Raw genomic sequence first — 57,671 nt, 5'->3', positions numbered from 1 at the left:
CGAGGTCATGACGCCCATGCCCCTGATCACCGGCACGGTCGGCATCTCCCGCGCCGAGGCCATGGAGCTGCTGCGCCGCCACAAGATCGAGAAGCTTCCGCTGGTCGATGACGAGGGCCTCATCAAGGGTCTGATCACGGTCAAGGACTTCGTGAAGGCGGAGCAGTACCCGAACGCCGCGAAGGACGCCAAGGGCCGCCTGCTCGTGGGCGCCGCGGTGGGCGTGGCGGGCGACTCCTTCGAGCGTGCCCAGGCCCTCATCGAGGCGGGCGCCGACTTCATCGTCGTCGACACCGCGCACGGCCACTCCCGGCTGGTCGGTGACATGGTCGCCAAGATCAAGTCGAACTCGTCGGGCGTGGACGTCATCGGTGGCAACATCGCCACGCGAGACGCCGCCCAGGCGCTCATCGACTCGGGCGTGGACGGTATCAAGGTCGGCGTCGGCCCCGGCTCCATCTGCACGACCCGCGTGGTCGCCGGCATCGGCGTCCCACAGGTCACGGCCATCTACGAGGCTTCGCTGGCCGCCAAGGAGGCGGGCGTCCCGGTCATCGGCGACGGCGGCCTGCAGTACTCCGGCGACATCGCGAAGGCCCTGGTCGCGGGCGCCGACACGGTGATGCTGGGCTCGCTGCTCGCGGGCTGCGAGGAGTCGCCGGGCGAGCTGCTGTTCATCAACGGCAAGCAGTTCAAGTCGTACCGCGGCATGGGCTCCCTGGGGGCCATGCAGACCCGCGGTGACCGCAGGTCGTTCTCCAGGGACCGCTACTTCCAGGAGGGTGTCGCCTCCGACGAGCAGCTGATCCCGGAGGGCATCGAGGGCCAGGTGCCCTACCGCGGCCCGCTGTCCTCCGTCGTCCACCAGCTGGTCGGCGGCCTGCGCCAGTCGATGTTCTACGTCGGCGGCAGGACGGTCCCGGAGCTCCAGGACAAGGGCCGCTTCGTGCGCATCACCTCGGCGGGCCTGAAGGAGAGCCACCCGCACGACATCCAGATGACGGTCGAGGCGCCCAACTACAGCAGGAAGTGACGCACACGCGCGCGGAGCGTCGGGAAGTGACGCATCCGCGCGCGGAGGGCGTGTGAGGCGCGCAGAGCACGTCCGAGGGCGGCCCCGGCACTTCCCGGGGTCGCCCTCGCCGTTTCTGCCGCCGCATGTGCAGGGCGGCCGTCGGCGCACCCGTCGGCGATACTGGAAGACGCTGAAACGCAGAGGGAAAGGCCACAGACGTGACTGAGATCGAGATCGGGCGCGGCAAGCGCGGCCGCCGGGCGTACGCCTTCGACGACATCGCCGTCGTCCCCAGCCGCCGTACGCGGGACCCGAAGGAGGTCTCGATCGCCTGGCAGATCGATGCCTACCGCTTCGAGCTGCCCTTCCTGGCCGCTCCCATGGACTCGGTCGTCTCCCCGGCCACCGCGATCCACATCGGCGAGCTGGGCGGCCTCGGCGTGCTGAACCTCGAAGGCCTGTGGACGCGGTACGAGGACCCGCAGCCGCTGCTCGACGAGATCGCCGGGCTGCCCACGGACGCCGCGACCCGCCGCCTCCAGGAGATCTACGCCGCGCCCATCAAGGAGGAGCTGATCGGGCAGCGCATCAAGGAGGTGCGCGACTCGGGCGTGGTCACCGCGGCCGCGCTCTCCCCGCAGCGTACGGCGCAGTTCTCCAAGGCGGTCGTCGACGCGGGCGTGGACATCTTCGTCATCCGCGGTACGACGGTGTCGGCGGAGCATGTCTCCCAGTCGCACGAGCCGCTGAACCTGAAGCAGTTCATCTACGAACTGGACGTCCCGGTGATCGTCGGCGGCTGCGCCACCTACACTGCGGCTCTGCACCTGATGCGCAGCGGTGCGGCCGGCGTGCTGGTCGGCTTCGGCGGCGGTGCCGCGCACACCACGCGCAACGTACTCGGCATCCAGGTTCCGATGGCGACGGCGGTCGCGGACGTGGCGGCCGCCCGCCGCGACTACATGGACGAGTCCGGCGGCCGGTACGTCCACGTGATCGCGGACGGTGGAGTCGGCTGGTCCGGCGACCTTCCCAAGGCGATCGCCTGCGGTGCCGACGCCGTCATGATGGGCTCCCCGCTGGCCCGTGCCACGGACGCGCCCGGCAAGGGCCACCACTGGGGCATGGAGGCCGTCAACGAGGAGCTGCCGCGGGGCAAGAAGGTCGACCTGGGCACGGTCGGCACGATCGAGGAGGTCCTCACGGGCCCGTCGCACACCCCGGACGGCTCGATGAACTTCTTCGGCGCCCTGCGCCGCGCCATGTCCACCACCGGCTACAGCGAGCTGAAGGAGTTCCAGCGGGTCGAGGTGACGGTGGCGGACTCGCAGCACCGTCGGTGACGTGACGCCGCGCTCGGCTTGAGCGTCGAAGGGGCCCGGCCCACCTGCAGAGGTGGGCCGGGCCCCTTCGTATGCCCAAGTGCCCAGGAGGGGGCGCGTGGCGCGCCCGTGGGGCGTCAACGCAGGCCCACTCGCTGGGATCGGATCCGTCTGTGGACGGTGAAGTGCCGGAGGAAGTGGATCTTGCGGATCTTTGGATGGTGTGTGTCCACCCCTATGAGACCTACGGGTGGACACTTCGTGAACCATCCTGGAGCCTGCCGCAGTAACCTTCTGCGGCGAGCCCCGCCCGTCCACACGCCAGCGGCGGAGCCGCCCCGCATGCCACCAGCCCCGGAGGCACGCCCACCCCCGCGCGCCCCCTTCACAACCGATGCGCAGCCCCCGTGGGCGTAGCCCCCCGCGTGTCCAGCAACAGCTGCGCCTTCACCGACAACCCCTGCAGGTCGTACGTGCGGTGCTGCTGGAGCAGGATCGTCAGGTCGGCGTCGGCCGCGGCCTCGTAGAGGGAGTCCGCGCGCGGGATCGGGCGGTCGAGGACGCTCCACGCGGGGACGTGCGGGTCGTGGTAGCTGACGGACGCGCCCAGTTCCATCAGGCGCAGCGCGATCTCCCGCGCGGGGGAGGCCTGCAGGTCGGCGAGGTCCGGCTTGTAGGTCACGCCGAGCAGCAGGACGCGCGCGCCGCGGGCCGACTTGCCGTGCTCGTTCAGGAGTGTGGCGGCGCGCTGGATGACGTACTGGGGCATGCGGTTGTTGACCTGCTGCGCCAGTTCGACCATGCGCAGGGTGCGTCCGGTGGGGCCCGCCAGGTCCTGGGGGACGGCGTGGCCGCCGACGCCGGGGCCGGGGCGGAAGGCCTGGAAGCCGAAGGGCTTGGTCTCGGCGCAACGGATGACGTCCCACAGATCGACGCCCAAGTCGTGGCAGAGGACGGCCATTTCATTGACCAGGGCGATGTTGACCTGCCGGTAGTTCGTCTCCAGAACCTGTACCGTCTCCGCCTCGCGTGGGCCGCGCGCGCGTACCACCTTGTCGGTGAGGCGCCCGTAGAAGGCGGCGGCGGACTCGGTGCAGGCGGGGGTCAGGCCGCCGATCACCTTGGGGGTGTTGGCGGACCCGAAGTCGCGGTTGCCGGGGTCGACACGGCTGGGCGAGTACGCGAGATGGAAGTCGCGTCCCGCGCGCAGACCCGAGCCCTTTTCGAGGAGCGGACGCAGGAACTGCTCCGTGGTGCCCGGAGGCACCGGCGACTCAAGGATCACGGTGGTGTGCGGGCGCAACCGCTCGGCAAGGGCGTGGGCGGCCGTCTCCACCTGGCCGAGGTCGACGCCGCCGCCCGCGCCGCGCGGGGCCGGGGCGCAGATGACGGCGGTGCGGACGCGGCCGAGTTCGGCGGCGTTGGTGGTCGGCCGGAAGCCCCCCGAGAGCATCCGGCGCAGCTCGGCGGCGGTGAGGGAACCGGCCTCGGGCCCCGTCCGGTAGCCGATGGTGGAGACACCGGCGGCGACGGCGGCCTGGGCCAGGGGCAGGCCGAGATGACCGAGTCCGATGACGGCGAGATCTGCGGGCATGGCGTGGGCCGTCCTTCCCAGTAGCCGAGGCGGGACAGGTGTGCAAGCGGTGTGGACAGAATGAGCGAGATGCAATGTCAGACTAGGAGTAAATATGACCGATTTGCGGGATTGACGGGGCGTGTTTCCCTGTGTGTTGTCCACAGGCGGTGAGCGCGTGGTGGCCGAAGCCGGGTATCCCGGTCAGACTTTGGACAGGGGGATGTGAGCCGGGTCTCGCCTGACAGGTGGGGCCAGCGCGACAGACGCGGGAGGCAGCAGTGAGGACAGCGGCACTGGGGCCGGCGCAGCGCGCCGGGTCACTGGCGGGAATGGCCGAGCGTGAGCTGGACGTGCTGGTCGTGGGTGCGGGCGTGGTCGGCGCGGGGACCGCGCTGGACGCCGCCACACGCGGCCTGTCCACGGGCCTTGTCGAGGCGCGGGACTGGGCGTCGGGCACCTCCAGCAGGTCCAGCAAGCTGATACACGGCGGCCTGCGCTATTTGGAGATGCTCGACTTCGCGCTGGTACGCGAGGCGCTGAAGGAGCGCGGACTGCTGCTGGAGCGTCTCGCGCCGCATCTGGTGAAGCCGGTGCCGTTCCTGTATCCGCTGCAGCACAAGGGGTGGGAGCGGCTGTACGCGGGTTCGGGTGTCGCGCTCTACGACGCCATGTCGATGGCGCGCGACCATGGCCGCGGCCTGCCGGTGCACCGTCATCTGAGCCAGCGTCAAGCTCTCCGCGTGGCCCCCTGCTTGAAGAAGGACGCGCTGGTCGGCGCGCTGCAGTACTACGACGCGCAGGTGGACGACGCCCGCTATGTCGCGACGTTGGTGCGTACGGCCGCGTCGTACGGTGCGAAGACCGCCAACCGCGCGCGTGTCACCGGTTTCCTGCGCGAGGGCGAGCGGGTCGTCGGCGCCACGGTGCAGGACGTGGAGGGGGGTGGGCAGTACGAGATCCGCGCCCAGCAGATCGTCAACGCGACGGGGGTGTGGACCGACGACACCCAGGCGATGGTGGGCGAGCGGGGCCAGTTCCACGTACGGGCGTCCAAGGGCATCCATCTGGTCGTGCCGAAGGACCGGGTCCACTCGACGACGGGTCTGATCCTGCGGACCGAGAAGTCCGTCCTCTTCGTCATCCCGTGGGGCCGGCACTGGATCATCGGGACGACCGACACCGACTGGAACCTCGACAAGGCCCACCCGGCGGCCTCCAGCGCGGACATCGACTATCTGCTGGAGCATGTGAACTCCGTTCTGGCGGTGCCGCTCACGCGCGACGACGTGGAGGGGGTGTACGCGGGCCTCAGGCCGCTGCTCGCCGGGGAGTCCGACGCCACCAGCAAGCTGTCCCGCGAGCACACCGTGGCGCATCCGGTACCCGGTCTCGTGGTCGTGGCGGGCGGCAAGTACACGACGTACCGGGTGATGGCCAAGGACGCCGTCGACGAGGCGGTGCACGGCCTCGACCAGCGGGTCGCCGACTGTGTCACGGAGGACATCCCGCTGCTGGGTGCCGAGGGATACCGTGCGCTGTGGAACGCACGGGCGCGCACAGCGGCGCGCACCGGACTGCACGTGGTCCGCGTGGAACATCTGCTGAACCGGTACGGCTCGATGGCGGAGGAAGTCCTCGACCTGATCGCGGCCGAACCCTCGCTCGGTGAACCACTCCGGGCGGCGGACGACTATCTGCGGGCCGAAGTGGTGTACGCCGCCTCGCATGAGGGCGCGCGGCACCTGGACGACGTGCTGACCCGGCGGACGCGCATCTCGATCGAGACGTTCGACCGCGGCACGCGCAGCGCCCGGGAGGCGGCCGAGTTGATGGCGCCGGTGCTCGGATGGGACGAGGGTCATATCGCGCGCGAGGTCGAGCACTACGAGAAGCGGGTGGAGGCGGAGCGCGAGTCGCAGCTCCAGCCTGACGATCTGACAGCGGATGCGGCGAGACTGGGGGCACCGGACATCGTGCCGCTGTAGGCGACCGGGGCGAGGCCGCGACGGCGAGTGCCGGAGCGCCGTGGCCGGAGCCGGGGTGACCGGCAGTGGGAACAACCCATAGGGTCCAGGGTGTCCGGCGCGGCGGCGTCGGAATCCTTGCTTGCCGCGGCCCATCATGGAGGACGAGACGAGGGGCCGGGGTCCGATCCCGGCCGGTCCGGTGGCGGACGGGCGCGACGGCGGCGCACACCGGGGTGCCGTGCACGTCACGGGCCCGGACGCCGTCGTGTCCACCACGTCGGGGCGCTGTCCGGTGCGGAACGGGACACCGAATCAGGGGCACCCCTGGGCGTCGGGCGGTCGGTGCGTGAGGGACAATGAAGGCTCTGTCAGGGCGGGTTGCATGAGGGGACGCATGTCGGAGGCGGAGCGGGCGGGGACATCCCGTCAGGACAAGAGCGAACGTCTCCTCGCCGGGCGCTACCGGCTGGGGGATGTACTCGGCCGCGGCGGCATGGGCACGGTGTGGCGGGCCAAGGACGAGACTTTGGGCCGTACGGTCGCCGTCAAGGAGCTGCGGTTCCCGTCGAGCATCGACGAGGAGGAGAAGCGCCGGCTCATCACGCGAACCCTGCGGGAGGCCAAGGCGATCGCCCGGATCCGCAACACCGGTGCCGTGACCGTCTTCGACGTGGTCCAGGAGGACGACCGGCCCTGGATCGTGATGGAGCTGATCGAGGGCAAGTCGCTCGCCGAGGCCATCCGCGAGGACGGACTGCTCCAGCCGAAGCGCGCCGCCGAGGTCGGGCTGGCGGTCCTCGACGTGCTGCGCGCCGCGCACCGCGAGGGCATTCTGCACCGCGACGTGAAGCCGTCGAACGTGCTGATCGCCGAGGACGGCCGGGTCGTGCTCACCGACTTCGGTATCGCGCAGGTGGAGGGCGATCCGTCCATCACCTCCACCGGCATGCTCGTCGGCGCCCCCTCGTACATCTCGCCCGAGCGGGCGCGCGGGCACAAGCCCGGCCCGGCGGCCGACCTGTGGTCGCTCGGCGGACTGCTCTACGCGGCGGTCGAGGGCGTACCGCCGTACGACAAGGGGTCGGCGATCGCCACGCTGACCGCGGTGATGACCGAGCCGCTGGAGGAGCCGAAGAACGCGGGTCCGCTGAAGGACGTCATCTACGGGCTGCTCGCCAAGGACCCTCAGCAGCGGCTGGACGAGAAGGCCGCGCGGGCGATGCTCCAGGAGGTCGTCCACGCACCCGACCCCAAGGAGAAGGTGCCGGCGGACGCGACGCGGGTCCTCGAGGCGCCTCCGGTGCCGAAGGAGAGCCCGGACAACGGGAGTAAGGGATCCGAAGGCAAGCGGGGCGAGGAGGCCGCCGAGCGGCTGCGCGGGGCGCTCAGGTCCGTGCGCAAGGCCGCGGCGTCGACCGCCCCTGAGACGGCCGCGGGGGCCACGTCGTCCGCTGCCGCTTCGACGTCCGGTGGCGCGGACGCGCCCGCTGCCGGGACGTCCGGCCCGGGGGCCGCGTCGGCGGGCGTGCGGGACGACAGCGCTGCCGCCGCGTCGAACTCCGGTTCTGCGAAGCCCAAGTCGGGGTGGCCCGTCGTGCCGGACCCGGACCGTCCGCCCCGGCCGACGGCGCCGCCCCGGGCACCGCTGACGGACGTGGTGTCGAAGCAAATGCTGGTGATCATCGCCGCGGTCGTGGCCCTCGCCGTGCTCGGGACCGTGCTCGCGCTCACCCTCGGCGACGACAAGGGCTCACAGGACGGCAACAAGGGCGGCAAGGGCGACACCAAGGCCACCGCGTCCACCGGTGCGACGGCCGGGAACGGAAGCAAGGGCGGCGCCGCCCACCCGGACAGCGGCAGCCCGAGCGGCACCGCGACGAACGGGCCCAACAAGCAGAACACCGCGGACACCTCGCCGAGCGCCAGCGCGAGCGCGAGCGCCGAAGCGTCCTCCGGCTCGTCGGGCGGCGACGGCGCGGCGTCGACGTACAACAGCCGTCAGGGGTACTCGATCGGCCTTCCGGCGGGCTGGAAGTTCCGGTCGTCGGACTCGGTGGGGGATCGTTTCACCGGACCCGGCGGGCAGAGGCTGCTGGTCGGCTGGACCTCCACGCCCAAGGGTGATCCGGTAGCCGACTGGAACAAGCAGGAGCGCTACATGGTGCGCCCCCAGTACAAGCGGATCGTCATCAAGGCGGTGGACTACCGCGGTTGGAACACGGCCGACTGGGAGTTCACCTATGTCGACGGGGGCACCACCAACCGCGTGGTCGACCGCGGATTCGTCGTCAACCCGCACCAGGGGTACGGGCTGATGTACACGGCGAAGGCGGACGACTGGGACGGCTCACTGCGCCAGGACACCTGGAAGACACTGACCCAGACGTTCCAGCCGAAGTCGTGACGTACCACGCGGCAAACCGACGTTCCGTACGGTTGTGCCGTGGGGAGATATGACATCCCCGGGTTGTGGGTTGCCTCCGGCACGTATCGTGAGGGACTGCGGACGGTGCGCAGCCGGAACGGGGCGCCACACGAACGGAATCGACCAACGAGGCGGCCGGGGGAGGCATCGTGGACGACTACGCGGGACGGGTGCTCGCCGGCCGCTACCGTCTGCCGCTGCCGCCCTCCGACGAGTACGAACTCGCCGAGGCCCGGGCGTTCGACACATACAGCGGACAGGAAGTCCTCGTACGCCAGGTGCCGTTGCCCGAGATCGTCGAGGCGGAGGTGCTCGACGCGGACGGGCTGCCCGAAGGGTTCGTGGCGCGGGACGGCCGGGCCCATGGAGCCTTTGCCCGCACGGCGGCCACACACCGGCCGGCCGATCCGGCCGTACGGCGTGCGATCGAGGCCGCACAGGCCGCCGCGCAGATACCGGACCACCCCCGGCTCGACCAGGTCTTCGACGTGTTCGCCGAGGGCGGTTCGCTGTGGATCGTGAGCGAGCTGGTGGCGGCGAGGCCGCTGGCGGCGCTGCTCGCGGACAGGCCGCTGACCCCCTACCGCGCGGCGGAGGTCGCCTCCGACGTCCTCATGGCGCTGCGCGTCCTGCACGCGCACGGCTGGGTGCACCGCAACGTCACCGCGCGCACGGTGCTCGTCTGCGATGACGGCCGGGTGATGCTGACCGGTCTGGCGGCCGGGGCTGCGGAGGAAGCGCTGTGCGGGTACGACCCGGTGCCTGGGCAGGAGTCCGGCGGAGGCGCGGGATCACTCGGCCAGGGCGGGGTCACGCCGGGGACCGGGACCGGTGCGTCCACCGGTGGCTTCGGCGGCTCGTCCGGTGCCGTCGGGGGGGCCGCGCGGGGCGCCGACCCCGAGGCCGCGCGCCGGGCCGCGATCGAGGCCCGGGGGAACGGCGCACCTCCGACCGTGGCGCGCGGCGGCGGTGCGCCCGTCGTGGGGGCCCGGGAGCTGGAGTCGGCCGGAGACGTGCGGGCGGCGAGGGCCGGGGCGATCGCCGCCTACCGCGCCGGGGCGCGGGCCGCAGCACGGGTACAGGAGGAACAGCGCGGCGGCGGGGCGGCCCTGCCGCCGCCCCGCCCGGCCGACACCGGTGCGGCGGTACCGGCACAGGCGCCCGGTCAGGAGGTGGAGCGGCGCCCCGAGACACCGCCGGGACAGATCGTCGACCCGTACGGAGTGGGCGGCACGCCCTCCAGGCACGGCGCGGTACCCCGCCCGGCGGCGTCCATCGGCGACGACCGGCCCCGCACCGCCCTTCCCGGCGGCACGCCCGGGACCCAGGACAGCGGCGGTGACCCGCACAGAAACGGCACGCCGTTCCCCGGCGCGGGCACGGAAGCGTACGAGAGCACCGCCGACGACCCGTACGGCCCGGGCCCAGGCCCCCGCGCCGCGCAGTGGAACCACCGAGGCCCCGCCACCGCGCTCGCCGCCGAGCGCGCGCGGCAGGCACGGGTGACCGTCGTCGGACCTGTCACCGAGCGGTGGGCGCCCGAGCAGGCCGGCCCCGTGCACGAGAACTGGCAGTTGGCCCCGCCGATCGGACCCGCGACCGACCTCTGGGCGCTCGGCGCGTTGCTGTTCCGGGCCGTTCAGGGGCATGCGCCGTATCCCGAGGAGAGCACCACCGAACTGGTCCAGCTCGTCTGCGCCGAACCGCCGGCCTTCGCCGAGGAGTGCGGGCCGCTGCGTCCGGTCGTGGAGTCGCTGCTGCGTCAAGACCCTACCGAGCGACCCGACTTCGAGGAACTGAGCGGCTGGTTGCGCTCGCTCGTACGGTCCGCGCCCGAGGCCGAGGCGGGCACGCACGTCGTCGCGGCGCCGCCCGTCGACCCCACCCGGCTGCCGATCGTACGGCGCCGCGGCGAGTTGGTCCGCCGTCGCCGCGCCCGGCTGCCCGAGAACGGCCATGCCCGCCACAAGCGCGCCAGGGACGACCGGCCGCAAAAACCCCGCCGGCTCGGCCGCATTCTGCTCCTGCTGATCCTGTTCGCGCTGACCGCGGCGATCGCCTACGCCATGGCGTTCATGCCGAAGACCGCATCCGGCAGCGGCGGCGGCGCGACGGGGGAGCGCACCGGTGCCGCAGGCGACGCCGGTCCGGCGCCACGGCAGTCGGACACGGGCGATGCCGGACAAGCGGGTCGGCAGAGCTCCAAGAGCCCTACTGCGTCGGACGGTTCAGCGCAGACGCAGACCAGTCAGGTCCAGATCGCCGAGGGCTTCACCCTACGCGATGACCCCGAGGGCTTCCGCGTCGCCGTCGCGAACGGCTGGGCCCGCACGCCGAAGAACGGGCGCGGCCAGATCGTCTACTCCCACGGCGACTTCGAGCTCATCGTGGTGCCCGGACGCGACAGCACAAGCAGATACGGCAGTGATCCGCTGACCTATCAGCGCGAGACGGAGCCCGAACTGCAGCCGTTCCGTACCTCGACATGGGCCACCTCCAGGGGCATGCGACGCATCGACGTGGGCGACCGGAGCCTCGCCGAGGGGCAGTTCACCTGGACGGACTCCGACGGGCGTGACCTGTTCGTGCGCAACCTCGCCGTTCTCGTCGGCGGCCGCTACCACGTGGTGCAGGTCCGCGGCCCCGAGGCCGAACGCGACGAGGTGACACGGCTGTACGAGCAGGCGCAGCAGACGTACCAGACAAAAGACTGAATCCCCGTCACCAGTGCTACCGCACAGGCGAGATGATGTCACCGAGTACGCGACCATCCGTACGGGGAGAGGAAACCGTCACAGTGCGGTCTTTGAACGACCCCGCCGGTTCCCGTCGTGAGGGCCGCTCTCTAGTCTGACCCTCGTCAAGACCATTTGCGGGGGAACGTGAATCAGATGCAGGGCCTGCTCCTCGCCGACCGCTACCGGCTCGTCGACGCCATCGGCAGCGGGGGCATGGGCCGGGTGTGGCGCGCCCACGACGAGGTGCTGCACCGTCCGGTGGCCATCAAGGAACTGACCGCAGCGCTGTACGTCACGGAGAGCGACCGGTCGGTGCTGCTCGCCCGGACGCATGCCGAGGCGCGAGCCGCCGCACGCATCAACCACTCGGCCGTGGTCACGGTCCACGACGTCCTGGAGTACGACAACCGGCCGTGGATCGTGATGGAACTGGTCGAGGGCGGCTCGCTGGCCGACGCGATCAAGGAGCGCGGCCGTCTCGAGCCCGCCGAGGCCGCGCGCATCGGGCTGTGGGTGCTGCGCGCGCTGCGCGCCGCGCACTCCGCGGGAGTTCTGCACCGTGACGTGAAGCCCGGCAACGTCCTGCTTTCCGCCGATGGACGGGTGCTGCTCACCGACTTCGGCATCGCGCAGGTCGAGGGCGACACGACCATCACCCGCACCGGCGAGATCGTCGGCTCCGTCGACTACATCGCGCCCGAGCGCTTGCAGGGCCACGACCCGGGCCCCGCCTCGGACTTGTGGGGGCTCGGCGCCACGCTGTACACGGCGGTGGAGGGTGCGTCGCCCTTCCGGCGGACCTCTCCGCTGACCACCATGCAGGCCGTGGTCGGCGAGGAGGCCCCGCCGCCGCGGTTCGCGGGCGCCCTGGAGCCGGTGATGGCGGCACTGCTGTGCAAGGACCCCGCCCAGCGGCCCGATGCGGCGCAGGCCGAGCAGATGCTCGCCGAGGCGGCGGAGGGGCGGCGGCCGAAGGCGGCACAGGAGTACGTGGCGACGCGGCATGTGGACCTGAGCGCAGCTGGGGACACGATCGGGCTCGCGCACCCCGGGCAGGCGGACGCCTCCAGGACGGCCGACAGCACCCTGTACCAGCTCGCGCCGCAGCCCGCGCCGCAGCCCGCGCCGCGTACCCGGCGTCGCGGCCGAATGGTCGCGCTGGTCCTCGCGCTGGCCGCGCTCGTGGGCGGTGCGGGTGCGGTGGTCCTGAACCAGTTCGGCAAACACGGCGGCGCGGCCGGCACGCCCGCCGTCGTGGAGTCGGGAGTACCTGCCTCGACCCCATGGCAGTCGCCGGACACGCGGCAGTCGCCGGACACGCGGCAGTCGCCGGACACGCGGCAGTCCCCGAGCACCGTCCCCGACGGCTGGGTGCGGGTGGACGATCCCGCGGGCTTCAGCCTCGTCCTGCCCGGCGAGCAGTGGAAGCGGAAGGTGTTCGACTCCCACCAGACGGACTACTCGCCCGACGGCGGCCGGCACTTCATCCGTATCGCCGTCGACCGTGCGCCGGACTATGACGAGCCGTACCAGCACCAGCTCGATCTGGACCGGCAGCTCAGGAGGCTGGTCGACTACAAGCGGCTGTCCCTGAAGGCCAACATCTACCGGGACCACAGCGGCTCCCGGTGGGACTACACATGGACCGCCCTGGCGAAGGACACGCCGTTCCCCGGGCCGCGCCACGCCGTCGAGGAGACGTACCTCGGTCGCGACGGCGTTGAGTACGCCCTGTACATGTCCGGTCCCGAGGCGGACTGGGAGACCACGCGCGCGCAGTTCGACGTGGTGCTGCGGGGATGGCGCCAGCCGGCCGGCTGAGAAGCGTGCCGCGACAGCGGGTGCGTCGGCGCATGCGCGCGTACGTCGGATGTCGGCCATCGCCGGGTCGGCGTCCCGGAGGGTTCGCGTCCGGTGCGGCATGATGGGCGCATGAGGACCGAGGGGGAGAACGTCCGTGTCTTAGCAGGGCGTTACCGTCTGGAGGAGCGGATCGGTCGGGGCGGCATGGGCGTCGTCTGGCGGGCCGTCGACCAGTTGCTCGGCCGCCAGGTCGCGGTAAAAGAACTCGTCCTCGACACCTCACTGTCAGCCGATGAGGCTCGGCTGCAGCGTGAGCGCACACGGCGCGAGGCGCGTGCGGTCGCGCAGTTGCGGCATCCGCACATCATCGTCGTCCATGATGTCGTCGAGCACGAGGAACGCCCCTACATCGTCATGGAGTTGATCGATGGCGGATCGCTGGCCGAGCGCATCGCAGCGCGCGGCCCGGTCGACGCACCTGAGGCCGCCCGGATCGGCGTCGACCTGCTGGGTGCGCTGCGCCGTGCGCACGGCGCGGGCGTGCTGCACCGCGATCTCAAGCCCGCGAACGTCCTGATGGAGGCGGGCACCGGCCGTGTCGTCCTCACCGACTTCGGCATCGCACGGGTCGCCGGCGCCACCACGCTCACGGAGAGCGGCTCCTTCGTCGGTTCGCCCGAGTACACCGCGCCCGAGCGGATGTCCGGCGAGCAAACCGGGCCCGCCTCCGATCTGTGGTCGCTGGGCGCACTGCTGTGCACCGTCCTGAGCGGCACATCCCCTTTCCACCGCGACTCGTTGGGCGGGATCCTGCACGCGGTGGTCGTCGATGACATCCGTCCGCCCGCACAGGCACAGCCGCTCCTGCCCGTCATCCGAGGACTGCTGGAGCGCGATCCGGAACGGCGCCTGGACGCGGCTCAGGCGCAGCGGCTGCTGGAGGAGTTCCTGGAGACGGGACGTACGCCGACGGCCCCGGTCGCCTACTCGCCGACGCAGCGGGACGTGCCCCGGCTCGCGGTGCCGCCCGCCCCGAAGGGGGGGTCCGAGGCCGCGACATCGCCGTCGGCCGCCGTGCCGCCGGCCGCGAAGCGCCCCGCGCGGGGCGGACTCGTCGCGGCGACCCTCGTTGCGGCCGTCGTGGGAGCGGGCGTCTCGGCGGCGGCGCTGCTGCTGCACGACGGCGGCAACAGCGGGGAGAAGCCGGCGAGTTCGGCGCCTTCGCACCCGTCGGCCACGGGCACCCCGTCCGTCTCTTCCTCCTCCACGGCGAGGGCGACACGTCCGCCGCCCTCGCCGACGTCGGCATCGGCCCCCGCCCGCAAAGCGCCCTCGGGATACCGGTCGGCACAGGACCCGGGCGGGTTCTCGCTCGCCGTGCCGGACGGGTTCACACGCAGTACGCAGGGCGAGCGGGTCTTCTACACGTCCCCGGGGCAGACCTTCCGCCTCGGTATCAAACGTGTGAAGCCCGAGGCGGGCGGCCCGCTCGCGGTGATGCAGCGCGCCGACGCCGAAGGACCCGCCACGAACCCGGGGTACCACGACGCCCGGGTCTCCTCGGAGTCGCACCGTGGAAACCCGGCAGCGTTCTGGGAGTTCACCTGGAACGGGTTCACCGCGGCGGAGGGCCCCCGGCACACCTACGACCTGTGCTGGGAGGAGGGTGGCTGGATGTACGACATGTGGGTGTCGGCACCGGTCGGGAGGGTGCGGGAGGCGAAGGAGTACTTCGACGTGGCGGTGGACACGTTCGTACCGGAGTAAAACGGAAATTGCCGACGCGGTCGGTCACGGGTGTGTGACCAGTGGGGAGCGAAGGTGGCTGACGGACTACAGGGTGCGATAAGCATGAACATATGAGCCATCAGGGGAGCCCTCGCCGCTCTGAAGAGCCGACCAGTTTCGGCCTGCAGCCGCCGCAACCGAGCGTGCCCTTGCCGGGAAACCCTTATACCCAGCCCCCTTCGGCGCCGACGGTTCCACACCCTGCCGCACCCACCGTCAGGGTGCCCGAGGCGCCGCAGGAGCCGGGGGCCGGACGGCTCATCGCCGGGCGCTACCGTCTGCTCGCCAAGCTCGGCCACGGCGGCATGGGCACGGTGTGGCGGGCCAAGGACGAGACGGTGGACCGGGAGGTCGCCGTCAAGGAACCCCGGGTCCCCGACCACCTTCCCGAGCGTGAACAGGCCAACGCCTACGAGCGGATGCGCCGCGAGGCACGGGCCGCCGCCCGCCTCGACCACCCCGCGGTCGTGAACGTGCACGATGTGGCGCTCGTGGATGGCCGGCCGTGGATCGTGATGGAGCTGGTGCAGGGCCGGTCGCTGGGTGCCGTGCTCCAGGAGGGCACCCTCGGAATGCAGGAGGCCGCGAGGACGGGCCTGGAGGTGCTCGGCGCGCTGGAGGCCGCGCACGCGGCGGGCATCCTGCACCGGGACGTGAAGCCGGACAACGTCCTGCTCGGCCGCCATGGCCGCGTCGTCCTCACCGACTTCGGTATCGCGCAGATCGAGGGCGAGACGAACCTGACGGACACGGGCGGCTTCGTCGGCTCGCCCGAGTACGTCGCGCCGGAACGGGTGCTGGGCCGGCGTCCCGGCCCCGAGTCGGACCTGTGGTCGCTGGGCGTGGTGCTGTACGCGGCGACGGAAGGCGTCTCGCCGTTCCGCCGGACCAACACGCCCGCCACGCTCCAGTCGGTCCTCCACTCCACCCCCGCGGCCCCGGCCTCCGTCCGCGGCCCGCTCGCCGACGCCATCAACGGACTGCTGGACAAGGACCCGGCGCGCCGCCCGAACGCGGCCGAGGTCCGCCGCCTCCTGGAGGAGGCCACCAGGCCGCCGCAGCCGACGCGGCCCATGCTGCCCGTCGCCCCGGCTGCCACGGGCGGAACCGGCATCCGCCTGGGCCGCCGGGCGCTGCTCGGGATCGGGGCCGGGGTCGTCGCGGCGGCGGTGGCGGCGTACCTGGTCATCGCGGACCCGTTCGCGGGCCCCCTGCCCGACGGCTGGGAGAAGCGCCCGGAGAAGGCGCTGGGGGCCACCCTCGTGGCGCCCAAGGACTACCAGGTGAGCAGGCCCGAGAAGAGCGACACCGACAAGAACTGGGTGACGTACACGGACTGGAGCGGCAGTATCTGGATCGGCCTGCACCTGGCGAAGAAGTCCGAGGACAACGGGAACCAGATCAAGGACTCGGCGGCGGCCGAGATGTACGCCGACAACGGCGATTTCAAGAACAGCGGGGCCTCCGAACTGGATATGCCCAAGGACCCGGGGACGCGGACGGCCCCGAAGGACAGCACGTACCACGGCGAGAAGGCGGCCGAGAACACGGTCTCCTACACGACCAGAGACAGCCGGCACCCGCGCCCGCGTGAGCTGAGGATCTTCTACTACAAGAACTCCGCGGGCGACATGTACAAGCTCACGATCAGCTACCCGGGCAAGGGTGACTTCAGGGACCGCGGGCAAGAGGTGGCGAGCGCGGCGATCGCGAACCTGGGCATCGACAAGCTCTAGCCGGCGCCCCGGCAGGCAACGTTCGCCCTGTCGCGGCGCCCGGCCCGCACAGTGTCGAACAATGCCCTGATCAGGGCATTTGCTGCCAGTGATCACTGGCGTTGTGTGAGCACCCGGTGAATCCCCGTTACCGACGGGTACCAAAAGCCTTCCGTCCGGCATACCCTGCGGCTCATGACGGACTCGCAGGCCCCGGAGAAGGCCACCAACCCCCTCGCACCCGCTCCCGCCGGCGCCCGCACCGCTGCCGACGTGGTCACGCCGGAACTGGTCGCCCAGCTTACCAAGGGTGTGGCCGGCTCCGGCCGTACCGCCAACCACACACCGTTCACCGGCGAGAAGCTGGCCGACCTGCCCGAGTCCACCCCCGAGGACGTGGCAGAGGCCTTCGAGCGGGCCCGCGCCGCCCAGCACGCCTGGGCGGCCACGCCCGTACGGCAGCGCGCCGCCGTCCTGCTCCGCTTCCACGACCTGGTGCTCGCCCGCCAGGCCGAGGTGCTCGACCTCATCCAGTTGGAGACCGGAAAGGCCCGCCTCCACGCCCACGAGGAGGTGCTGGCCGTCGCCGTCGCGGCCCGGCACTACGGCCGCAAGGCGCCCTCGTATCTGAGGCCGAAGCGGCACACGGGTGCCGTACCGACGCTCACGCGCGTCACCGAACTGCGCCACCCGCGTGGTGTCGTCGGCCAGATCGCCCCCTGGAACTACCCGCTGGAGCTGTCGGTCGGCGACGCGCTCCCCGCGTTCGTCGCGGGCAACGCGGTGGTGATGAAGCCCGACACGGAGACATCCCTGACCGCGCTGTGGGCGCGCGACCTGCTGATCGAGGCCGGGCTGCCCGCCGGCGTCTTCCAGGTCGTCATCGGCGACGGGCCGGTCGTCGGCCCGGAGGTCGTCCGGCACGCCGACTACGTGTCCTTCACCGGCTCCACCCGTACCGGCCGCGAGGTCGCCCAGGGCGCCGCCGCCCGCCTCGTCGGCGTCTCGCTCGAACTCGGCGGCAAGAACGCCATGCTGGTCCTCGAGGACGCTGACATCGAGAAGGCGGCCGCCGGAGCCGTGCGAGCCTGCTTCTCCTCCGCGGGTCAACTCTGCATCTCCATCGAGCGGTTGTACGTCCACGAGTCGATCGCGGACGCCTTCGTGGAGCGGTTCGCCGCCCGCACCACGGCGATGCGGCTCGGTACGTCCCTGGCGTACGGCGCCGACATGGGGTCCCTGGTCGGCGAGCGTCAACTGAAGGCCGTGGCAGGGCACGTCGAAGAGGCCGTCGCCAAGGGCGCGAAGGTGCTGGCAGGCGGGGCTGCCCGACCGGACGTCGGCCCGTACTTCTACGAGCCCACCATCCTCGACGGCGTGGAGGCGCCCATGGCGGTGTGCACGGAGGAGACCTTCGGCCCGGTCGTGTCGATCTACCGTTTCAAGACGGAGGACGAGGCGATCGAGCGCGCCAACGCCACGCCGTACGGCCTGAATTCGTCGGTCTGGACGAAGGACGGCCGACGGGGCAGGGCGATCGCGGCGCGGCTGCGCACCGGCACGGTCAACGTCAACGAGGGCTATGCGCCCGCGTACGGCAGCGCGCAGTCGCCGATGGGCGGCATGAAGGACTCCGGCCTCGGCCGCCGCCACGGCTCCGAGGGCATCCTCAAGTACACCGAGGCCCAGACCGTCGCGCACCAGCGGTTGCTGCCGATGGCGCCGTCGCTCGGCATGGACGACGAGAAGTACGCGGCGTTCATGAGCCGCAGCCTGAGGGCGATGAAGGCGCTGAGGCTTCGCTAGTGCTGTGACCGGACGCCGGGCAATCACACAGACCCCGCAGTGCACACTCAACGAGGAGGGCGCGTGCCACAGGAGATCGACGCCCGGCCACCGGCGGACACTTCGTACGACTACGACTACGACGTCATCGTCGTCGGCTCCGGCTTCGGCGGCTCCGTCACCGCCCTGCGCCTGACGGAGAAGGGCTACCGGGTCGGAGTGCTGGAGGCCGGACGCCGCTTCACCCGCGGCTCCCTGCCCAAGAACTCCTGGGACCTGAAGAACTACCTGTGGGCGCCTGCCCTCGGCCTGTACGGCATCCAGCGCATCCACCTGCTGGGCAATGTGATGGTGCTGGCGGGCGCCGGGGTCGGCGGCGGCTCCCTCAACTACGCCAACACCCTCTACGTACCGCCGAAGGCCTTCTTCGACGACCCGCAGTGGAAGGACATCACCGACTGGCAGGAGGAGTTGAAGCCGTACTACGACCAGGCGCGGCGCATGCTGGGCGTACGGCTCAACCCGACCCTGACGCCTTCGGACGTCCACCTGAAGGCGGCCGCTCAGCGGATGGGCGTGGGCGACACCTTCCACATGGCGCCGGTCGGTGTCTTCTTCGGCGACGGTGACGACGCCGACGGAACGGCCAAGGCCAGGCCCGGCGAAGAGGTCCCGGACCCGTACTTCGGCGGCGCCGGGCCGGCCCGCCGGGCGTGCACCGAGTGCGGCGAGTGCATGACCGGCTGCCGCCACGGCGCGAAGAACACGCTCAACGAGAACTACCTCCACCTCGCCGAGACGGCGGGCGCGGTCGTGCACCCCATGACGACGGTCGTGTCGGTCACGGACGACTCGCGAGGCGGGTACGCCGTCGCGGCCCTGCCGACGGACCGGAAGCGCAAGGGTGAGGGGCGGACCTTCACAGCGCGAAGGGTCGTCCTCGCGGCGGGCACCTACGGTACGCAGACGCTGCTGCACCGCATGAAGGCGAACGGCCAACTGCCGTACATATCCGACCGGCTGGGCGATCTTACCCGGACCAACTCGGAGGCGCTGGTGGGCGCGCAGACGGACGACCGCCGCTACCGCGAGGCACACGGATCCACGAAGGCCGACTTCACGCGGGGTGTGGCGATCACGTCGTCGGTCCACCCGGACGAGAACACGCACATCGAGCCGGTCCGCTACGGCAAGGGCTCGAACGCGATGGGCAGTCTGTCGATCCTTCAGGTCCCCTACGCGGAGGGCTCGTCGCGCGTTCTGGCGTGGCTCGCGAACGCGGCGCGGCACCCGTGGCTGGTGGCGCGCTCCCTGTCCAACCGCCGGTGGTCGGAGCGGACCATCATCGGCCTGGTGATGCAGTCGCTGGACAACTCCCTGACGACCTACCTGAAGCCGAACGGCGTCGGGAAGGGACTTCTGACGGCACGACAGGGCCATGGCGCCCCCAACCCCAAGCAGATCAGGGCGGCTTCCGAGGCGGCGTCCGCGATCGCGGACGAGATCAACGGCTTCGCGGGCAGTAACGTCGGCGAACTGATGGGGACACCGCTGACCGCGCATTTCCTCGGCGGCTGCCCGATCGGTGCCTCGCGCGAGACGGGTGTGATCGACCCGTACCACCGGCTGTACGGCCACCCCGGCATCGCGGTGGTCGACGGCGCGGCGGTGTCGGCGAACCTGGGCGTCAACCCCTCCCTGACGATCACGGCACAGGCCGAGCGCGCGATGTCGTACTGGCCGAACGAGGGGGAGGCGGACCCGCGTCCGGCACAGGGGGCGGCGTACGCGCGGATCGAGCCGGTCCAGCCCCGGCGGCCGGCGGTGCCGGCGGAGGCGTTCGGGGCGCTGCGGCTTCCGTGCCTGGGGATACCGGCGGTGCCGCCGAAGAAGTAGCGGGTACGTCGCCGCACACAGAAGAAGGACCCGCACACAGAAGAAGGACCTGTGCCCCCCTCCGAGCCCAGGTCCTTCTCCTTGGTGCGCGGCGCGCGAGGCGCCTTGCACAGTCCCTCTACGGGTACCGGCCTCAGGCGGCCACGCCACCCGTCTTGCGGCGGCGGACGGCGAACACGGCACCGCCACCGGCGACGACCGCGACACCGCCGATGAGGGCGATGGTCGGCAGCATGGACGAGGAACCGGTGGACGCGAGCGTGCCGGTCACCTGCTGGGTGTTGGTCTGGTTCGGCTTGCCGGTGGGAACCGGAACCTTGCCGCCTTCCTGCGGCCTGGTGCCGTCGGTGTCGGTGCCGCCCTTGACGATCTCGATGATGTAGTGGGCCTCGTCAGCGCCGAGGCACTCCGCCTCCTCGTCGAAGTAGACGCCGCCGCCGATGGTCAGACCGGTGCCGATCGGGGCGTTCGCCTTCACGTTGAGGCGCAGCTGGTAGTTGACCGTCTTGCCCGCACCGACGTCGGACAGGTCGAGGAAGCCGACGGAGTAGCCCTCGTCCTCGATGTCGACCCAGACTCCGTCGACCTTCGCCTGGAGCTGGACCTGGCTGGCCTTGAAGGGGTTCTGCGCGTTCTCGTCGTTCGGGCCGACGCCCGCGTAGAAGATGACGTCCTGGGCGGCGCTCTTCGTCGGGTTCTTGACCGTGAGCGTGAAGGGGTGCCAGCCGCTACCGGCCACGATCTTGCCGGGCAGGCCGTTGATCGTGGTGTTCAGCTTCGACTTGTAGGTGGCGTCGTCTTCCTCGCAGATACCGGACGGCTCGGTCGGCTCGTCGGTCGGCTCGGGGCTCGCGGTCGACGTCGGCTTGGCCGAGGTGGTGGCCGAGGCGGACGGCGTAGCCGTGGGCGCCGTGGACTCCGGCGCCGACGTCTCGGGGGCCGGCGACGTCGCGGCCGGGGTGGTGGATTCGGTGTTCTCGGCAGGCGGCGTGGTGCTGTTCTCGGGCTCGGGGGTGGTCGGCTGCTCCGGGGCGGACTCGGTCACGGAAGCGGAAGGCGTCTCCGTGTCGTCGGCGAACGCGGCCGGAGCCGACAGCAGCGCGAGCGGGGCTATGGCGGCCGTGGCCGCCGCTGCGGCCAGTGCACGGCGAAGCTTCATGAAGACCTCAAAGAATTCGGTGCGTCACGAGAACGCGACGCATCTCTGGGGGAGGCCTCCGCGTGTGGGGCGCGGGTGTGGCCCATGATCCGCCTTGTGTGACCTGTGAAGTGTGTAAAGGGTTGCCCACGCCTTGACGTGGATTTTATGTGACCTGTGCCACAGCTCACCTTCGAGGTCTGCGAGGCCGGGGTGGCGAGCTGCGGCTGGGCGCCCATGCGATCCCCGGGGGTGCCGGCCGACGGACCGATGCGGTTGTGTCGACGGGCGGTTTCTCGTCATCGTGCTGGGCGGGTCACGGCCTCGGCGGCCGATTCGGCCACCCTCTACCGACCCGCCGGCCGGCCCCGGGCGTCCCCAGAGCCGGCCGTTTACTGGTGACCGGACTGCTGTCCCCTGCCGTCCGGTCACACCCCTGGAGCGAGGTCCCACGACGCACAGTTCGATCCGTACGTCTCATCGCTCCAGCGGAGCCACGCGTGGTCCTTTCGGGCCCGCCCCTGGCTGGCACGGACACCGGGACCAACGAACCCCTCGCGGCCCCGGTCACGCGCCGTACGGGTGAGAGGGCATACGAACGTGGGTGCGCCGGACGTACGTCGTACGCGGACGTGCCGGTCGTCAGACGCGGCCTCGGCACAGTTCGAGCAGGGTCATCGCGAGGGTCGTGCCGGGCTTGCCGAGCTCCTTCCGGTAGCGGCCGAGGATCTCCATCTCGCGGGAGAGGTTCACCCGGCGGCCGCCGGAGGTGATACGGGCCTCCTGGATGACGGCGGAGACCGCCATGCGCTCCTGTACGAGGCCGATGATCCGGTCGTCGAGCGCGTCGATGCGCTCGCGTGCGCCGGAGATCACGCCGGCGGCCTCGCGGGTGCGGGCGCCGGTCTTCTCGGTGGCCGACTGTTCGGTGATCGCGGTCATGCGGGGCTCCTCGGGAGTCGGGATGAGATGCCCCGGATCGGCACGGTCCGCATACGCCAGGCGCCCCGGACCATGTTGGCCCGGGGCGCCTGGGAAGTTGCTTGGCAGTGGCTCAAGCAGCACGACCATGGCAGCCGGCGGGCCGGTTGCCATAGGTAAAGAGGAAGGTCGTGTGCGTGAGCATGAGCCCAGTATGCCGCTGTCGCGGACGGTGTCCAGCCGGGTTCAGATGGTGAGACGGGGCCGCTTTTACGGTGCGGTGAGGATCGGTGACCATCGGTGCGCGGCGTGACGGGTGCCCACTCAGCACGGAAAGGATCTCGAAGGCACCCCGTTAGACTTGGTAACCGCAGACCCCGCCCAACCGCCGGAAGGCACCACGTGTCAACAGCGACCCCCGCTGCCGCCGCACCCGACACCGTTCTGGTCGTCGACTTCGGTGCGCAGTACGCCCAGCTCATCGCCCGTCGCGTCCGTGAGGCCCGGGTCTACAGCGAGATCGTGCCGAGCAGCATGCCGGTCCAGGAGATGCTCGCCAAGAACCCGGCGGCGATCATCCTCTCGGGTGGCCCCTCGTCGGTCTACGAGGAGGGCGCCCCGACCGTCGACCGCTCCCTCTTCGAAGCCGGCGTCCCCGTCTTCGGCATGTGCTACGGCTTCCAGTTGATGGCGCAGGCCCTCGGCGGCACGGTCGACAACAGCGGCGCGCGCGAGTACGGCCGTACGGCGCTGGCCGTCTCCAGGCCGTCCTCCACCCTCTTCGAGGGCACCCCCGCCGAACAGTCCGTCTGGATGTCCCACGGCGACGCCTGCTCCGCCGCCCCCGAGGGCTTCACCGTCACGGCGTCCACGGATGTCGTCCCGGTCGCCGCCTTCGAGAACGACGAGAAGCGGCTCTACGGCGTTCAGCACCACCCCGAGGTCATGCACTCCACGCACGGCCAGCAGGTGCTGGAGCACTTCCTGTACCGGGGCGCGGGCCTGAGCCCGACCTGGACCACGGGCAACGTGATCGAGGAGCAGGTCGAGGCGATCCGCAAGCAGGTCGGCACCAAGCACGCCATCTGCGGGCTCTCCGGCGGCGTGGACTCCGCCGTTGCCGCCGCCCTCGTCCAGAAGGCCATCGGCTCCCAGCTGACCTGCGTCTACGTCGACCATGGTCTGATGCGCAAGGGCGAGACCCAGCAGGTCGAGAAGGACTTCGTCGCGGCCACCGGCGTCCAGTTGAAGGTCGTCGACGCGGAGGAGAGGTTCCTCGTCGCACTCCAGGGCGTCTCCGACCCCGAGGAGAAGCGGAAGATCATCGGCCGCGAGTTCATCCGCGTCTTCGAGCAGGCCCAGGCGGAGATCATCGCCGAGGCCGGGGAGAGCGGCGAGCCCGTCGAGTTCCTCGTCCAGGGCACGCTCTACCCGGACGTGGTCGAGTCCGGCGGCGGTACCGGCACGGCCAACATCAAGTCCCACCACAACGTGGGCGGCCTCCCCGAGGACCTGGAGTTCCAGCTCATCGAGCCGCTCCGCAAGCTCTTCAAGGACGAGGTCCGCATGGTCGGACAGGAGCTGGGCCTGCCGGACGAGATCGTCCAGCGCCAGCCCTTCCCGGGCCCCGGCCTCGGCATCCGTATCGTCGGTGAGATCACCAAGGACCGGCTCGACCTGCTGCGCGAGGCCGATGCCATCGCCCGCGAGGAGCTGACCGCGGCCGGTCTCGACCGGGAGATCTGGCAGTGCCCGGTGGTCCTGCTCGCCGACGTTCGCAGCGTCGGTGTCCAGGGCGACGGCCGGACCTACGGCCACCCGATCGTGCTGCGCCCTGTCTCGTCCGAGGACGCCATGACCGCCGACTGGTCCCGGCTCCCGTACGACGTGCTGGCGAAGATCTCGACCCGGATCACCAACGAGGTCCGCGACGTCAACCGCGTCGTCCTCGACGTGACCTCGAAGCCGCCGGGGACGATCGAGTGGGAGTGAGCCCCCGGCTCATCTCCGCCTGAGGGTGCGCACCGGCTCTCCAGGCTTCCAGACGTCGGCGACCAGATATGTGTCGTCCTCGACGTAGGTCCGTACGACCTCCGTCAGCTCGGTGCGGAAGAGGTGGAACGGCTCCGGCGGTTCCACCTCTTTCACGTATGCGCCCTTGGTCTGCGGATCGTCGACCTCGACCGCCCGTCCGCCGATCCGGACGTCCCCGCCTGCCGTCCCGGAGCCCGGTCCCGGGTTCGCCTGGAGCGCGAAGCGCGGATCGCGGCGCAGGTCCAGCGCCTTGAGCGAGTCCGGCATCATGCCCAGCCACAACTCGCCGTACAGGAAGCGGACCTCAAGGCCGGTGGTGCGCGGGGAGCCGTCCCTGCGGAGGGTCGCGAGCACATGGTGCGTGAAGGCGCCGAACCGCTCCTCGACGGTCTTCGCGAGGTCGGGTTCCGCGGTGGTGAATGCTGCCCAGTTCGAAGCCATAGGGCGAGCCTGGTGCGCATACCCGACATCCTCTGTCGGGTATGCGCGTGCATCTTTACGTACCAGATCTGTCTTCTTGCCCTGGCCGGCGGTAACTTCCGCCCCATAGAGCACCCCAGTGCCGGAGGACACATGCACGGGCCGACCCCGCCGCTTCCCCTGCCCGCAGACTGACTGCGGTTCGCCATGCCGCCGATGCACGAATCGCTCGAGGACGAGCGGCGGCACCGCAACTGACGGGGATGACGGCGTCAACAGAGAGTTCATTCTTTCACCGTCCAGACTGGACCTGACAGACGTACGGCGTGTTCTGTACGGCACAATTCGCTGTCATCGCAGGGTAGTTGCGGTGACGGGTGTGGCTTGGTGAACCGGCGCGGGGAAGGCGGCAGCGGGCGTGGCGGTGCAGGAGGCGAGGCAGGGCGCGGGGCGCGGCAGTGGACCGGGTGCGCACGAGGGCGGCTGCATCTGCGGGGACTGCCCGCAGGGTGCGCGCGAGGGGCACCGGCGTGCCGTCGCTGAATTCGTGGCGAAACGGGAGGAGTTCGCATCCGGGCGGGGGCTGCCCGCCGCGGTTGCGTACTCCGCGTCCGCGACCCGCCAGTGGGTGTCCGACGAGTTGACCCAGTCCGCGGACCTCATTGCCGAGCGGAGCCGGGCCGACGGCGAGGCCTGGTTGGACCGGCTGTGGCGGCGTACGGCGATCGCGGTGTGGTCCGTGACGGGCGCCCTGCTGCTGACGCAGGCGCTGACGGCGATCGGTGCGGGATGGACCGTGGCGCGGTCCGCCGGGCTGGTCGCGGCGGTGCTCGTGGGTGCCGCGCTGACCGCCGCGGGGTATCTGCACCGATCGCGCGGCGGTGCGCTCGCACCCGTCATCGGGGAGGACAACCGGCTCTCGACCTCCCGTGCGGTGGCCGCCGGCTGGGTGCTGTTCGTGGTGTACGCGGTGCTGGTGCTGGTCGGTGAGCTGGCCGCTGCCTCGGCGCGTGGCCGACGCGACGCGCTGATCGCCGGGCTCGATCTCGCCCGTGGGATCGGCGTGGTGACCGTGGTCGCGGTGGTGTGCGCCGTCGCGGTGCTGGTGCGGCGGGTGGTCGGACTGCGCGTCCTCGGTCAGCGTCTGCAGAAGGTACGCGCCGGCCGGCCGCGCGCGGCGGACCTGCTGACGGACGACTCCGGAAGGGGTAGCTTCGCCGACACCCAGTACGTGGTGATCAGTGCGGCGGCCCTGGTCTTCGCGATGGTGCGGCTGGCCCGCCGCCCCGACCAGCTTCCCGATCTGCCGTGGGGCCTGGCGCTGCTGGTACTGGTCTCGGCGGCCACCTACCTCGCCGGGAAGTACGCCGAGGGCGGCCGTCCGGTGGTCCTCTCGGTGGTCCGGGCTCGCGAGGCAGGCGATCTGGACGCGCCGATCCGCACGGGTGACGACATCGAGATCCGCGGTGCGGGATTCGTGCCCCCGGGCGCGCAGACGGCGGATCGCCTCTCCCGGATGGTGGTACGCATCGGCGCCGTCCATGTCCATGTCCCCCTGGTTCCGGTCCCCGGCGGCTTCAGCAACCCCACGGACATGCTGCTGACGGTCCCGGTGCCCGCGGACGTGGAACCCGGGCGGGTCGAGGTCCAGGTGGTGACCGCGGCGGGAGTGGAGACGAACCGAGTGGCGATCGACGTGACCGACTGACCGACTGACCGACTGAGCGTCTGCGCGCGGTGCTCCGCGGGGAGCCGTTCCGTCGCCGGGTGGGTGCATCGGGGCCGCGCTGTCTGTCCGCCCACAGCAGGTGAACGCCTGCCGGTCGGCTGGAACCTGGTGCCGTGAACGCGCGCCGCTGCCATATGACGTACCCATACGGCCCCTTCGTCCGTCTTTCGGCCGAGGCGCGTGCGGGTCGGCCCCCGCGCGAGGGCGGGTGACCTAAGGCACCTGCTGCGCTGGGGCGTTCGAGGGCGGGGTCGCCGGAGCCTCGGGGCGGGAACGGAGGAAAGCCGCCGCGCAGCGGTTGAGCACACGCTGCCTTTCGTACGTATGGTCTTTGAAGGGAACAAAAGGCACGGCGGGCGAGAGGCGGCGGACAGGATGGCTCACAGCATGCGCACGGAAACAACGCCCCACCTCGACGAGGGCCGCGACCGGCGGGACATGGCCATCCGGTACGCCCTGCTCCCCCTCCGCGTCTTCCTGGGCGTCACCTTCGTCTACGCGGGCCTGGACAAACTCACCAACAGCGCGTTCATGCACAGCTCCGGCCCCGGTTCGATCGGCGAGCTGATGCACAGTGTCCGCGGCTCGTCGGCGATCCCGGCCCTGGTCGACCTCGCCCTGAAGAGCCCCGTGGGCTTCGGGTACGCCATCGCCCTCGGTGAACTGGCCGTCGGCATCGGCACGCTGATCGGTCTGCTGTCCCGCCTGGCCGCGCTCGGCGGCGCGCTGATCTCGCTGAGCCTGTGGCTGACCGTGAGCTGGGCCTCCACCCCCTACTACTACGGCAACGACCTTGCCTATCTCATGGCCTGGATCCCGCTGGTCCTCGCCGGCGCCCCGGTCCTCTCCCTGGACGCCGCCCTCCACACCCGGCGGCAACGCGCGGCCTGGTACTGACAGACGGGCGGTGCGGCACCGAGCCGGCTACGGCGTCGTCGCCCCCTCCCGCGCATTGCGCACTTCCCTGCGGGCTGCCCGGCCCCTGCGTATCGCACCGGTCACCATCCCGGTCACGGCCGCGAGGCAGAGCCCGCCCATGACCATCGGGATGATCACGAACCACGGAGTCTCCCAGGCCCCGCTCGCATCACCCAGGTAGGTGACGCCTGCGGCGGTCAGGAAGACGCCGGCCGTCAGCCGGCCGGGCTGGAACTTATGACGTAGCACGGGTCACCTCCACCTGTCCCACGCCGACCTCCAGGAAGAGATCGAGCCTGGCCGCGTTCTTCTTGCCGGAGGCCGGGGGGAGCGTCAGATGCTTGTACTGGCCCAGCTTCACGTTCACGTCCTTCCTGGCAGTGCCCGGCAACTGGATGTCTCCGACCCCCGTGTTGATCCTCAGCTCTACCGTCGCGTCCCGCGGGACCACCACCTTCAACTTCCCGACGCCCGCCTCCACCCGGGTCGTCACCGTCTGCCCCTGGGAGAGCTTGAGACGGGTGAGGTCCAGGGTGCCTTCGCCGAGGCCCAGGTGGTACTTCTCCTGGACGGCCGACGCCGACGCCGGTGCCCAGGTCGTGCGGCTCCACTGCGTTCCGATGTCCTTCGGCAGGGTCGCCGACGCGGCGAGCAGGGCCGCCGTGAGCACCGCGAGGAAGACCGAGCCCGCTCCGGTACGACCGAGGAACGAGCTGACCGCGATGCCCACGCCGAACACGATCAGCGCGGCCGCCAGACCCATCTGCAGGCTGGTGCCGAGCGGCTGATCCCACCAGGTCAGGCCGGTGCCGAGACCGCCCGCGAGAAGGGCGAGCAGGAACACCCAGCCGCCGATCCAGCGCGGACCCCGTGGCCTTGGCCGGTACTCGGCCCGTATCAGCCGGCCGTCCGAGCCGTCGCGGGCGATGTTGACGGCCGCCGCGGCGTCACGGTCGCGGGCGTCGCTCGGACCCCACAGATAGCCCGTGCCGCCTACGTGGGTGCCGTCCTTGACGATGGGGTCGCGCCACCAGGAGGGGTAGGAGGCGGGGACGGGCGGTGCCGTCGCCTCCGGCGGGGCCTCGACGGAGGCCTGTGCGGCGAGCGGGTCGTGGTCGTGGGTGCCGCGCTGCCGCGACCAGTACCCCGCGCCCGCCAGCAGCAGGGACAGGACGGAGGCGAAGGTCAGCAGCCCGCCGTTCCTGAGCATCGACAGGAAGACTCCGCAACCCACCAGGGCGAAGAAGACCGCGGTCAGGGCCTGGCCGTCGACCCGGCCCGTCAGCAGCTTGCGGACCTCGTTCTCCTCCTCGCCCTCGTAGGGGACGAGGAGCCAGACGAAGCCGTAGAAGATGAGGCCGATGCCGCCCGTCGCGGAGAGCACCGCGAGCACGATGCGGAAGATCACCGGGTCCATGTCGCACTGCCGGGCCAGGCCCGAGCAGACGCCCGCCAGCACCTTGTACCGCCGGTCGCGCCGGAAGTGGCCGGGCCCCTCGGCGACGGTCGCATCGTCGCGCGCGCCGTCCTCCCGTCCGGAGGTGTCCTTCCAGGCGTCGCTGCCCCCGGGCGCTGCCGCACCCGGGGGCGCGCCCGCGCCCCCGGCGGCATGGCCCGGTCCCGCTGCCGCGTGCTGCTGATCTGTCATGCGTCCATGGTCCCCGCACGGGGAGGTACGGCGGCAGTCGGGATGACCCTGGCCGAACCCTGATATCCGCCCTGGCGACCCCCGGGGGAAGCGTTCGATCACCGCGGCGGCGAAGATCAGGGGAGTCCTGGGGGTTCACCCTGATGTCCGGGTGGGCCCGTCGTGTGACCATCTATGGCATGCCGGACGCCGCCACACTGCCTCACGCCGACCCGCGGCCGCCGCGCAAGCTCTACCGCAGCAGTGACGGACGCTTGCTGGGTGGCGTGGCGCGGGGGCTCGCAGGACATCTCGGCCTGCCCGTGATCTGGGTGCGCCTCGTCTTCATCGGCCTGATCATGGCGGACGGCCTCGGCGCGCTGGTGTACGCGGCGTTCTGGTTCTTCGTCCCGCTCGGCGTCGGCGGCGTCGACGACCGGCGCCCCCCGTCCCTGGTCAGCACGGAGACCTCGCCCGACGGCCGCCGCAAACTGGTGGCCCGCAAACCCGACCGGGGTCAGATACTCGCCCTGCTCCTCATGGTCATCGTGTCGCTGACCTTCGTGGGCAGCGTGAACCTCGGCAACGGGACCAAGGCCTACCTCATCCCGGTCGTCCTCGTCGCCGCGGGCGTCGCCCTGGTCTGGCGCCAGGCGGACAACGCACGGCGGGCCCGCTGGATGGAGGTCGGCAGCCGCCGGCGCACCCTCACCCTGTTGCGTGCAGCGGCCGGTGTGCTGCTGGTCACCGCGGGCGTCTCCGCCATCTTCGTGCTGCAGGGCTCCGCGGCCCACCTCGGCTCGGTCCTGCAGGCGGCGCTCGCGGTCCTCGTCGGCATAGCGCTGCTCGCCGGACCGTATCTCGTCCGCATGTCCCAGGACCTTTCCGAGGAGCGCCTGATGCGCATCCGTGCCCAGGAGCGCGCGGAAGTCGCCGCCCATGTGCACGACTCGGTCCTGCACACCCTGACCCTGATCCAGCGCAACGCGGAGAACGTGGCCGAGGTGCGCCGCCTCGCCCGCGCCCAGGAGCGCGACCTGCGCGCCTGGCTCTACAAGCCGGAGGGCACCGGCAAGGACGAGGACGAGGAGCCCGACACCCTCGCGGAGGCGGTCCGGCGCAACGCGGCCGAGGTGGAGGACAAGCACGGCGTCCCCATCGAGGTCGTCGTCGTAGGCGACTGCCCTCTCGACGAGCGGATCGGTGCACAGATGCAGGCCGCGCGCGAAGCAATGGTGAACGCCGCCAAGTACGGTGGCGAGGGCGGCGCCGTCCAGGTCTACGCCGAGGTCGAGGGCAAGACGGTCTTCGTGTCCGTCCGTGACCGCGGTCCTGGCTTCGATCTCGACTCGATACCCGCCGACCGCATGGGTGTCAGACAATCGATCATCGGCCGCATGGAGCGCAACGGCGGTACGGCACGGCTGCGCGCGGTTCCGGACGGGGGCACGGAGGTCGAGTTGGAGATGGAGAGGGCGGAGAAGACGACATGAGCGACGCGAACGGGACGACCGGGCAGGCCGGCGCCGACGAGTCCGCAGTGGCCGGCGGGGGTGCGGGCGGCCGGCACGTGCGGGTCGTGCTCGTCGACGACCACCGCATGTTCCGTACGGGCGTGCGGGCCGAGATCGGCCGGATCGAGGAGACCGGCGTGGAGGTGGTCGGTGAGGCCGCCGATGTCGACCAGGCGGTCTCGGTGATCACGGCGACGCGGCCCGAGGTGGTCCTCCTCGACGTTCATCTGCCGGGCGGTGGCGGGGTCGAAGTGCTCCGACGCTGCGCCTCGTTGTCGGCCGACGCCGAGCAGCCGGTCCGGTTCTTGGCGCTGTCCGTGTCGGACGCCGCGGAGGACGTGATCGGTGTGATCCGCGGCGGTGCCCGCGGCTACGTCACCAAGACGATCACCGGCTCGGACCTCGTCGACTCCATCTTCCGTGTGCAGGAAGGCGACGCGGTGTTCTCGCCCCGCCTGGCCGGCTTCGTCCTCGACGCCTTCGCGTCGACGGACGCCCCGCCCGTCGACGAGGACCTCGACCGCCTCACCCAGCGCGAGCGCGAGGTCCTGCGCCTCATCGCCCGCGGCTACGCGTACAAGGAGATCGCCAAGCAGCTGTTCATCTCCGTGAAGACGGTCGAGTCCCATGTCTCGGCGGTGCTGCGCAAGCTCCAGCTGTCGAACCGCCACGAACTGACGCGGTGGGCTACGGCTCGGCGGCTGGTGTGACGGTCCGGTAGCGCGTGCGAAAGGGCTGCCGAACGGTCATGCGGCGTGGGCCTCGACCCAGAGGGAGCCGAGGTCGTGCCCTGGCGTGAGGAGGGCGGAACGGCACCCTGGCCGCCGCCCTCGACTCCGTAACAGCGCCCGTGCCCTGCCCAGGCTTCGCGCGTGACGCGGCAGGCGACGGGGCCGCCCGGGAAGTGGTGAGCGGCTAGGGCCCGAGACGCCCTGGCCGTCCGACGGTCGCCCGGGCACGCGCCGTGCCTCCGTAACTCCCTACGCCACCCGCGTCGCCCCCGCGAACGGCATCGTGTCGACCGGCGCCAGCCGCACCGGCGCCGACGGGTTCGGGGCGTGGATCATCTGGCCGTTGCCCACATAGAGCCCCACATGGCTGACGCCGGAGTAGAAGAACACCAGGTCACCGGGGCGGAGTTCGGAACGCGAGATACGGTGGCCCGCGCCGATCTGGGCGTACGTCGTCCGTGGCAGGGAGATGCCCGCCGAGCGGTAGGCGGCCAGCACCAGGCCCGAGCAGTCGAAGGCGGTGGGTCCGGTGGCGCCCCAGATATAGGGGCTGCCCAGCTTGCCGTAGGCGTACGCCACCGCTGCCGCCGCCCGCGCGTTGGGCGCCTCCGCCGTCGCCACGGCCGTCACCGACCCCAGGTCCCGTGGCGTCGACTGCGATGCCCGTCCGGCGCCCCCGGCCTCCGTGATCTGTGCCCGCTGTTCCTCGGTCAGCGGGGACAGCAGCCGCCGGGCCTCGCTCAGCTTCGCGTCGATCGTCCGCTTCTGCCGGCGCAGTTCCGCCTGCCGTGACGTCAGGGACGCCACCTGCACACGCGCCGCCCCGCGCAGCTGCTCGATCTCCCGCAGTTGCTTGCGTACACCCGCCACGGCCGCCGCCTGCCGGCTGTCGACCCGCTCGGCGAAGGCGGCGTCATCGAGGTACCGCCGGGGATCCGAGGAGAGCAGGAGCTGCACCGAGGGGTCGATGCCCGCGGTGCGGTACTGCGCCGCCGCGGCGGTACCCAGTGCCTCCCGCGCCGAGTCGAGCCGGTCCGTCCTGCGCGCCGCCTCGTCCCGCAACGCGTTCAGCCGGTCCCTCGCCCGGTCCGCCTTCTCCTTCGTCCCGTCGTACTTCTGGGTCGCGACCTCCGCCTCCTGGTACAAGCTGTCGACCTTGGCCTTGACCTGTTGCGGCGACGGCTTCGGCTCGGCGTGCGCCGTCGCGTCGAAACCGGTCGCGGACGCCGCTCCCGCGAGGGCGATCGTGGCGGCGGTCCGGGCCGCGCCGCCGCCGAACGAACGCTGTCTGGGCTTGCGGTGCGCTGCCACCTGGCCGTCATGTCCTTTCGTACGACCGCCGGGCCCACAGGGGACGCGTCCGGCGACGGCCCGCACAGGGGGAACGGGCCGCCGCCGGACCTTCTCGGCGGTGGTGTCCGGCGGCCGCCCCTGGCCCGGGCGGCTGTGGGGAGCCGGTCACCTGGTGGAGGACGCTAAGCCTCGCTGTGGCGGCTCGGAGAGGCGATGTACGGAAGTGGCATGACCGGACTGCCGGTGACCGTATGTGATCGCGGTTCCCGCCCGAGGGCGCCGACTTCGCGCTGTGTGCTGACCGATGCGGCGGTTTTGGGGGACGCGACGGTGACGGAGTGCTATGCGGCGCACATATGCGGGGTCGCATAGTCGGTGCGAGCGCCGTCACATGGGGAGGGCCGGTGTCAAGGGGAACCTGTGACCCTGACTAGGCTCCGACCTTATGGACGTACTCATCCATCTCTTCGTCGGCCTGCACATCGTCGGCATCGCCGCGCTCCTCGGCGGCTTCCTCACCCAGATGAAGGCGATGGGCCAGGGCACGGCCCGTTTCGTGCCCGGAATGCTGCACGGCGCGCTGACCATGCTGGTCACGGGCGTCGCCCTGGTCGGCCTCAACCAGGCGCAGGACTATCCGCTCAACAACATCAAGATCGGCATCAAGCTGGCGATTTTGATCGCGATCCTCGGCCTGGTCTATGTGAAGCGTGACGAGGAGACGGTCGAGAAGCCGCTCTTCGGACTCGTGGGCGCGCTGACCGCCGCCAACATCTTCATCGCGGTCCTGTGGACCTGATGCCTTCCCGGGCGGACCGGGCCGCCCCCGCGAGGACCGCGCACCAGGCGGCCACCGCGATCCACAGCAGCACCTGGCCGAGGCCGTGCAGCCACGGCACGCCGATGTCGGTGGCGACGGACAGGGCCGCCACCGCCGTCATCCCCAGTGGGAAGACGGTCGCCCAGCGCCGGACGTCGTAGCGGAGCCGTGGCCATCGCAGCTCGGCCGCCGCCAGCACGCAGTAGCAGGCGGACGCGAGGACGAGCAGGGCGAGGGTGACGGTCCGCAGGACGCCGCTGGCGTCGTTGTTCCAGAGGTAGGGGCCGCTGTGCGCGGCGGCGATGAGCGTGGACCCGGCCACCACGGAGATGGCGAGCGCACCGCTCAGGATCCAGTGGTCGCCGGCGCCGGTCGCCACCTGCCGCGGGTCGAAGCGCCGCAGTGCGGCCAGGTAGAACACCAGCCCGAGCCAGAAGAACACCAGTGCCAGGTGCGCGAGCCACGCCACCCCCAAGGCCGCTCCGAGCACCGCCCCGAGCACCGCGACCCCTTCCGTCGCCACGCACCCGAGGAACACCGACCCGGGCATACGGTGCCCCCAGTGCCGTACGACCGGGAGGACCAGCACCAGCCAGAGTGCGACGGCCAGTGCGAGAAGCACCTCGGCGAGCCACTGCCGGTCCAGCAGGGACACCCGCGTGCCCAGCACGCACGTCGCCGCGACCGCGGTGAACGCGGCCGAGGAGCGCGCCTTGGCCGGCCACCGCTCGCGCTCCCGCAGCAGCTGCAGGACGAAGTCGGCCGCGAGCCCCAGCCAGGCGGCGCCGGTCAGAGCCAGGGCGATGCGGGAGAGGACCTCGAACCCGGCCAGGTGCAGCCCGACCGACACGATGCCGGTCGCCATCACGGCGGCCCCGGCGGCGGGCGGACGCTGCGCCCACCAGGCGCGGAGCGCTGAGGTCCCAGACATGTGCCCGATGCTAGGGACGCGTGCCCGGGATGCGTACGGGGCACGCGCGCGTCGCGGCCGAAACCAGTCCCACGCACGCGTGCCGCACGGGAAACGCCCACGCGCGCGTACCGCCAGGGAACGTCCGCGCGCCTACGGCCTCACGGGCTCAGGCCGGCCGCACCACGCTGTGGATGATCGACGCGCCGGCGTAGTAGACCGACTCCTCCCGGACGTACGCCCCCGGCTTCGGGGCGTGGATCATCATGCCGTCGCCGATGTAGAGGCCGACGTGGCTGATGTCGTCGTAGAAGAAGATCAGGTCACCCGGCTGGGCGTTGGCCAGCGAGACCGTCGTACCTTCCTTCACCTGCGCCCATGTCGTGCGGTCGAGCTTCACCCCGGCGGCCTTCCAAGAGGCCTGGGTCAGGCCCGAGCAGTCGTACGAGTCGGGCCCGCTCGCACCCCACACGTACGGCTTCCCGACCTGTGCGCGGGCGAACGCGAGGGCCTTCTCGGCTTTCGTCGCGTAGGAGGAGCTCGTGGACCCGGAACTCGTGGAGCCGGAACTCGTGGAGCCGGAGCCCGCGGAGGAGGAGTCCGAAGAGCCGGACGTCGCGGATGAAGCCGCCTCCTTCTGGGCCGCTTCCTTCTGAGCGGCCTCCTTCTGCGCCGCCTCCTTCTGGGCCGCCTCCCTTTGGGCCGCCTGCTGTCGAGCCAGTTCCTCCGCCTTGCGCTGGGCCTCTTCCTGCTTCTTCTTCTCGATCGCGGCGAGTCGCTGCTTCTCCTCCGCGGTCAGCTTGGACAGCAGCTCCCGCGCGGTGGAGAGCTTCTTCTGGACGTCCGCCTTGGTCGACTTGAGTGTGCCCTGCGCCGTGGTGAGCGTCTGCAGGCTCGTGGTGGCCTCCCGCCGCTTCTCCATCGTCGCGGCCTGCTCGGTGACGTAGTTGTCGACCGCCTTCTTCTGGCGGCCGGTCAGCCGGCTCATCAGCTGGGTCTGGTCGAAGTAGTCCTGGGGCGAGTTGGCCAGCAGGAACGTGGCGGTGTCGGGAGCTGCGGTCCCGGTGCGGTACTGCGCCGCGGCGAACGACCCCAGCTGGTCGCGCGCCTCGTTGAGCTTCTGTGTGCGGTGGGCGACGTCGTCGAGGAGCGTGTCGGTGTGCTTGCGCTGCTCGGCCGTCTTCTCCTTGGCTGCGTTGTACTTCTCGGTGGCCGTCTCGGCCTGGTGGTAGAGGTCGTCGACCTGCTTCTGCACCTCCTCCAGGCTCGGCCTGCGGTCGGGGGAGGGTGCGGCGTTGGCAGTCTGGGAGAGCAGGGCCACGGAGGCGAGGGCGGCCGTCGCCAGGGTGGGGGTACGTATGCCTGCGATGGCAGAGGGACGCGGCTTGCGGTGCGGCGCCATGGGAGGCGACTCCTTCCGTGCTCCGCCTACCGGGTTAGCTGTCGGGTTCGGGCGGGGGTTCCGGAAGGTGTGCCCTACGGCCGTGCCGCGCAAGGCGGTTGGCCGATTCACCCCAAGGTCGGTGTGGGTCCCCGGCTCCGGTTGCCGGGGGGCGCACCGGACTCGGCGGAGGCCGCGCGGCCCGGCGAGGTTCGCCGGTGGGGGTCCTGCGGCCTGCCCGGCACGCTAGCCAACTCGTGTGGCCCGTGTGAAGGTTGATGTGCGATATGCCCGATACATTTTCGTGATCTGAGTCATGGGCATTGCCACCTTGGGCCAATGTGGGGGGATCCATGGAGGCTTGCTTCATTCCTCCGAAGCTGTCCGCGCAGACCTCACCTGCCCTGTTTCGGGATGGCGGCCGACGGATCCCGGCCGAGGCGCACGGGACGGTCCGCACCTCCGTATCGCCGTCTGCCGAACGTGACCGTGCGATACCGGAAGGTGAAACGGTACTCAATGATCGCCTTCGCAAGATCACCGAGCCCGGGATCCGATTGCGGGGGCGGAGTTTTCCGGGTGGCAGCCGGTTGTCGGCGGGGCGGCCTAGACTCGGAGAGCGATGAGCAGCCTCTTTGACGACAGCTTCCTGGCGGACCTCAAGGCCACCTCGGCCCATGAGGAGGAGCCCCCGCCGCCCGAGGACGACCACGCTCCGGAGCCGGTCCCGGACGATCTGTTCGGCGGGAAGTTCGACCTCCCGCCGGACCGGGACCTGTACTACCGCGACGGCGCGCCCCGCCCGGCCATCGACCCGGCGGCGCTGCTGGAGGGGCTGAACGAGAACCAGCGCGCGGCCGTGGTGCACGCCGGCTCCCCCCTGCTCATCGTGGCCGGTGCGGGCTCTGGTAAGACCCGCGTGCTCACGCACCGCATCGCCCATCTGCTGGCCGAGCGGGGCGCGCACCCCGGCGAGATCCTCGCGATCACCTTCACCAACAAGGCCGCGGGTGAGATGAAGGAGCGCGTCGAGCAGCTCGTCGGCCCGCGCGCGAACGCGATGTGGGTGATGACCTTCCACAGCGCGTGCGTGCGCATCCTGCGGCGCGAGTCGAAGAAGCTCGGCTTCACGTCCTCGTTCTCGATCTACGACGCGGCCGACAGCAAGCGTCTGATGGCGCTCGTCTGCCGCGATCTGGACCTGGACCCCAAGCGGTTCCCGCCCAAGTCCTTCAGCGCCAAGATCTCCAACCTGAAGAACGAGCTGATCGACGAGGAGGACTTCGCGGCCCAGGCCGTCGACGGCTTCGAGAAGACCCTCGCCCAGGCGTACGCGCTCTACCAGTCCCGCCTCCGCGAGGCGAACGCCCTCGACTTCGACGACCTGATCATGACGACGGTCAACCTGCTGCGCGCCTTCCCGGACGTCGCCGAGCACTACCGCCGCCGCTTCCGCCATGTGCTGGTCGACGAGTACCAGGACACCAACCACGCCCAGTACGCCCTGGTAAGCGAGCTGGTCGGCCCGGCGCACGGCGACCGGCCCGAGGGCGCGCCGTCCGGTGAGCACGTCCCGCGGCCGGCCGAACTGTGCGTCGTGGGAGACGCCGACCAGTCGATCTACGCCTTCCGTGGCGCGACCATCCGCAACATCCTCCAGTTCGAGGAGGACTACCCGGACGCCACGACGATCCTCCTGGAGCAGAACTACCGCTCCACCCAGACGATCCTGAGCGCCGCCAACGCGGTCATCGAGCGCAACGAGTCGCGCCGCCCCAAGAACCTGTGGACCAACGCGGGCATGGGCGCGCGGATCACCGGCTACGTCGCCGACACCGAGCACGACGAGGCGCAGTTCGTCGCCGACGAGATCGACCGTCTCACCGACAAGGGCGAGGCAAAGGCGGGCGACGTCGCCGTTTTCTACCGCACCAATGCCCAGTCCCGTGTCTTCGAAGAGATCTTCATCCGTGTCGGCCTGCCCTACAAGGTCGTCGGCGGCGTCCGCTTCTACGAGCGCAAGGAGGTCCGGGACGTCCTGGCGTACCTGCGGGTGCTGGCGAACCCGGAGGACTCCGTGCCCCTGCGGCGGATCCTGAACGTGCCGAAGCGGGGGATCGGCGAGCGCGCCGAAGCGATGATCGACGCCCTCGCGCAACGGGAGAAGATCAGCTTCGCGCAGGCGCTGCGGCGGGTCGACGAGGCGTACGGGATGGCGGCCCGCTCGACCAACGCCGTCAAGCGGTTCAACGCGCTGATGGAGGACCTGCGGACGATCGTGGAGTCGGGCGCCGGACCGGCCACGGTCCTGGAGGCGATCCTTGAACGCACCGGCTACCTGGCCGAGTTGCAGGCCTCGACCGACCCACAGGACGAGACCCGTATCGAGAACCTCCAGGAACTCGCCGCTGTGGCCCTGGAGTTCGAGCAGGAGCGCGGGGAAGGCGCGGCACCATCAGAGGGTGCCACTCCGGCGGGCACGCTGGCGGAATTCCTGGAGCAGGTCGCCCTGGTCGCCGACTCCGACCAGATCCCCGACGAGGAGGAGGGCGGCGGCGTCATCACCCTGATGACCCTCCACACCGCCAAGGGCCTGGAGTTCCCGGTGGTCTTCCTCACCGGCATGGAGGACGGTGTCTTCCCGCACATGCGTGCGCTCGGCCAGACCAAGGAGCTGGAGGAGGAACGGCGCCTGGCCTACGTCGGCATCACTCGCGCGCGCGAGCGGCTGTACCTCACCCGCTCGACCATGCGCAGCGCCTGGGGCCAGCCCTCGTACAACCCGCCCTCCCGCTTCCTGGAGGAGATCCCGGACCAGCATCTGGAGTGGAAGCGGACGGGTGCCTCCTTCGCTCCCGTGTCCTCTGGGCCGGTCTCGGGCGTGGCGGCCTCCCTGTCGTCGTCCCGGTCGCGGTCCTCGGCCGCGGGCGCGTCCGGTTTCGCCACGCGCAGGAGTGGTGCGACGGAGAAGCCGGTGGTCTCCTTGGCGGTCGGTGACCGCGTCACGCACGATCAGTTCGGCCTGGGCACGGTCGTCGGTGTGAAGGGCACAGGATCCAACACGGAGGCGACGATCGACTTCGGGGACACCAAGCCGAAGCGGCTGCTGCTGCGGTACGCGCCGGTGGAGAAGCTGTAGCCCCTCAGCCGGGCCCCGCCCGATGGCGGGGCCCGGCTGAGGAGTTGTCGGCTACGTCGGGTTCAGTCCGTGGCTCCGGAGCCAGGAGAGCGGGTCGATCGCGGAACCCCCGCCGGGCCGTACCTCGAAGTGCAGGTGCGGGCCGGTCGAGTTCCCCGAGTTGCCGGAGCTCGCGATCGGATCGCCGGCCTTCACGGCCGTACCGGACGCGACCCGGTAGCTGGAGAGGTGGCAGTACCACGTCTCCGTGCCGTCCTTCGCGGACAGGATCATCATGTTTCCGTACGCGCTGTTCCACTGCGTACGGATCGTGCCGTCGGTCGCTGCCAGCACCGTCGTCCCGTACGAGACCGGGAAGTCGATGCCGGTGTGGACGGACATCCAGTTGATGCCCGCCTGGCCGAAGTAGGCGCTGAGACCGTGCTGCAGGACCGGCACCGCGAACTTCGGACGCAGTCGCTCCCTGAGCGCCGCTTCCGCCGCCGCCTTCTTCTGCTCGGCCAGCTGTTGGGCCTTGAGGTCGATGCGTTCCTGCGTCCGGCTCACCCGGTCGCCGAAGTCGTTCGCGCCCGCGGAGAGGCCGGCGAGTTGGGTGTCCAGCTTCTTGTTGGCGGTGGACGGTTTCACGGGAGTCGCCGTGGACGCGCCGGCCGCCGTGTCCTTGTCGCCGCCCCCGCCGACGCCGACGGTCGCGGCGGCGATCCCGGCGACGCCCATCACGCACATCGACGGCACGGCGACCGTCAGCAGCGCGGATCGTTTGGCCGCGGGGCGGCGCCGGGACCGGTTCGCAGCGCGGGACGCGCCACGCGAGGAAGGAGTGATCTCCTCCTCGTCGTCGAGCAGCGGCGCGTCGCGGAACTCCTCCGGCGCGGAATGCGGCTCTTCGTCGGCCTCGGGTTCGCCGTACGGGAACTGCTCGAAGCCGGTGGTCTGTTGGTCGAAGGGCTCGGCCGTCTGGTCGAAGGGCTCGGCCGTCTGGTGGTGGGGCTCGGGGGCGATCTGCTCGAAGGTCGGGGTCGCCGTGGCCGCTGCGGTCTGCCGGTCGAGCGTCTCGTGCTCGGCGGTGCCGCCGGAGTTCCACTGCGTGGCGTCGTACGTGCCCGTGTCGAAAGTCTGCGTGCCCCATTCCCATTGCGGGGTCCGGTCCGCCGACTGGCCGGCCTCGAGCCAGGCGTGTGCGTCCCACTGGCCCGTGGCATCGGGGGCCGCGGCCTGTGCGGGGATCCCTGCAAGGTGCTGGTAGCCGGTCGCCCAGGCTGCCGTGTCGTAGCTGCCGGTGTCGAAAGCGGCATGGTGCTGGGCCGCGTACGGGTCCTGGAGCAGGGTCTGGTGTGTGCCGGTGCCGAGCGTCGTGTGGCTGCCGGTGGACCACTGGGTGGCGTCGTACGAACCGGTCGAGCCGTCGCCCGGGAAGCCGCCGTAGAGGGGGCCGGCCGCGAAGTCGGCGGTCATCTGGCCGTCGGTGCCGAACGCGGCCGCGGCGGGGTCGGCGTACGGGGTGAACTCACCGTACTGGCCTCCCTGCTGGCCATATGACGCGAAGTGCGCCGAGGCGGCATCGGAGGCCAAAGCCGGGGGAGTGGTGCTCCCCGACGGGTGACGGTCGTTCACCGACTTCTCTTTCGCCTCGACAACAAGGGCTGGCAGAGCAGTGCGGCGACTGTACCCGGCGGTATGCGGGCGCGACAATCTTCGGCAGGTTTCACGCAGGTGGGAAACGGGCATTCGGCCGTGATTCGGCGGCACCCGGCACGACCTTGGCTCTGTGTTCGATAAATGTTCGATGGCGTGTGTGGGGGGCAGAGGCGGCCCGTCGTGGTCGCGGGCGGGTCTCACGTCTCCGTTCGTCGGACTGACCCGTGCGGTTCGCGGCGGCGATGGAATATCGCGCGGTACTCCCTCGGACGCCGGCCCGTGTGTCTGGCGAAGATGCCGCTGAACGCGCCGGGATCGCGGTACCCGACGTCAGCGGCGATGCTTGCGACGGTCCTGTCGGTCGTCTCCAGCAGGTGTTTGGCCCGACGTACCCGGACCGCCTGCAGATACCCGAGTGGCGTCTCGCCGGCTTCCTCGCCGAAGCGGCGGAGCATGGTTCTCGTGCTCACATGGAACTCCTGGGCGAGGGCGGGCAGGTCATAGCGGGCACCGAGGTTCTGGTCGAGCCACCGCTTGACGTTGAGCGAGAACTCCCTGCCCGCCGTGGGCACGAGTTCCGAGTCGACATAGGAAGCCTGCGTGGAACGCGCGTCGTCGACCAGCGCCACACGCGCGGTGCTCCGGGCGACGCGGGGGCCGTCGTGCTCGCGGATGAACTGCAGCGCGAAGTCGTACATGGCGCTGAAGGCCGCTGTGGTCGTCACCCCCCGGTCGGTCACTACCAGGCTCTCCGGGCGGAGGCGCACATCGGCGTACCGACGGGCGAACCGATCCGCGAACAACCAGGACGTGGTCGCTTCGCGCCCGCCGAGCAGCCCGGCTTCAGCGACCAGGAAGGCGCCCACGCAGATCGACACGACAGCGGTCCCGGAGGCCGCGTGCGCTCGAATCGACGCTACTTCCGGCCCCAGGTTCGCGAGCGTCGCGTCGAGATCGAGCGTGGGCGAGAGCTCGAAACCCGGCACGATCAGGACGTCCACCGGGCGCATCGCCGAGACGTCGAGGACCGAGCCGCCGGACGCGATCACACGCCGCCGGGGCGAGACGACCGACACCTCATAGGCCGGCTGAACCGGCCCCTGCGCCGCGGCGACATGAGTCGCCATGGTCAGGAGGTCGGGGACTCCGAACACCTCCGACGCGAAGCAGCCGGGGTAGGCCAGCACACCGACTCGCAGCGGACTCATGCGTCCCTCCGGCGCCCTTGAACGGGTGGCGATATTACCGGGATACATGGCGATGCCGCCGCTTCTCAGGAGCGACGGCCCCTCACCATCATCTCGGTCATGACCATCATGCGAGGACAGAGCGACCCCTTGGACGACTTCTCGCGCAGAGCCGTCAGCGTCGATGGGGCCGACAAGACCGTGTACGTTGCCGGGTCGGGGCCGGCCGTCATCCTCATGCCCGAGATGCCGGGCATCAGCCCCGACGTCGCGCGGTTCGCACGGTGGGTGCGAGATGCCGGCTTCTCCGTGTACCTGCCTTCTCTCTTCGGCGTCGACGGTGCCTATCCGCTCGCCGAGGCAGGCGAGACCATCGTTCGACGCGCGTGCGTCAGCGCCGAGTTCCGGGCGTTCGCCGGTGGCGGCACCAGCCCCGTCGTCACATGGCTGCGCGGCCTTGCCCGCCTGGCGCACACCGAACGTGGCGGGCCCGGCGTCGGCGCCGTCGGCCTGTGTTTCACCGGCAACTTCGCCCTGACCATGGCGCTCGAACCGGCTGTCATCGCACCGGTGGTCAACCATCCGTCGCTGCCGCTCGACGACCCCGGCGGCCTGGAGATCGGCGACGAAGACGCCGCTGCCGTGGCTGAGCGCGTAGCGCGCGACGGATTGAAGGTTCTCGCCTACCGTTTCGACAGCGACAGGTGGTGCACCGGCCGGCGGTTCGCGGCATACCGAGCACTGCTCGGGGAAGCGTTCGACGGCCGCGTACTCAAGGCCGAGACGGCGAACACGAACCCTCCGCCCTTCTTCCGTGACGTCGTCGGTTGCGCCCACAGTGTTGTCACGGCACACCTCGTCGACCAGGACGGTCATCCCACCGTGCAGGCCCGGGACGAGATCATCGCCTTCCTGGCCGAGCGGCTCGGGGTGCAGCCGGAATGAGCCCTTGACGCTCCAGCACCCGGCGACGCGACGGACCGCCGCCGCTTACGACCTGGGGAGCGATAGGGCGCGGCGTCGCGGCGTCCGGCACGGCCGCTCACGGCGTTGCCGAAATGTCCTGGTAGCTCCGCTACGAGGGCCATCCGGCGCCTCGCGATCGACCGCACCGGACGCCGCTCCTTCACCCACTCCCTATCGCTCCCCAGGCCGTTACCGCTGCGATCCGGTCGTCGCACGGGGGCCGTGCCGGACCTGTCGTGCCGTGGATGTCACGCCACGGGCAGACCCCCGCCCCGGGTGGCGGCGGGGGCTCCTGCCGGTTCGAGGTCGAGTGCCTCCCGTATCCCGGCCGCGACCGCTGGGTGTACCGGCAGGGCGAGGTGGCCGATGCCGCTCACTCGTACGTTCTGTGCCAGCAGGTCGGGGTGGTCGACGCAGGCCGTCTCCAGCGGGTCCATCAGCGGGTCCAGATCGCTCCAGAAGCTCACGAAGTGTGTACGGCAGCCGGGAGCCGGTCCGCGCAGTTCCTCGATCAGTCCGGAACCCGGACGCATCTGGCGGACGATCGGGTGGGCGTTCGCGAGCGGTGCGACACGGGTGCCGGAGTGGGGTGTACCCAGCGTGACGAGAGTACGGACGCGGAGGTCGCCGCCGAGGCACTGCGCGTAGTAGCGCGCGATCAGCCCGCCCAGGCTGTGTCCGACGACGTCCACCTGCGGCTGTCCGGTGCGCTCGCAGATCTCCTCGATGTGCCGGCCCAGCAGTTGCGCCGCGGTGCGAATGTCGCAGGTCAGCGGAGAGTAATTGAGCGATTCGATGTGCTGCCGGCCGTGCTGTGCGAGATTGCGGCGCAGCAGGACGAAGACCGAGCGGTTGTCGATGAACCCGTGGAGGAGGATGACCGGGGGTTTGGCCACGATGGGCAGTGGCGCGGCGTCCGCCGGGGGAGCGGGCAGGGCGGAGTGGCGCTCTGGAGTGATCCCCGAGGGGTAGAGGAGCACATGCCCGGCGAGGATCGCGAGCTCCAGGGCGGTCGCCTTCAGGAGGGCCATGGAGACTCCGGCCAGCCTGCTGGGAAACAGGCGCTGGCAGAGCGGAACCAAGGGCTGCACTGGCCCGGTTACCTTCATGGCCGACCTCCCGTCGGCGCACGGGGGGCGTCCCTGTCCCCTGTGTGCCCTCATGGAAAGCCGTGGTGGCGGTGGCCTGCGGAGTGCATACCTCGCATGCGGTGTGTGAGGCGCCGGTGATGCGGCGGGGCCTTTTCGTCGAATTGACGTGACCCTGTCGCTCTGACGCGGTTCCCGTCCTCCTCCTACGGGTCTGACTCCCCGCTTTCCTTGCGTACCATCGCCGACGAGCCACACCGACCCGCGCGCCCCGACGGGTGTGGGTGCGGCCGCCTCGCTGCGGCTCTCCGTGCGCACGATCCGCTCAGTCCGTGGCGCTCGAGCCGAAGACACGGCCCGTGCGCCGCCGGAATGAGGGGACCCTGCGCGGCGAACGTGTCCCACGTGTGATTTCCCCCTCGGTCCGCACCGTGAAACTGCCAGGTGCGCGATCCTGGCGATAACGTTCGTTCACTTCCCGGGTCGGTGCGGCGCGGGGCGCCCCCGTCCGCGGCCCGCATGTCCGCCGAAGCGGTGGTGTGGCGGCAGGGCGGTACGGCGGTACAGGGTGGAGTAGTCGCTTCATGGAGGCAGTGATGGGTGTGGCAGCCGGTCCGATCCGCGTGGTGGTGGCCAAGCCGGGGCTCGACGGCCACGATCGGGGGGCCAAGGTGATCGCGCGGGCGCTGCGCGACGCGGGTATGGAGGTCATCTACACCGGCCTCCACCAGACGCCCGAGCAGATCGTCGACACGGCGATTCAGGAGGACGCCGACGCGATCGGGCTGTCGATCCTGTCGGGCGCGCACAACACGCTGTTCGCCGCGGTGATCGATCTGCTGAAGCAGCGCGACGCGGAGGACATTCTCGTCTTCGGCGGCGGGATCATCCCCGAGGGGGATATCCCGCCGCTGAAGGAGAAGGGCGTCGCGGAGATCTTCACCCCCGGGGCGACGACCGCGTCGATCGTGGACTGGGTGCGGGCGAACGTACGCCAGCCGGCACAGGCGTAGCGCTCCCCTTGCGGCGCGCCGCCACGAAGGGCGACGCGCCGCACCGGCGGAGAGCGGGTGGAACCCGGTCATACCGGTCGGGGGTCTGGGGGCACAGCCCCCAGTTCCTCCTGCATCGCCGCGCGCAGGCGCAACGTCGTCGTGAGGCGCTGGAATGCCTCTGCCCAGTAGCTTCCCGCGCCCGGCGACGTGTCCTCCGTCTCGTCGGGTATCCCCGTCAGTGCGTCGAGGCGGGTCGCTTCCACGGGGTCGAGGCAGCGCTCCGCCAGGCCCATCACCCCGCTGAAACTCCATGGGTAACTACCCGCGTCCCGCGCGATGTTGAGAGCGTCCACGACCGCCCGGCCCAGCGGGGCGGCCCATGGTGTCGCACACACTCCGAGGAGCTGGAACGCCTCCGACAGGCCGTGCGCGGCGATGAACCCCGCGACCCAGTCGGCGCGTTCCTCCGCGCCCAACGTCGACAGCAGCTTGGCCCGTTCGGCCAGGGAGACCGCCCCCGGGCCTCCGGCATCCGGCGCCGAGGGCGGTCCGAGCAGGGCCCGGGACCAGCCGGTGTCCCGCTGCCGCACCGCCGCCCGGCACCATGCCGCGTGCAGTTCGCCCCGCCAGTCGTCCGCCACCGGCAGCGCGACGATCTCCTCCGGTGTACGCCCCCCGAGTCGCGCCGCCCATGAGCCGAGCGGTGCCGCCTCCGCCAACTGGCCCAGCCACCACGAACGTTCGCCACGCCCCGCGGGCGGCTTCGGCACCACTCCGTCGCGCTCCATGCCCGCATCGCACTGGTGCGGCGCCTCGACGACGATCGTCGGCTCCCCCCGCGTACGGTCGACCGCCACACAGGCCACCGCCCGTTCCGCCATCCGCCCGGCCAGGGCCGAGTCCGGCAGCGCGGAGAGCAACTCCGCTGCCGTCGCCCGCACATTGCGGCTCCGGTCGGAGAGCGCCTGCTCCAGGAACGGCTCGTCCGCGGACCCGAGCCGTGTGCGGAGCGAGTCCAGGAACATCAGGCGGTCCTCGGCCCGCTCCGTCGCCCACGTGGTGGTCAGCAGTGCGCGGGCGGCGGCAGGACGCCGGGCGCGGAGCGCGCCGAGCAGGGCCACCCGCTCCGCGAACAGGCCTTCCTGCCACAGTTGCCGGATGCGGTCCGTCTCGTCCGGCGGCGGTTCGGATCCACCGCCGGGCGCGGAGCGCAGCGCGAAGCGCCAGTCTGCATTCAGCCGTGCCAGCCACAGGGCGCGCGGGCCGGCGAAGGCCAGCGCCGCGGGCCGTAGGTCCGTACGGCCGCGAGCCGCGTCCAGGAGCGCCGGCAGTGCTTCCGGAGGTGCGGCAAAGCCGCGCTCATTGGCCAGGGCCAGCCACTGGGGCAGCAGCTCCATGAGGTCGGGTGCTGTCCCCCGGCGCCCGCCGCCGGCCGTGCCGGGGCGGTTCGACAGCAGCATGGCCAGTCTGCGGGCCGCCGCGGGCGGCAGGGGCGGGCGCGGGTCCGCGGCCGCGGGCTCCGGCCGGGGCTTCGCCGGTGCGGGGCGCAGCCCGGCCCTGCGGCGCACGGTTTTCACGGCGGCCAGGTCCAGCAGCGCCCTTGGTGCCTCGCGGCCGGGCGGCAGCCATGGCGGCGTACGCCGGTCCGTGCCCAGCAGCGCCACGGTCACGACCTCCTCCCAGGGCACGGCGGCGGGGGTGTCCGGCGCAGCCGCAGTCGCACGCATGTCGGTCCCTTCCAGGTCGCTGTCAAGGTTGCTCGGGTGTGTCGTCAGCACAGCGCGACTGCCTCTCCCGTTCCCCGGGGCCAGGCCGTCAGCGGAGTGAAGCCGCGGTGGCCGCACTCGCCGAAGACTGTGACCGGGGCACCGCCTGACAGCGCGACCAGGCGCCACAGGCCTGGACGGGCGATCGCCGACGGGGTCAGTGGCAGGGCCGTGTCGCCGTCAGCGTCCGCCAGCTGCCAGGCGTCCTCGGCCGGCGTCGGTATGACCCGGCCCAGCGTCACCGGGAACGAGTCCAGCCACGGGTCGTCCCGCAGCGCCTCTCCGTAACGCGCCGCCGCCTGGTCCGCGCTCACACCCGGCGGCCGCACCGGTGCCGGTGCCGGGGCCGTGAACCGCTCGCCCAGGGCGGCCCGCAGCTGCCCCGCTCCCGGGTACGCCGACAGCTCCGCCGCGAAGGTCAGGCCCACCGGGAGGGCCAGCTCCGGCGCACGCCCTGCCGCGCCGTAGGAGAGAAGCAGCGCGGTGCGCTGGGATGTTGCCCCGTACAGCCAGATCCGGCGCGTGGTGAGCCGGCCGTCCGAGGTGTCGTACTGCGCCAGGACGAGCCAGTGGTCGCGAACGGGCGGACCGTCCGGCGAGCCCGGCAGGCCGACCCGCGAGCGGACCGTCGCCGCCGTACCGTCCGGCAGCCGCTCGCGGCGCAGCCAGCCCTGGTCCAGCAGGTGCAGCAGCGCACACTCCTCCAGCAGGCGCACCGGCCAGCCGGGTCCCGACGACGGGATCGCCCCCAACTCCCGCACCCGCGCGGCCAGTCCTGGAGCCTGGGCGTCGACCATCCGGGCCGCGGTCTCCTCCCACAGCCCGTACTCCGCCTGCTCGGCCGCGGCCAGGCCGCCGCGCAGCAGATCGGTCAGCCGCTGCTCCAGCTCCGTCGCCCCCGCCGTGATCCGCTCGGCCCGCTGCTCCGCCCTGCGCCGGGCCGCCTGCGGATCAGCGGACGCGCCGGAGGCCGAGCCGCCCGCCGTCCGCTTCTGCTGCGCGCGCTGCCGGCGCCCCTCGATCCACTGCTGTGCCCAGTCCGGCGCCTGCCCCCGTGGCACCGTCCCGTCCCCACCTGCCCAGAGCAGCAGCAGTCCCAGCGCGTGCTTGCACGGGAACTTGCGGCTCGGGCAACTGCACTTGTACGCGGGCCCGGCCGCGTCCGCGATGTCGACCACCGTCCGATACGGCTTGCTGCCACTGCCCTTGCACAGTCCCCACACCGTCCCCTCGTCAGAACTGCCCGCCTCCGACCACGGCCCGGCCGCGCCGAGTTTGCTTCCCGCTTTGCGTGACGCGGCGTCAGGCGCCAGTGCCAGCACCTGATCCGCAATCCAGCGCACCCCCTGCTGAGTCATGTCATCGACGGTAGGCCCCCGCACTGACAGTCGACCGCAGCGACCGTGTTTGCGCAGGTCACAGTGCATTGTCAGTGGTGTGGTGCACGGTTGTCAGCAGATCCGAACCGGCCCAGCTGGAGGGGGAATCGGCCATGCGTGTGTCCGTTGATCCGAAGTCCGTCGAATCGAGTCCGAGTGTGTCCGCGCCCGCGAACGAGAGCGGGGACGCCGCCCCGGACGGGCAGGGATCCGTGCCCGTGCGCACGCCGGGGGACGACGAGGCGCGAGGGGAGGGGAACGGGGCATCCGAGGCACTGCGGCCGCACGCCGAGGACGCCTTCGCGGCCGAACTCGCCGCGCTGGCCGCACAGGACGACCGCCCCCGCCCGGCCCGCTGGAAGCTGTCGCCGTGGGCCGTGGCCACGTATCTGCTGGGCGGCACGCTGCCGGACGGCACGGTGATCACGCCGAAGTACGTGGGTCCGCGCCGCATCGTCGAGGTCGCGGTCACCACGCTCGCCACCGACCGCGCCCTGCTCCTGCTCGGCGTGCCCGGTACGGCGAAGACCTGGGTGTCCGAGCACCTGGCGGCGGCCATCAGCGGTGACTCCACCCTGCTCGTGCAGGGCACGGCCGGGACACCGGAAGAGGCGATCCGATACGGCTGGAACTACGCGCGGCTGCTCGCGCACGGACCGAGCCGCGAGGCGCTCGTGCCCAGCCCCGTCATGCGGGCCATGGCCGAGGGGATGACCGCACGCGTCGAAGAGCTGACCCGCATCCCGGCCGACGTCCAGGACACGCTGATCACGATCCTGTCGGAGAAGACCCTGCCGATACCGGAGCTGGGGCAGGAGGTGCAGGCCGTCCGCGGCTTCAACCTGATCGCTACGGCCAACGACCGCGACCGCGGCGTCAACGACCTGTCGAGCGCGCTGCGCCGCCGCTTCAACACGGTGGTGCTGCCGCTGCCGGAGAGCGCCGATGCCGAGGTCGACATCGTCTCCCGCCGGGTCGATCAGATCGGCCGCTCGCTCGACCTGCCGGCCGTGCCCGACGGCATCGACGAGATCCGTCGTGTCGTCACGGTCTTCCGCGAGCTGCGAGGCGGCGTCACGACCGACGGCCGTACGAAGCTGAAGTCGCCCAGCGGCACGCTGTCCACCGCCGAGGCGATCTCCGTCATCACCAACGGACTCGCGCTCGCAGCCCACTTCGGCGACGGCGTGCTGCGCGCGGGCGATGTCGCCGCGGGCATCCTCGGCGCCGTCGTGCGCGATCCGGCGGCCGACCGCGTCGTCTGGCAGGAGTATCTGGAGGCGGTGGTCCGCGAGCGTGACGGATGGGCGGACTTCTACCGCGCGTGCCGGGAGGTGACCGCATGAACGACTACGGCTCCGCGTGGACCTTCCCGGGCGGGGCGAGCGGTGTGACGGCCGCGGGAGACCCGGCGAGTACAGGACCGATCGGGGACGACGACCCGGGGTGGTCCGGGCCGCGAGGGGGATCAGGTGACAAGCGCTGACAGGCCGCCGGGCGGGACGGCCGACGAGGGGCCACTGCTGTTCGGGGTGCGGCATCACGGCCCGGGATCCGCGCGGGCGGTACGGGCCGCGCTGGAGGCGGCACGACCGCGGGCCGTACTGATCGAGGGGCCGCCGGAGGCGGACGCCCTGATCCCGCTCGCGGCCGACCAGGAGATGCGGCCGCCGGTGGCGCTGCTCGCACACGCCGTGGACGAGCCCGGGCGGTCGGCATTCTGGCCGCTGGCCGAGTTCTCCCCGGAATGGGTGGCGCTCCGCTGGGCCCTGGAACACGGTGCTGCGGCCAAGTTCATCGACCTGCCGGCCACGCACACGCTGGCGTGGGGGAAGGAGGAGCAGGCGCCCGCGGAGGGCGAGCCCGGGGGCGCGGGGCCGGCGCCGGAGGCCGAAGCCCCCGCCCCGCCCCAGGGCCCCGCCGACGCCGTCCGTGTGGACCCTCTCGCCGTGCTCGCCGAAACCGCCGGGTACGACGACCCGGAGCGCTGGTGGGAGGACGTCGTCGAGCACCGGGGCGCGGGGAAGGGCGATGTGCTCGCGCCGTTCGCCGCACTGGAGGACGCCATGACGGCGCTGCGGGAGGAGTACGGCACCGGGGGACCCGAGCGTGACCTCGTGCGGGAGGCCTGTATGAGGCTCCAAGTACGCGCCGCACAGAGGGAGGTCGGGCATGACGTGGCCGTCGTGTGCGGGGCCTGGCACGTGCCCGCGCTGCGGCGGAGGACCACCGCCGCCGCCGACCGCGCCCTGTTGAAGGGGCTGCCCAAGGTGAAGACGGACATGACCTGGGTGCCCTGGACGTACCGAAGGCTGTCCCGGGCCGGCGGCTATGGCGCGGGCATCGACTCGCCCGGCTGGTACGGGCATCTGTTCGAGGCCCCGGACCGGCCGGTCGAGCGGTGGTTGACCAAGGTCGCCGGTCTGCTGCGCGAGGAGGACCGGATCGTGTCGTCCGCGCATGTCATCGAGGCGGTCCGGCTCGCCGGGACACTGGCGGCGCTGCGCGGACGTCCCCTGCCGGGGCTGTCCGAGACGACCGACGCGGTGCGGGCGGTGATGTGCGAGGGCTCGGACGTGCCGCTGGCGCTGGTGCGCGACCGGCTCGTGGTCGGCGATGTCCTGGGGGAGGTGCCGGCGTCGGCCCCCGCCGTGCCGTTGCAGCGGGATCTCGCGCGGCTCCAGAAGCGGCTGCGGCTCAAACCGGAGTCGCGGGAGCGGGAGCTGGAGCTGGACCTGCGCAAGGAGACGGACGCCGCGCGCAGCCGGCTGCTGCACCGGCTGCGTCTGCTCGGCGTCGGCTGGGGCGAGCCCGCGGCCTCGCGCGGCAGCACGGGGACGTTCCGGGAGACCTGGCGGCTGCACTGGGAGCCGGAGCTGGCGGTGCGGGTCGCCGAGGCCGGGGTGTGGGGGACGACCGTGCTCGCCGCCGCGACCGCCAAGGCTGAGGCGGACGCGGTCGGCGCGCAGGCACTCGCCGACGTCACGGCGCTCGCCGAGCGCTGCCTGCTGGCGGAGCTGCCGGACGCGCTGCCCGAGGTGATGCGGGTCCTCGCCGACCGCGCGGCCCTCGACGCCGACGTCGGCCATCTCGCCGAGGCTCTGCCCGCCCTGGTCCGCTCCCTGCGCTACGGGGATGTGCGCGGCACGGACACCCGGGCACTGGCGGGCGTCGCGGCGGGCCTTGCCGAGCGCGTGTTCGTCGGGCTGCCACCGGCGTGTGCCGCGCTCGACGCGGAGGCGGCCGCGGAGATGCGACGCCATGTGGACGCGGTGCACGGGGCGGTGGGGCTGCTCGGAGAGGCGATCGCCGAGGCCCACGGCGACATACGCGGACGGTGGTGCTCGGTGCTGCGGGCGCTCTCCGTACGGGGCACCGTCGCGGGCATCGTCCGCGGGCGGGCCGTGCGTCTGCTCCTGGACGACGGGGAGGTGACGCAGGAGGAGGCCGCGCGGCTCATGGGGCTCGTGCTGTCGCCGGGGACGGCGCCGGCGGACGCGGCCGCGTGGATCGAGGGGTTCGTCGGGGGCGGCTCGGGCGGCGGGATGCTGCTCGTGCACGACGAGCGGCTGCTCGGACTGGTCGACGCATGGCTGACCGGGGTCCCGGCGGAGGCGTTCACCGACGTACTGCCCCTGCTGCGGCGCACGTTCTCGGTGTATGAGCAGGGGGTGCGGCGCACGCTCGGTGAGCTGGTGCGGCGCGGGCCGGGTGTGCGTGGGGGCGCGGAGAACGCCGGGGCGGGCGTCCCCGGGTTTGCGTCCGAGCCCGACATCGAGCGGGCGGACGCGGTGGTGCCGCTGCTGCGGCTGCTGCTCGGCCTGGACGAGTCCGCCGGAAGCGATGTCGACGACCTTGTGGGAGTGGCCCGATGAGCACACAGAGGACCGATTGCGATCAGGCCGCTCCCTCGGGCGGCCGGCCCCCCGAGGCCGGCGAGCGCCTGCGGCGATGGCGGCTCGTGCTCGGGGGAGACGCGGCGGACGGCACCGGGTGCGGACTCACCGGGCAGGACGCGGCGATGGACGGGGCACTGGCCGCGCTGTACGGCAAGGGGGACAAGTCGCAGCGGGGGCGGGACCGTTCGGCGGGGCTCGGGGCGTCCGCGCCGTCCGTGGCGCGCTGGCTCGGGGACATCCGGACGTACTTCCCCTCGTCCGTCGTGCAGGTCATGCAGCGTGACGCCATCGACCGGCTCGGGCTGTCCACGCTGCTGATGGAGCCGGAGATGCTGGAGGCGGTCGAGGCGGACGTGCATCTGGTCGGCACGCTGCTCTCGCTGAACAAGGCGATGCCGGAGACCACCAAGGAGACGGCGCGGACGGTGGTGCGCAAGGTCGTCGAGGACCTGGAGAAGCAGCTCGCCACCCGCACCCGGGCCACGCTCACCGGTGCCCTCGACCGCAGCGCCCGGATCACCCGGCCCCGCCACCACGACATCGACTGGAACCGGACGATAGCGGCCAACCTCAAGCACTATCTGCCCGAGTACCGCACGGTGGTGCCGGAGCGGCTGATCGGGTACGGGCGGGCGTCCCAGTCCGTGAAGAAGGAGGTCATCCTCTGCGTCGACCAGTCGGGCTCGATGGCGGCGTCGGTGGTGTACGCGTCCGTGTTCGGTGCGGTCCTCGCGTCCATGCGGTCCATCGCCACCCGGCTCGTCGTCTTCGACACGGCCGTCGTCGATCTCACCGACCAGCTCGACGACCCCGTCGACGTCCTCTTCGGAACTCAGCTCGGCGGCGGCACGGACATCAACCGGGCGCTGGCGTACTGCCAGTCCCGGATCACCCGGCCCGCGGAGACCGTCGTGGTCCTCATCAGTGATCTGTACGAAGGGGGGATCCGGAACGAGATGCTCAAGCGGGTGGCGGCGATGAAGACGTCGGGGGTCCAGTTCGTGACGCTGCTCGCGCTCTCCGACGAGGGGGCGCCCGCGTACGACCGCGAGCACGCGGCGGCGCTCGCGACGCTGGGCGCACCGGCCTTTGCGTGCACGCCCGACCTGTTCCCGGAGGTGATGGCGGCGGCGATCGAGAAGCGGCCCCTGCCGGTACCGGAGGCGGCGTGACGCCTCGCGGGTGGGGGCGTGGGCGAGACCGGCCGTTCGCACAGAGGTCGCGTGGCGGGACGCGCCGTTCGTCACAGGGCACGGCCGGAACCGCCGGGACGGGCGCCGGCTCGCCGGCCGGCCGTACGGTGACCGGTGTCAGGGGCCGCCGTCACACCCGGACCACCTGAGGCGGGCAGGTACCGGCAGTACGGCGTCTGAATCACCGCTGCCGTACGGCGCGCGCTGCGGCTCCCTCGTACGGTGACTTCGCGGGGCCGAGGACCCGGACGGCCGAAAGTCGTCGGCCCATGCCCGACCGCAATCGCGCCGACCTGCCGGGCGGCCCCCTGTGGCGTGACACAAGGGGCCCATCGGGTCAATCCCGCCCCCGGTGGGACCCTGCCGGCTCGGCCGCGCGTGTGACAGGTATCACCGCTCAGGGGCGAGCTGCGATTTAGAGCCCCACTGCATGCGGCGATAACCTGCGAGACGGACATGCCGCGCGCTCGGACACCGTGTGCGCCTCCCTAGTGACAGTGCGGACGTCACGTTGCCCTTCGCGGCACGCCCACGCATCCAACGAACCACGAACCGCGAGATCACTGATAGGGACGGAAGCGCGTGGACCTGTTCGAGTACCAGGCGAGGGACCTCTTCGCCAAGCACGGTGTACCGGTGCTGGCCGGTGAAGTCATCGACACGCCTGAGGCGGCGCGCGAGATCACCGAGAGGCTGGGCGGCAAGTCGGTCGTCAAGGCCCAGGTGAAGGTCGGTGGTCGCGGCAAGGCCGGTGGCGTCAAGCTGGCCGCCACCCCGGACGAGGCCGTCGCCCGCGCGACGGACATCCTCGGCATGGACATCAAGGGCCACACGGTCCACAAGGTGATGCTCGCCGAGACGGCCCCGGAGATCCTCGAGGAGTACTACGTCTCCTTCCTCCTCGACCGCGCCAACCGCACCTTCCTCTCCATCGCCTCCGTCGAGGGCGGCATGGAGATCGAGGAGGTCGCGGCCACCCGCCCCGAGGCCGTCGCCAAGATCGCGGTCGACGCCATCGACGGTGTCGACAAGGCGAAGGCCCAGGAGATCGTCGCCGCGGCCAAGTTCCCGGCCGAGGTCGCCGACAAGGTCGCCGACGTCCTGGTCAGCCTCTGGGAGGTCTTCATCAAGGAGGACGCCCTCCTGGTCGAGGTCAACCCGCTGGCCAAGGTCGCCTCCGGTGACGTCATCGCCCTCGACGGCAAGGTGTCCCTGGACGAGAACGCCGAGTTCCGTCACCCCGAGTTCGAGGAACTCCACGACAAGGCCGCCGCCAACCCGCTCGAGGCGGCCGCCAAGGAGAAGAACCTCAACTACGTCAAGCTCGACGGCGAGGTCGGCATCATCGGCAACGGCGCCGGGCTGGTCATGTCCACCCTGGACGTCGTCGCCTACGCCGGTGAGAACCACAAGGGTGTCAAGCCCGCCAACTTCCTCGACATCGGTGGCGGCGCCTCCGCCGAGGTCATGGCGAACGGCCTGGAGATCATCCTCGGCGACCCGGACGTCAAGTCCGTGTTCGTCAACGTCTTCGGTGGCATCACCGCCTGTGACGCTGTCGCCAACGGCATCGTGCAGGCCCTGGAGCTCCTGGAGTCCAAGGGCGAAGAGGTCACCAAGCCGCTGGTCGTGCGTCTGGACGGCAACAACGCCGAGCTGGGTCGCCAGATCCTGGACGACCGCAACCACCCGCTCGTGCAGCGCGTGGACACCATGGACGGCGCGGCCGACAAGGCCGCCGAGCTGGCTGCTGCCGCGAAGTAAGGGACGAGGTCACACACACCATGGCTATCTTCCTCACCAAGGAATCCAAGGTCATCGTCCAGGGCATGACCGGCTCCGAGGGCCAGAAGCACACCCGGCGCATGCTGGCTTCCGGCACGAACATCGTCGGTGGCGTCAACCCGCGTAAGGCGGGTCAGGTCGTCGACTTCGACGGCACGGAGATCCCGGTGTTCGGGTCCGTGGCCGACGCGATGGAGAAGACCGGCGCCGACGTCACGGTCATCTTCGTCCCGGAGAAGTTCACCAAGGACGCCGTGATCGAGGCGATCGACGCCGAGATCCCGCTCGCGGTCGTCATCACCGAGGGCATCGCGGTCCACGACACCGCCGCCTTCTGGGCGTACGCCGGCAAGAAGGGCAACAAGACCCGGATCGTCGGTCCGAACTGCCCCGGTCTGATCACCCCGGGCCAGTCGAACGCCGGCATCATCCCGGCCGACATCACCAAGCCGGGTCGTATCGGCCTGGTCTCGAAGTCCGGCACGCTGACGTACCAGATGATGTACGAGCTGCGCGACATCGGCTTCACGACCTGTGTCGGCATCGGTGGTGACCCGATCATCGGCACCACGCACATCGACGCGCTCAAGGCGTTCCAGGACGACCCCGAGACCGACCTGATCGTCATGATCGGCGAGATCGGTGGCGACGCCGAGGAGCGGGCCGCGGCCTTCATCAAGGAGAACGTGACCAAGCCGGTCGTCGGCTACGTCGCGGGCTTCACCGCGCCCGAGGGCAAGACCATGGGTCACGCGGGCGCCATCGTCTCCGGTTCGTCGGGCACCGCCCAGGCGAAGAAGGAGGCGCTGGAGGCGGCCGGCGTCAAGGTCGGCAAGACGCCCACCGAGACGGCGAAGCTCGCCCGGGCCATCCTCGGCAGCTGATCGCAGCCCGGGTCGGCTGACGCCGACCGGGCCGTGGACACACGCGGACGGGCCCGCACCCCACACCGGGGTGCGGGCCCGTCCGCGTGTGCACGTGCTCGGTGTGATTGCGAAACCAGCCACCCCGGGCCTTTGTGGACCCTCGCGCCGAGTTTCGCTCGGAGAGCCGGTCGCTCGGGAGAGGAAGGCGGCCCTGCCCCGCTGCCGCGTCGCGGTGCAGCCGCCATACGAAAACGCACATAAGCGTATGTTGGGCGACACATCCGAGCTTCTCCTGTTACGAGGAGAAAGTGCGTGCCGTTGGGAGCATGGCGGTCGTGACGCCATGGACCGACCGCCGAACGCCATCGCCCCCGCGCATCCGGGCACGTGACCCCTCGCCCGGAGTGGGCGCCTGCCTCCTGGGCGGTGTCGTCGCCGCGACGCTGGGGCTCGGCGTGCTCGTCCTGCTCGTGATGGTGCTGTGGATCAGCTTCCCGTACCCCGACAGCGGACCCGACAGCGTCCTGCACCTGGCCGCGGCGCTGTGGCTACAGGCGCACGGCGTCGTACTCGTCCGCACCGAGACGCTCTCCGGCGTGCCCGCGCCCGTGGGGCTCACCCCGCTGCTGACGGCTCTGCTGCCGGTATGGCTGCTGCACCGGGCGGCACGCGACGCCGCGTACGGGGACCGCGCGGACGCTGCCGAGGGGGACGACGTGCCGCTTGTGGGCGCGCGCACGGCCTGGTGCGGCGTGGTGGTGGGCTATCTCGGACTGGGCGCGGTCGTGGCGCTGTACGCCTGGGGCGGGCCGCTGCGGCCGTCGTGGACGTGGACCGCCGTGTGCCTGCCGCTGGTCGCCGCCGCGGCAGCGGGGGCGGGCGTGTGGACGGCGTACGGGCGCCCGTGGGGGTCACCGTCGCGGCGGAAGCGCCGGGGACTTGAGCGGCTGCCCGCGAGCATGCGGCGGGCGGGCGCCGCCGGGGCACTCGAGCGCGACGGGCGGCTGTGGCTGAGGGACGCCGTACGGGCCGCCACGGCCGGAGCGGTGGTGCTGGTGGCCGGCGGCGCGGTGCTCGCGGCCGTATCGCTGGTGTGGCACGGCGGGGCGGCCCGGGTGTCGTTCCTTCAGCTGACGCAAGGGTGGTCGGGGCGGTGTGCCGTGCTGCTGCTGGCGGTGGCGCTGTTCCCGAACGCGGCGGTGTGGGGGGCGGCGTACGGGCTCGGCCCCGGGTTCGCGCTGGGCGTCGGGCAGTCGGCCGGGCCGTTGTCCACGGCGCGGCTCTCGGCGCCGCTGCCGCCGTTTCCGCTGCTTGCGGCCGTACCCGAGGTTGGAGGCGGGCCGCTGCGCTGGGCAGTGGCGGTGGTGCCGGTCGCGGCGGGCGTGACGGTGGGGCGGTTCGTGGCGCGGGCGGCGTGCCGGGACCGGGCGCGGGATGCCGCGTGGTCGGCCGGGAGGACGGCGGGGGCGGTCGTGGTGGCGGGGATGGTGTGCGGGGTACTGCTCGGCGGGCTTGCCCAGGCGGCGGGCGGGCCGCTCGGGGTGGCCGCGCTGTCGCGGTTCGGGCCGGTGGGGTGGCAGGTGGGCGGTGCCGCGGCCGGCTGGACGGTGGGGGTGGGGATGCCGGTGGCGCTGGCGGTACGGGCGTGGCGGCTGCGGAAGTGCGGCAAGGAAGAGGGCCCGAAGGGAGGGAGGCGGAAGGGCGAGGGCCGGAAGGCGGAGGAGCGCGACGAGGGGTGCCGCGGGCCGCGGTGGTGGCGGGGACGGGAGCCCCGGGTGGCGGCGCCCGCGATCCCGGTTGTTTCGCCGACGGCCCCGGAGCCCCTTCAGATCCCGGCGCCCGCGCCTCGCACCGACGTCCCACGGGACACGGCGTGGGAGGACCCGGACCTCAAGCCGTACGAGGCGCTTCCGCCCGAGGCGGACCCGTTCCCGCCGGCCCTGCCGAAGGAGCCCGGACCGGGCGGATGAGGGCACCGGAACCGCACCCGGTGCCATGACGCGGCGATGGCGCGCGGTTGTGCCGGATGCGGTGGTTCCGGCCGCGCAGGCCGTGCCGGGCCCGTGTCACCGGCCTGTCAGTCCTGCGACTCCAGCACTCCCTGCAGCTCCTTCGGCAGCAAGGTGCTGCAGGACTGCTTCGCCGAGCTCGTCAGGGCGTCGCCCACGCATGTGTAGTAGTCGCGGTAGACCAGCTGGGCCGTGAACGTCGTCACCACCACCACGAGCGCCAGCGACGCCGTGACCAGGCCGCTGATCGCCGCCGTCGTCTGGGGGCGGGTCCCCGGGGCCGGGCGGGTCCCCG

General features: G+C 71.5%; 39 protein-coding genes, 2 pseudogenes and 1 riboswitch (1 of these 42 running past the window's edge). Of the genes and pseudogenes, 26 read left to right on the top strand and 15 right to left on the bottom strand.

Annotation, left to right across the window (positions count from 1 at the left end; translation table 11 throughout):
• Both guaB and BIV24_RS04985 read left to right on the top strand, forming a co-directional pair.
• A protein-coding gene (gene guaB / locus BIV24_RS04990; RefSeq protein ID WP_071364919.1) for an IMP dehydrogenase crosses the window boundary here: on the top strand, nt 1-1,033 show its 3' portion. 473 nt of this gene lie to the left of the window's left edge; the window shows 1,033 of its 1,506 coding nt (coding positions 474-1,506); its start codon lies beyond the left edge, outside the window; it ends in the stop codon at nt 1,031-1,033.
• A gap of 200 nt (nt 1,034-1,233) precedes the next feature.
• On the top strand, nt 1,234-2,358 hold the full coding sequence (locus tag BIV24_RS04985) for a GuaB3 family IMP dehydrogenase-related protein (protein WP_071364918.1): 1,125 nt from the start codon (nt 1,234-1,236) through the stop codon (nt 2,356-2,358).
• A 364-nt stretch (nt 2,359-2,722) separates the two neighbouring features.
• Here BIV24_RS04985 and BIV24_RS04980 read toward each other — a convergent pair whose 3' ends face one another.
• On the bottom strand, nt 2,723-3,931 hold the full coding sequence (locus tag BIV24_RS04980; RefSeq protein ID WP_071364917.1) for a nucleotide sugar dehydrogenase: 1,209 nt from the start codon (nt 3,929-3,931) through the stop codon (nt 2,723-2,725).
• A gap of 260 nt (nt 3,932-4,191) precedes the next feature.
• Here BIV24_RS04980 and BIV24_RS04975 point away from each other — a divergent pair, with 260 nt between their 5' ends.
• The 8 genes from BIV24_RS04975 (at nt 4,192) to BIV24_RS04940 (ending at nt 20,030) form a co-directional block, all read left to right on the top strand.
• Nucleotides 4,192-5,898, top strand: a complete 1,707-nt coding sequence (locus BIV24_RS04975) for a glycerol-3-phosphate dehydrogenase/oxidase (RefSeq protein ID WP_079168019.1) — start codon at nt 4,192-4,194, stop codon at nt 5,896-5,898.
• Nucleotides 5,899-6,274: 376 nt separating this feature from the next.
• Complete coding sequence (locus BIV24_RS04970; RefSeq protein ID WP_071364915.1) at nt 6,275-8,284, top strand: serine/threonine-protein kinase; 2,010 nt, start codon at nt 6,275-6,277, stop codon at nt 8,282-8,284.
• 170 nt (nt 8,285-8,454) lie between these two features.
• A complete protein-coding gene (locus BIV24_RS04965; RefSeq protein WP_071364914.1) occupies nt 8,455-11,019 on the top strand; it encodes a protein kinase in 2,565 nt (854 codons plus the stop codon).
• A gap of 177 nt (nt 11,020-11,196) precedes the next feature.
• Nucleotides 11,197-12,864: a serine/threonine-protein kinase gene (locus BIV24_RS04960; protein ID WP_071364913.1), complete on the top strand. Its 1,668-nt coding sequence runs from the start codon at nt 11,197-11,199 to the stop codon at nt 12,862-12,864.
• Nucleotides 12,865-12,975: 111 nt separating this feature from the next.
• Complete coding sequence (locus BIV24_RS04955) at nt 12,976-14,613, top strand: serine/threonine-protein kinase (protein ID WP_071364912.1); 1,638 nt, start codon at nt 12,976-12,978, stop codon at nt 14,611-14,613.
• Between the two features lie 92 nt (nt 14,614-14,705).
• The gene (locus BIV24_RS04950) at nt 14,706-16,370 is read left to right on the top strand and encodes a serine/threonine-protein kinase (protein WP_071364911.1); all 1,665 of its coding nucleotides are present in this window, start codon (nt 14,706-14,708) and stop codon (nt 16,368-16,370) included.
• 174 nt (nt 16,371-16,544) lie between these two features.
• Nucleotides 16,545-18,155, top strand: a complete 1,611-nt coding sequence (locus tag BIV24_RS04945) for a succinic semialdehyde dehydrogenase (RefSeq protein WP_071364910.1) — start codon at nt 16,545-16,547, stop codon at nt 18,153-18,155.
• A gap of 63 nt (nt 18,156-18,218) precedes the next feature.
• Nucleotides 18,219-20,030 carry a GMC family oxidoreductase N-terminal domain-containing protein gene (locus BIV24_RS04940; RefSeq protein ID WP_177198622.1) on the top strand — a complete coding sequence of 604 codons (1,812 nt, stop codon included), beginning with the start codon at nt 18,219-18,221 and terminating at the stop codon, nt 20,028-20,030.
• Nucleotides 20,031-20,163: 133 nt separating this feature from the next.
• Here the strand turns inward: BIV24_RS04940 and BIV24_RS33000 are convergent, their stop codons facing one another.
• Entirely contained in the window at nt 20,164-21,189 is a 1,026-nt protein-coding gene (locus tag BIV24_RS33000; RefSeq protein WP_071364909.1) for an LAETG motif-containing sortase-dependent surface protein, read from the bottom strand.
• A gap of 621 nt (nt 21,190-21,810) precedes the next feature.
• Nucleotides 21,811-22,110 (bottom strand): chorismate mutase, encoded by a 300-nt coding sequence (locus BIV24_RS04930; protein ID WP_071364908.1) that lies wholly within the window; start codon nt 22,108-22,110, stop codon nt 21,811-21,813.
• A 381-nt stretch (nt 22,111-22,491) separates the two neighbouring features.
• Between BIV24_RS04930 and guaA the strand changes: the two genes are divergently transcribed.
• Nucleotides 22,492-24,081 carry a glutamine-hydrolyzing GMP synthase gene (gene guaA, locus BIV24_RS04925; RefSeq protein ID WP_071364907.1) on the top strand — a complete coding sequence of 530 codons (1,590 nt, stop codon included), beginning with the start codon at nt 22,492-22,494 and terminating at the stop codon, nt 24,079-24,081.
• 9 nt (nt 24,082-24,090) lie between these two features.
• Here the strand turns inward: guaA and BIV24_RS04920 are convergent, their stop codons facing one another.
• A complete protein-coding gene (locus tag BIV24_RS04920) occupies nt 24,091-24,564 on the bottom strand; it encodes a pyridoxamine 5'-phosphate oxidase family protein (protein WP_071364906.1) in 474 nt (157 codons plus the stop codon).
• A gap of 132 nt (nt 24,565-24,696) precedes the next feature.
• On the opposite strand from BIV24_RS04920, the pseudogene BIV24_RS35035 reads away from it, so the two are divergent.
• From BIV24_RS35035 to BIV24_RS04910, 3 genes and pseudogenes are all read left to right on the top strand, one after another.
• A pseudogene (locus BIV24_RS35035) lies at nt 24,697-24,795 on the top strand (class II aldolase/adducin family protein); the annotation flags it as partial.
• Between the two features lie 166 nt (nt 24,796-24,961).
• Nucleotides 24,962-26,251 carry a hypothetical protein gene (locus tag BIV24_RS04915; protein ID WP_071364905.1) on the top strand — a complete coding sequence of 430 codons (1,290 nt, stop codon included), beginning with the start codon at nt 24,962-24,964 and terminating at the stop codon, nt 26,249-26,251.
• Nucleotides 26,252-26,647: 396 nt separating this feature from the next.
• Nucleotides 26,648-27,169, top strand: a complete 522-nt coding sequence (locus tag BIV24_RS04910) for a DoxX family protein (RefSeq protein WP_079168017.1) — start codon at nt 26,648-26,650, stop codon at nt 27,167-27,169.
• Between the two features lie 27 nt (nt 27,170-27,196).
• Here BIV24_RS04910 and BIV24_RS04905 read toward each other — a convergent pair whose 3' ends face one another.
• Both BIV24_RS04905 and BIV24_RS04900 read right to left on the bottom strand, forming a co-directional pair.
• A complete protein-coding gene (locus BIV24_RS04905) occupies nt 27,197-27,439 on the bottom strand; it encodes a hypothetical protein (protein ID WP_071364903.1) in 243 nt (80 codons plus the stop codon).
• On the bottom strand, nt 27,426-28,838 hold the full coding sequence (locus BIV24_RS04900) for a PspC domain-containing protein (protein WP_071364902.1): 1,413 nt from the start codon (nt 28,836-28,838) through the stop codon (nt 27,426-27,428). Before BIV24_RS04900 ends, BIV24_RS04905 begins: the two co-directional genes overlap by 14 nt.
• Before the next feature lie 179 nt (nt 28,839-29,017).
• Here BIV24_RS04900 and BIV24_RS04895 point away from each other — a divergent pair, with 179 nt between their 5' ends.
• Both BIV24_RS04895 and BIV24_RS04890 read left to right on the top strand, forming a co-directional pair.
• Nucleotides 29,018-30,310, top strand: a complete 1,293-nt coding sequence (locus tag BIV24_RS04895; protein WP_071364977.1) for an ATP-binding protein — start codon at nt 29,018-29,020, stop codon at nt 30,308-30,310.
• The gene (locus tag BIV24_RS04890; protein WP_071364901.1) at nt 30,307-31,041 is read left to right on the top strand and encodes a LuxR C-terminal-related transcriptional regulator; all 735 of its coding nucleotides are present in this window, start codon (nt 30,307-30,309) and stop codon (nt 31,039-31,041) included. The genes BIV24_RS04895 and BIV24_RS04890 overlap by 4 nt, the downstream gene beginning before the upstream one ends.
• Nucleotides 31,042-31,311: 270 nt before the next feature.
• Here the strand turns inward: BIV24_RS04890 and BIV24_RS04885 are convergent, their stop codons facing one another.
• Entirely contained in the window at nt 31,312-32,373 is a 1,062-nt protein-coding gene (locus BIV24_RS04885) for a C40 family peptidase (RefSeq protein ID WP_071364900.1), read from the bottom strand.
• A gap of 427 nt (nt 32,374-32,800) precedes the next feature.
• On the opposite strand from BIV24_RS04885, the gene BIV24_RS04880 reads away from it, so the two are divergent.
• Nucleotides 32,801-33,154, top strand: coding sequence for a hypothetical protein (locus BIV24_RS04880; RefSeq protein WP_071364899.1), 354 nt, complete (start codon nt 32,801-32,803; stop codon nt 33,152-33,154).
• Here BIV24_RS04880 and BIV24_RS04875 read toward each other — a convergent pair.
• Both BIV24_RS04875 and BIV24_RS04870 read right to left on the bottom strand, forming a co-directional pair.
• Entirely contained in the window at nt 33,132-34,106 is a 975-nt protein-coding gene (locus tag BIV24_RS04875) for a tellurite resistance/C4-dicarboxylate transporter family protein (protein ID WP_071364898.1), read from the bottom strand. The two genes, BIV24_RS04880 and BIV24_RS04875, sit on opposite strands and share 23 nt — an antisense overlap.
• Nucleotides 34,107-34,254: 148 nt before the next feature.
• Nucleotides 34,255-35,487, bottom strand: coding sequence for a C40 family peptidase (locus tag BIV24_RS04870; RefSeq protein WP_071364897.1), 1,233 nt, complete (start codon nt 35,485-35,487; stop codon nt 34,255-34,257).
• Nucleotides 35,488-35,495: 8 nt separating this feature from the next.
• Nucleotides 35,496-35,651: riboswitch (cyclic di-AMP (ydaO/yuaA leader) on the bottom strand.
• A 437-nt stretch (nt 35,652-36,088) separates the two neighbouring features.
• On the opposite strand from BIV24_RS04870, the gene pcrA reads away from it, so the two are divergent.
• A complete protein-coding gene (pcrA, locus tag BIV24_RS04865; RefSeq protein ID WP_071364896.1) occupies nt 36,089-38,605 on the top strand; it encodes a DNA helicase PcrA in 2,517 nt (838 codons plus the stop codon).
• Nucleotides 38,606-38,656: 51 nt separating this feature from the next.
• On the opposite strand, the gene BIV24_RS04860 is transcribed toward pcrA, so the two are convergent.
• Nucleotides 38,657-40,219, bottom strand: a complete 1,563-nt coding sequence (locus BIV24_RS04860; RefSeq protein ID WP_071364895.1) for a M23 family metallopeptidase — start codon at nt 40,217-40,219, stop codon at nt 38,657-38,659.
• 221 nt (nt 40,220-40,440) lie between these two features.
• The gene (locus tag BIV24_RS04855) at nt 40,441-41,451 is read right to left on the bottom strand and encodes a GlxA family transcriptional regulator (RefSeq protein WP_071364894.1); all 1,011 of its coding nucleotides are present in this window, start codon (nt 41,449-41,451) and stop codon (nt 40,441-40,443) included.
• A 99-nt stretch (nt 41,452-41,550) separates the two neighbouring features.
• Here BIV24_RS04855 and BIV24_RS04850 point away from each other — a divergent pair, with 99 nt between their 5' ends.
• The gene (locus BIV24_RS04850) at nt 41,551-42,375 is read left to right on the top strand and encodes a dienelactone hydrolase family protein (RefSeq protein ID WP_071364893.1); all 825 of its coding nucleotides are present in this window, start codon (nt 41,551-41,553) and stop codon (nt 42,373-42,375) included.
• 269 nt (nt 42,376-42,644) lie between these two features.
• Here the strand turns inward: BIV24_RS04850 and BIV24_RS04845 are convergent, their stop codons facing one another.
• Nucleotides 42,645-43,505, bottom strand: a complete 861-nt coding sequence (locus BIV24_RS04845; RefSeq protein WP_071364892.1) for a lipase family alpha/beta hydrolase — start codon at nt 43,503-43,505, stop codon at nt 42,645-42,647.
• Nucleotides 43,506-44,080: 575 nt separating this feature from the next.
• Here BIV24_RS04845 and icmB point away from each other — a divergent pair.
• Nucleotides 44,081-44,497: a coenzyme B12-dependent isobutyryl CoA mutase small subunit gene (icmB, locus tag BIV24_RS04840; RefSeq protein ID WP_071364891.1), complete on the top strand. Its 417-nt coding sequence runs from the start codon at nt 44,081-44,083 to the stop codon at nt 44,495-44,497.
• A gap of 68 nt (nt 44,498-44,565) precedes the next feature.
• Here the strand turns inward: icmB and BIV24_RS04835 are convergent, their stop codons facing one another.
• Nucleotides 44,566-46,206, bottom strand: coding sequence for a DUF5691 domain-containing protein (locus BIV24_RS04835; protein WP_071364976.1), 1,641 nt, complete (start codon nt 46,204-46,206; stop codon nt 44,566-44,568).
• Nucleotides 46,207-46,250: 44 nt separating this feature from the next.
• Nucleotides 46,251-47,603, bottom strand: coding sequence for an SWIM zinc finger family protein (locus BIV24_RS04830; RefSeq protein WP_071364890.1), 1,353 nt, complete (start codon nt 47,601-47,603; stop codon nt 46,251-46,253).
• A gap of 134 nt (nt 47,604-47,737) precedes the next feature.
• Between BIV24_RS04830 and BIV24_RS04825 the strand changes: the two genes are divergently transcribed.
• The 6 genes from BIV24_RS04825 (at nt 47,738) to BIV24_RS04800 (ending at nt 57,337) form a co-directional block, all read left to right on the top strand.
• Nucleotides 47,738-48,970 (top strand): ATP-binding protein, encoded by a 1,233-nt coding sequence (locus BIV24_RS04825; protein ID WP_071364889.1) that lies wholly within the window; start codon nt 47,738-47,740, stop codon nt 48,968-48,970.
• Between the two features lie 126 nt (nt 48,971-49,096).
• Nucleotides 49,097-51,499: a DUF5682 family protein gene (locus BIV24_RS04820; protein ID WP_071364888.1), complete on the top strand. Its 2,403-nt coding sequence runs from the start codon at nt 49,097-49,099 to the stop codon at nt 51,497-51,499.
• A complete protein-coding gene (locus BIV24_RS04815; protein ID WP_071364887.1) occupies nt 51,496-52,695 on the top strand; it encodes a vWA domain-containing protein in 1,200 nt (399 codons plus the stop codon). The genes BIV24_RS04820 and BIV24_RS04815 overlap by 4 nt, the downstream gene beginning before the upstream one ends.
• 603 nt (nt 52,696-53,298) lie before the next feature.
• Nucleotides 53,299-54,480, top strand: coding sequence for an ADP-forming succinate--CoA ligase subunit beta (sucC, locus tag BIV24_RS04810; protein WP_071364886.1), 1,182 nt, complete (start codon nt 53,299-53,301; stop codon nt 54,478-54,480).
• Between the two features lie 20 nt (nt 54,481-54,500).
• The gene (gene sucD / locus BIV24_RS04805) at nt 54,501-55,385 is read left to right on the top strand and encodes a succinate--CoA ligase subunit alpha (protein ID WP_071364885.1); all 885 of its coding nucleotides are present in this window, start codon (nt 54,501-54,503) and stop codon (nt 55,383-55,385) included.
• Between the two features lie 308 nt (nt 55,386-55,693).
• On the top strand, nt 55,694-57,337 hold the full coding sequence (locus BIV24_RS04800) for a cell division protein PerM (protein ID WP_071364884.1): 1,644 nt from the start codon (nt 55,694-55,696) through the stop codon (nt 57,335-57,337).
• A 107-nt stretch (nt 57,338-57,444) separates the two neighbouring features.
• Here the strand turns inward: BIV24_RS04800 and BIV24_RS04795 are convergent.
• Nucleotides 57,445-57,671, bottom strand: a pseudogene (locus tag BIV24_RS04795) (hypothetical protein); the annotation flags it as partial.

It is taken from the genome of Streptomyces colonosanans, from assembly GCF_001866645.1.
Lineage (GTDB): Bacteria > Actinomycetota > Actinomycetes > Streptomycetales > Streptomycetaceae > Streptomyces > Streptomyces colonosanans.
This window is presented reverse-complemented; position numbering and strand designations above follow the sequence as displayed.

Excerpts from the sequence above, each read along its gene's own strand:
- BIV24_RS04980 (WP_071364917.1), bottom strand. The coding sequence starts at position 3,931 with ATGCCCGCAGATCTCGCCGTCATCGGACTCGGTCATCTCGGCCTGCCC.
- BIV24_RS04970 (WP_071364915.1), top strand. The coding sequence starts at position 6,275 with ATGTCGGAGGCGGAGCGGGCGGGGACATCCCGTCAGGACAAGAGCGAA.
- BIV24_RS04960 (WP_071364913.1), top strand. The coding sequence starts at position 11,197 with ATGCAGGGCCTGCTCCTCGCCGACCGCTACCGGCTCGTCGACGCCATC.
- BIV24_RS04955 (WP_071364912.1), top strand. The coding sequence starts at position 12,976 with ATGAGGACCGAGGGGGAGAACGTCCGTGTCTTAGCAGGGCGTTACCGT.
- BIV24_RS04950 (WP_071364911.1), top strand. The coding sequence starts at position 14,706 with ATGAGCCATCAGGGGAGCCCTCGCCGCTCTGAAGAGCCGACCAGTTTC.
- BIV24_RS04945 (WP_071364910.1), top strand. The coding sequence starts at position 16,545 with ATGACGGACTCGCAGGCCCCGGAGAAGGCCACCAACCCCCTCGCACCC.
- BIV24_RS33000 (WP_071364909.1), bottom strand. The coding sequence starts at position 21,189 with ATGAAGCTTCGCCGTGCACTGGCCGCAGCGGCGGCCACGGCCGCCATA.
- BIV24_RS04930 (WP_071364908.1), bottom strand. The coding sequence starts at position 22,110 with ATGACCGCGATCACCGAACAGTCGGCCACCGAGAAGACCGGCGCCCGC.
- BIV24_RS04920 (WP_071364906.1), bottom strand. The coding sequence starts at position 24,564 with ATGGCTTCGAACTGGGCAGCATTCACCACCGCGGAACCCGACCTCGCG.
- BIV24_RS04910 (WP_079168017.1), top strand. The coding sequence starts at position 26,648 with ATGGCTCACAGCATGCGCACGGAAACAACGCCCCACCTCGACGAGGGC.
- BIV24_RS04900 (WP_071364902.1), bottom strand. The coding sequence starts at position 28,838 with ATGACAGATCAGCAGCACGCGGCAGCGGGACCGGGCCATGCCGCCGGG.
- BIV24_RS04895 (WP_071364977.1), top strand. The coding sequence starts at position 29,018 with ATGCCGGACGCCGCCACACTGCCTCACGCCGACCCGCGGCCGCCGCGC.
- BIV24_RS04890 (WP_071364901.1), top strand. The coding sequence starts at position 30,307 with ATGAGCGACGCGAACGGGACGACCGGGCAGGCCGGCGCCGACGAGTCC.
- BIV24_RS04880 (WP_071364899.1), top strand. The coding sequence starts at position 32,801 with ATGGACGTACTCATCCATCTCTTCGTCGGCCTGCACATCGTCGGCATC.
- BIV24_RS04875 (WP_071364898.1), bottom strand. The coding sequence starts at position 34,106 with ATGTCTGGGACCTCAGCGCTCCGCGCCTGGTGGGCGCAGCGTCCGCCC.
- BIV24_RS04870 (WP_071364897.1), bottom strand. The coding sequence starts at position 35,487 with ATGGCGCCGCACCGCAAGCCGCGTCCCTCTGCCATCGCAGGCATACGT.
- pcrA (WP_071364896.1), top strand. The coding sequence starts at position 36,089 with ATGAGCAGCCTCTTTGACGACAGCTTCCTGGCGGACCTCAAGGCCACC.
- BIV24_RS04855 (WP_071364894.1), bottom strand. The coding sequence starts at position 41,451 with ATGAGTCCGCTGCGAGTCGGTGTGCTGGCCTACCCCGGCTGCTTCGCG.
- BIV24_RS04850 (WP_071364893.1), top strand. The coding sequence starts at position 41,551 with ATGACCATCATGCGAGGACAGAGCGACCCCTTGGACGACTTCTCGCGC.
- BIV24_RS04845 (WP_071364892.1), bottom strand. The coding sequence starts at position 43,505 with ATGAAGGTAACCGGGCCAGTGCAGCCCTTGGTTCCGCTCTGCCAGCGC.
- icmB (WP_071364891.1), top strand. The coding sequence starts at position 44,081 with ATGGGTGTGGCAGCCGGTCCGATCCGCGTGGTGGTGGCCAAGCCGGGG.
- BIV24_RS04835 (WP_071364976.1), bottom strand. The coding sequence starts at position 46,206 with ATGCGTGCGACTGCGGCTGCGCCGGACACCCCCGCCGCCGTGCCCTGG.
- BIV24_RS04830 (WP_071364890.1), bottom strand. The coding sequence starts at position 47,603 with ATGACTCAGCAGGGGGTGCGCTGGATTGCGGATCAGGTGCTGGCACTG.
- BIV24_RS04825 (WP_071364889.1), top strand. The coding sequence starts at position 47,738 with ATGCGTGTGTCCGTTGATCCGAAGTCCGTCGAATCGAGTCCGAGTGTG.
- BIV24_RS04815 (WP_071364887.1), top strand. The coding sequence starts at position 51,496 with ATGAGCACACAGAGGACCGATTGCGATCAGGCCGCTCCCTCGGGCGGC.
- sucD (WP_071364885.1), top strand. The coding sequence starts at position 54,501 with ATGGCTATCTTCCTCACCAAGGAATCCAAGGTCATCGTCCAGGGCATG.
- BIV24_RS04800 (WP_071364884.1), top strand. The coding sequence starts at position 55,694 with ATGGCGGTCGTGACGCCATGGACCGACCGCCGAACGCCATCGCCCCCG.